The organism is Terriglobia bacterium, assembly GCA_020072565.1.
In the GTDB taxonomy this organism is placed as follows: domain Bacteria; phylum Acidobacteriota; class UBA6911; order UBA6911; family UBA6911; genus JAFNAG01.
In genome coordinates this window covers 1-57671 of the sequence record JAIQGI010000031.1, presented here as the reverse complement: position 1 = coordinate 57671, position 57671 = coordinate 1, and the positions used below count along the sequence as shown (strand labels likewise).

The 57671-nt window shown below is 58.9% G+C and carries 47 protein-coding genes (1 of these 47 running past the window's edge); 22 read left to right on the top strand and 25 right to left on the bottom strand.

Annotated elements, in window-relative coordinates:
* Positions 1 to 1168, top strand: the 3' portion of a protein-coding gene (locus LAP85_18725) for a cytochrome b/b6 domain-containing protein (GenBank protein ID MBZ5498438.1). 977 nt of this gene lie to the left of the window's left edge; the window shows 1168 of its 2145 coding nt (coding positions 978–2145); its start codon lies beyond the left edge, outside the window; its stop codon occupies positions 1166 to 1168.
* 146 nt (positions 1169 to 1314) lie between these two features.
* On the opposite strand, the gene LAP85_18720 is transcribed toward LAP85_18725, so the two are convergent.
* The 3 genes from LAP85_18720 to LAP85_18710 form a co-directional block, all read right to left on the bottom strand.
* On the bottom strand, positions 1315 to 2094 hold the full coding sequence (locus tag LAP85_18720) for a zf-HC2 domain-containing protein (protein ID MBZ5498437.1): 780 nt from the start codon (positions 2092 to 2094) through the stop codon (positions 1315 to 1317).
* Between the two features lie 19 nt (positions 2095 to 2113).
* The gene (locus tag LAP85_18715; GenBank protein MBZ5498436.1) at positions 2114 to 2740 is read right to left on the bottom strand and encodes a sigma-70 family RNA polymerase sigma factor; all 627 of its coding nucleotides are present in this window, start codon (positions 2738 to 2740) and stop codon (positions 2114 to 2116) included.
* 95 nt (positions 2741 to 2835) lie between these two features.
* Entirely contained in the window at positions 2836 to 3162 is a 327-nt protein-coding gene (locus LAP85_18710) for a hypothetical protein (GenBank protein MBZ5498435.1), read from the bottom strand.
* Positions 3163 to 3327: 165 nt separating this feature from the next.
* Here LAP85_18710 and LAP85_18705 point away from each other — a divergent pair, with 165 nt between their 5' ends.
* Positions 3328 to 4440 (top strand): RDD family protein, encoded by a 1113-nt coding sequence (locus LAP85_18705; protein MBZ5498434.1) that lies wholly within the window; start codon positions 3328 to 3330, stop codon positions 4438 to 4440.
* A 30-nt stretch (positions 4441 to 4470) separates the two neighbouring features.
* On the opposite strand, the gene LAP85_18700 is transcribed toward LAP85_18705, so the two are convergent.
* Complete coding sequence (locus LAP85_18700) at positions 4471 to 5763, bottom strand: hypothetical protein (GenBank protein MBZ5498433.1); 1293 nt, start codon at positions 5761 to 5763, stop codon at positions 4471 to 4473.
* Between the two features lie 267 nt (positions 5764 to 6030).
* Here LAP85_18700 and LAP85_18695 point away from each other — a divergent pair, with 267 nt between their 5' ends.
* Positions 6031 to 6888, top strand: coding sequence for a hypothetical protein (locus LAP85_18695; GenBank protein ID MBZ5498432.1), 858 nt, complete (start codon positions 6031 to 6033; stop codon positions 6886 to 6888).
* A gap of 40 nt (positions 6889 to 6928) precedes the next feature.
* On the opposite strand, the gene LAP85_18690 is transcribed toward LAP85_18695, so the two are convergent.
* The 3 genes from LAP85_18690 to LAP85_18680 are packed head-to-tail and all read right to left on the bottom strand — an operon-like array spanning position 6929 to position 10250.
* Positions 6929 to 7912, bottom strand: a complete 984-nt coding sequence (locus LAP85_18690) for an NAD-dependent epimerase/dehydratase family protein (protein ID MBZ5498431.1) — start codon at positions 7910 to 7912, stop codon at positions 6929 to 6931.
* 3 nt (positions 7913 to 7915) lie between these two features.
* Complete coding sequence (locus LAP85_18685) at positions 7916 to 9040, bottom strand: N-acetyltransferase (protein ID MBZ5498430.1); 1125 nt, start codon at positions 9038 to 9040, stop codon at positions 7916 to 7918.
* Positions 9027 to 10250 carry a pyridoxal phosphate-dependent aminotransferase family protein gene (locus LAP85_18680; protein ID MBZ5498429.1) on the bottom strand — a complete coding sequence of 408 codons (1224 nt, stop codon included), beginning with the start codon at positions 10248 to 10250 and terminating at the stop codon, positions 9027 to 9029. Before LAP85_18680 ends, LAP85_18685 begins: the two co-directional genes overlap by 14 nt.
* 521 nt (positions 10251 to 10771) lie before the next feature.
* Between LAP85_18680 and LAP85_18675 the strand changes: the two genes are divergently transcribed.
* The 5 genes from LAP85_18675 to LAP85_18655 all read left to right on the top strand — a co-directional run bounded on the left by LAP85_18675 (position 10772) and on the right by LAP85_18655 (position 14633).
* Entirely contained in the window at positions 10772 to 11125 is a 354-nt protein-coding gene (locus tag LAP85_18675; GenBank protein ID MBZ5498428.1) for an NADH-quinone oxidoreductase subunit A, read from the top strand.
* A complete protein-coding gene (locus tag LAP85_18670; GenBank protein ID MBZ5498427.1) occupies positions 11116 to 11628 on the top strand; it encodes an NADH-quinone oxidoreductase subunit C in 513 nt (170 codons plus the stop codon). The genes LAP85_18675 and LAP85_18670 overlap by 10 nt, the downstream gene beginning before the upstream one ends.
* Positions 11629 to 11635: 7 nt before the next feature.
* The gene (locus LAP85_18665; protein MBZ5498426.1) at positions 11636 to 13255 is read left to right on the top strand and encodes a (2Fe-2S)-binding protein; all 1620 of its coding nucleotides are present in this window, start codon (positions 11636 to 11638) and stop codon (positions 13253 to 13255) included.
* Positions 13256 to 13263: 8 nt separating this feature from the next.
* Complete coding sequence (locus LAP85_18660) at positions 13264 to 14355, top strand: NADH-quinone oxidoreductase subunit H (GenBank protein ID MBZ5498425.1); 1092 nt, start codon at positions 13264 to 13266, stop codon at positions 14353 to 14355.
* Between the two features lie 95 nt (positions 14356 to 14450).
* Positions 14451 to 14633, top strand: coding sequence for a hypothetical protein (locus LAP85_18655; GenBank protein ID MBZ5498424.1), 183 nt, complete (start codon positions 14451 to 14453; stop codon positions 14631 to 14633).
* Positions 14634 to 14684: 51 nt separating this feature from the next.
* On the opposite strand, the gene LAP85_18650 is transcribed toward LAP85_18655, so the two are convergent.
* Positions 14685 to 17402, bottom strand: coding sequence for an AMP-binding protein (locus LAP85_18650; GenBank protein ID MBZ5498423.1), 2718 nt, complete (start codon positions 17400 to 17402; stop codon positions 14685 to 14687).
* A 311-nt stretch (positions 17403 to 17713) separates the two neighbouring features.
* Here LAP85_18650 and LAP85_18645 point away from each other — a divergent pair, with 311 nt between their 5' ends.
* The 4 genes from LAP85_18645 (at position 17714) to LAP85_18630 (ending at position 22210) form a co-directional block, all read left to right on the top strand.
* Complete coding sequence (locus LAP85_18645; GenBank protein MBZ5498422.1) at positions 17714 to 19357, top strand: DUF2339 domain-containing protein; 1644 nt, start codon at positions 17714 to 17716, stop codon at positions 19355 to 19357.
* An 82-nt stretch (positions 19358 to 19439) separates the two neighbouring features.
* A complete protein-coding gene (locus LAP85_18640) occupies positions 19440 to 19883 on the top strand; it encodes a Rieske 2Fe-2S domain-containing protein (protein ID MBZ5498421.1) in 444 nt (147 codons plus the stop codon).
* 4 nt (positions 19884 to 19887) lie between these two features.
* Positions 19888 to 20955 (top strand): cytochrome bc complex cytochrome b subunit, encoded by a 1068-nt coding sequence (locus LAP85_18635; protein MBZ5498420.1) that lies wholly within the window; start codon positions 19888 to 19890, stop codon positions 20953 to 20955.
* 10 nt (positions 20956 to 20965) lie between these two features.
* Complete coding sequence (locus LAP85_18630; protein ID MBZ5498419.1) at positions 20966 to 22210, top strand: cytochrome c3 family protein; 1245 nt, start codon at positions 20966 to 20968, stop codon at positions 22208 to 22210.
* 14 nt (positions 22211 to 22224) lie between these two features.
* Here LAP85_18630 and purL read toward each other — a convergent pair whose 3' ends face one another.
* Positions 22225 to 26106, bottom strand: coding sequence for a phosphoribosylformylglycinamidine synthase (gene purL, locus LAP85_18625; GenBank protein MBZ5498418.1), 3882 nt, complete (start codon positions 26104 to 26106; stop codon positions 22225 to 22227).
* A gap of 157 nt (positions 26107 to 26263) precedes the next feature.
* On the opposite strand from purL, the gene LAP85_18620 reads away from it, so the two are divergent.
* Positions 26264 to 27661 carry an amidophosphoribosyltransferase gene (locus tag LAP85_18620; GenBank protein MBZ5498417.1) on the top strand — a complete coding sequence of 466 codons (1398 nt, stop codon included), beginning with the start codon at positions 26264 to 26266 and terminating at the stop codon, positions 27659 to 27661.
* Between the two features lie 63 nt (positions 27662 to 27724).
* Here the strand turns inward: LAP85_18620 and LAP85_18615 are convergent, their stop codons facing one another.
* The 5 genes from LAP85_18615 to LAP85_18595 all read right to left on the bottom strand — a co-directional run bounded on the left by LAP85_18615 (position 27725) and on the right by LAP85_18595 (position 32642).
* Positions 27725 to 27940 carry a hypothetical protein gene (locus tag LAP85_18615; GenBank protein ID MBZ5498416.1) on the bottom strand — a complete coding sequence of 72 codons (216 nt, stop codon included), beginning with the start codon at positions 27938 to 27940 and terminating at the stop codon, positions 27725 to 27727.
* 332 nt (positions 27941 to 28272) lie between these two features.
* Positions 28273 to 30297 (bottom strand): hypothetical protein, encoded by a 2025-nt coding sequence (locus LAP85_18610; GenBank protein MBZ5498415.1) that lies wholly within the window; start codon positions 30295 to 30297, stop codon positions 28273 to 28275.
* Positions 30294 to 31217 (bottom strand): ABC transporter ATP-binding protein, encoded by a 924-nt coding sequence (locus LAP85_18605; GenBank protein ID MBZ5498414.1) that lies wholly within the window; start codon positions 31215 to 31217, stop codon positions 30294 to 30296. The genes LAP85_18610 and LAP85_18605 overlap by 4 nt, the downstream gene beginning before the upstream one ends.
* The gene (locus LAP85_18600) at positions 31214 to 31621 is read right to left on the bottom strand and encodes a GntR family transcriptional regulator (protein ID MBZ5498413.1); all 408 of its coding nucleotides are present in this window, start codon (positions 31619 to 31621) and stop codon (positions 31214 to 31216) included. The genes LAP85_18605 and LAP85_18600 overlap by 4 nt, the downstream gene beginning before the upstream one ends.
* Positions 31622 to 31790: 169 nt before the next feature.
* Positions 31791 to 32642: an alpha/beta hydrolase gene (locus LAP85_18595; protein ID MBZ5498412.1), complete on the bottom strand. Its 852-nt coding sequence runs from the start codon at positions 32640 to 32642 to the stop codon at positions 31791 to 31793.
* Between the two features lie 428 nt (positions 32643 to 33070).
* Between LAP85_18595 and LAP85_18590 the strand changes: the two genes are divergently transcribed.
* Entirely contained in the window at positions 33071 to 35689 is a 2619-nt protein-coding gene (locus tag LAP85_18590; GenBank protein MBZ5498411.1) for a hypothetical protein, read from the top strand.
* Between the two features lie 117 nt (positions 35690 to 35806).
* On the opposite strand, the gene LAP85_18585 is transcribed toward LAP85_18590, so the two are convergent.
* Genes LAP85_18585 through LAP85_18575 form a run of 3 tightly spaced genes read right to left on the bottom strand, consistent with a single transcriptional unit; the run spans position 35807 to position 39201 of the window.
* Positions 35807 to 37954 (bottom strand): DUF3999 domain-containing protein, encoded by a 2148-nt coding sequence (locus LAP85_18585; GenBank protein ID MBZ5498410.1) that lies wholly within the window; start codon positions 37952 to 37954, stop codon positions 35807 to 35809.
* Positions 37951 to 38751, bottom strand: a complete 801-nt coding sequence (locus LAP85_18580) for a hypothetical protein (GenBank protein ID MBZ5498409.1) — start codon at positions 38749 to 38751, stop codon at positions 37951 to 37953. The genes LAP85_18585 and LAP85_18580 overlap by 4 nt, the downstream gene beginning before the upstream one ends.
* Positions 38752 to 38772: 21 nt before the next feature.
* Entirely contained in the window at positions 38773 to 39201 is a 429-nt protein-coding gene (locus tag LAP85_18575; GenBank protein MBZ5498408.1) for an ester cyclase, read from the bottom strand.
* A gap of 463 nt (positions 39202 to 39664) precedes the next feature.
* Here LAP85_18575 and LAP85_18570 point away from each other — a divergent pair, with 463 nt between their 5' ends.
* Genes LAP85_18570 through LAP85_18560 form a run of 3 tightly spaced genes read left to right on the top strand, consistent with a single transcriptional unit; the run spans position 39665 to position 41714 of the window.
* On the top strand, positions 39665 to 40345 hold the full coding sequence (locus LAP85_18570) for a CDP-alcohol phosphatidyltransferase family protein (protein ID MBZ5498407.1): 681 nt from the start codon (positions 39665 to 39667) through the stop codon (positions 40343 to 40345).
* 14 nt (positions 40346 to 40359) lie between these two features.
* Complete coding sequence (locus LAP85_18565; GenBank protein ID MBZ5498406.1) at positions 40360 to 40866, top strand: GtrA family protein; 507 nt, start codon at positions 40360 to 40362, stop codon at positions 40864 to 40866.
* Positions 40863 to 41714: a hypothetical protein gene (locus LAP85_18560; GenBank protein ID MBZ5498405.1), complete on the top strand. Its 852-nt coding sequence runs from the start codon at positions 40863 to 40865 to the stop codon at positions 41712 to 41714. Before LAP85_18565 ends, LAP85_18560 begins: the two co-directional genes overlap by 4 nt.
* Before the next feature lie 36 nt (positions 41715 to 41750).
* Here the strand turns inward: LAP85_18560 and LAP85_18555 are convergent, their stop codons facing one another.
* The 3 genes from LAP85_18555 to galT form a co-directional block, all read right to left on the bottom strand.
* Complete coding sequence (locus LAP85_18555) at positions 41751 to 43301, bottom strand: serine/threonine protein kinase (GenBank protein MBZ5498404.1); 1551 nt, start codon at positions 43299 to 43301, stop codon at positions 41751 to 41753.
* 1 nt (position 43302) lies between these two features.
* The gene (locus LAP85_18550) at positions 43303 to 43875 is read right to left on the bottom strand and encodes a sigma-70 family RNA polymerase sigma factor (protein MBZ5498403.1); all 573 of its coding nucleotides are present in this window, start codon (positions 43873 to 43875) and stop codon (positions 43303 to 43305) included.
* 171 nt (positions 43876 to 44046) lie between these two features.
* On the bottom strand, positions 44047 to 45045 hold the full coding sequence (gene galT / locus LAP85_18545) for a galactose-1-phosphate uridylyltransferase (GenBank protein MBZ5498402.1): 999 nt from the start codon (positions 45043 to 45045) through the stop codon (positions 44047 to 44049).
* A 367-nt stretch (positions 45046 to 45412) separates the two neighbouring features.
* On the opposite strand from galT, the gene LAP85_18540 reads away from it, so the two are divergent.
* Complete coding sequence (locus tag LAP85_18540; GenBank protein ID MBZ5498401.1) at positions 45413 to 45928, top strand: nitroreductase family protein; 516 nt, start codon at positions 45413 to 45415, stop codon at positions 45926 to 45928.
* A gap of 594 nt (positions 45929 to 46522) precedes the next feature.
* Positions 46523 to 48247 carry a gamma-glutamyltransferase gene (gene ggt, locus LAP85_18535; GenBank protein MBZ5498400.1) on the top strand — a complete coding sequence of 575 codons (1725 nt, stop codon included), beginning with the start codon at positions 46523 to 46525 and terminating at the stop codon, positions 48245 to 48247.
* On the opposite strand, the gene LAP85_18530 is transcribed toward ggt, so the two are convergent.
* On the bottom strand, positions 48167 to 49894 hold the full coding sequence (locus tag LAP85_18530; GenBank protein MBZ5498399.1) for a tetratricopeptide repeat protein: 1728 nt from the start codon (positions 49892 to 49894) through the stop codon (positions 48167 to 48169). The two genes, ggt and LAP85_18530, sit on opposite strands and share 81 nt — an antisense overlap.
* 848 nt (positions 49895 to 50742) lie before the next feature.
* Between LAP85_18530 and LAP85_18525 the strand changes: the two genes are divergently transcribed.
* Complete coding sequence (locus LAP85_18525; protein MBZ5498398.1) at positions 50743 to 51396, top strand: response regulator transcription factor; 654 nt, start codon at positions 50743 to 50745, stop codon at positions 51394 to 51396.
* 279 nt (positions 51397 to 51675) lie between these two features.
* Complete coding sequence (locus LAP85_18520; GenBank protein ID MBZ5498397.1) at positions 51676 to 51960, top strand: hypothetical protein; 285 nt, start codon at positions 51676 to 51678, stop codon at positions 51958 to 51960.
* A 71-nt stretch (positions 51961 to 52031) separates the two neighbouring features.
* Here the strand turns inward: LAP85_18520 and bamD are convergent, their stop codons facing one another.
* The 4 genes from bamD to LAP85_18500 form a co-directional block, all read right to left on the bottom strand.
* Positions 52032 to 52637, bottom strand: coding sequence for an outer membrane protein assembly factor BamD (gene bamD, locus LAP85_18515; protein MBZ5498396.1), 606 nt, complete (start codon positions 52635 to 52637; stop codon positions 52032 to 52034).
* A 28-nt stretch (positions 52638 to 52665) separates the two neighbouring features.
* Positions 52666 to 54171, bottom strand: coding sequence for a HAMP domain-containing protein (locus LAP85_18510; GenBank protein MBZ5498395.1), 1506 nt, complete (start codon positions 54169 to 54171; stop codon positions 52666 to 52668).
* 45 nt (positions 54172 to 54216) lie between these two features.
* Positions 54217 to 55575 (bottom strand): sigma-54 dependent transcriptional regulator, encoded by a 1359-nt coding sequence (locus tag LAP85_18505; GenBank protein MBZ5498394.1) that lies wholly within the window; start codon positions 55573 to 55575, stop codon positions 54217 to 54219.
* 938 nt (positions 55576 to 56513) lie between these two features.
* On the bottom strand, positions 56514 to 56861 hold the full coding sequence (locus LAP85_18500; GenBank protein MBZ5498393.1) for a hypothetical protein: 348 nt from the start codon (positions 56859 to 56861) through the stop codon (positions 56514 to 56516).
* 281 nt (positions 56862 to 57142) lie between these two features.
* Between LAP85_18500 and LAP85_18495 the strand changes: the two genes are divergently transcribed.
* Positions 57143 to 57508: a hypothetical protein gene (locus LAP85_18495; protein MBZ5498392.1), complete on the top strand. Its 366-nt coding sequence runs from the start codon at positions 57143 to 57145 to the stop codon at positions 57506 to 57508.
* Positions 57509 to 57671: the final 163 nt, after the last annotated feature.

The following is a 57671-nucleotide window of genomic DNA, read 5'->3' as shown; positions in this document are numbered from 1 at the left end:
TGTCTGCGCTGAGTGCCACAACTCCGTGATGCTCACTCAAAAGTATGGACTGGCTTCGCAGCGTTTCACGTCGTTCGAAGACAGCTATCACGGCCTGGCCTCAAAGGAGGGCGTAGTACAGGTGGCCAATTGTGCCAGTTGTCACGGCTATCATAACATCAAGCCTTCGTCAGACCCGTCTTCCACCATCAACAAAGCCAACCTTCCGGCCACTTGCGGGAAGTGCCACCAGGGCGCCAACGAGAACTTCACCAGGGGCGCTGTTCACCTCCTCATCGCCCCCGCCACCGAACCGATCCTCTATTGGATCCGGGCGTTTTATGTCGGGCTCATCCTGGTGATCATCGGCGGGATGATCGCGCACAACCTCCTCGATTTTACCCACAAGTCGAAGCACCGCTTCGCCCTGCGCCGCGGCCTGGTCGCAGGGGAACATTTCAGCCCAACCCAGTACCTGCGCATGTCGGTGAGCGAGCGCATTCAGCACGCCACTCTGGCGATTTCCTTCATCACCCTCGTGATTACCGGGTTTATGTTGAAGTTCCCCGACGCCTGGTGGGTAGTCCCGGTCCGGCAGTGGAATGAAAGAATGTTCGCCGTGCGCGGCATCGTGCATCGCGTTGCCGGCGTTGTCTTGATCGGCGTCAGCATCTATCACCTCTACTACATATTTGGCGTCTCCCGGGGCAAGCAACTGATCCGCGACCTGCTGCCGAAACTGCTCGATGTGCGCGAGCTTTGGGGTATGGCCAAGTATTACCTTGGCCTGTCAAAGTCGAAGCCGCAGCTTGGGCGGTTTGCCTATATCGAAAAGGCGGAGTACTGGGCGCTCATTTGGGGTGTGGTCGTCATGGGGGGGACGGGGATCATCCTCTGGTTCAACAATTACTTTATCGGCCTGTTCACACTCCTGGGCTGGAATGTGGCCCAGGCAGTCCATTATTACGAAGCCTGGCTCGCTACGCTCGCCATACTGGTATGGCATTTCTATTTCGTGATCTTCAATCCCAGCGTCTATCCGCTCAACACGGCCTGCATCACCGGTACCCTGACTGAGGAGGAGATGGCTGAGGAGCACCCGCGCGAACTCGAGGAGATCCTCTCGGCGCAGATGGAGCAGGAGATCGCCGAAGAGGAAGCCGAATCGGCCGGTCATCGCTCCGCATGAGGCAGGGGTCAGGATTCGAGATTCAGAAGTTCTGCTCTTGATTTTTCCGTACAGCAAAAACAGAGCCGCCGCCAAACCTTAGGGTTTAGCGGCGGTTTCTGTTTGATAACCAGCCAATTCTTTTATCTGGCTCCTGACTCCTGGGCTTAATCGTAGACGATGATCTTACTGAAGGTGAGAACCAACGGTGAGTCTACCGCCCTGCCGTTGCGGCTGGCCGGCCTCCAGCCCGCAGTGTTGATCATGTCGATGAAATCGCTGAGCAGCGAATCGTCGGCGGGATATTCGAGGATGTTCTGAGCCTTGGCGGTTCCGCTGCGATCCACGAAGGTGAGCACCGAGACCGTGTCGTCATGGGCAGTGCGCGAAGCGCTCTGGGCGAAATTCGCCATGTACTGGTCGTTGATCCTGGGTTCGCTCGACCGGATGGGTTTTTGCGCTTCGACGGAAATAAATCCCCAAGCCCTCTGCAGATTCCTGGCCAGCTGCTCAGAGGTTCGAACCTGGGTCCATTCTACCCGTCCAGGCAACGGATTCGGCAGGCCCAGAAAAATCGGATTCATCGCAGAGGAGATCGCGATAAAAAAGACAACAGTAGCCATCACCCCCGTCAGCCGGGTGATGTACCACATTCCCTCCGTGGTCCGGATTCTGGACCACCAATACTCGAGGGCCGATTGAATGCTGTTCCTCCAGGTTTCCTGTCGGGCGCGGCTGATTCTCAAATTGACAAGGTCGTAAAGATAATCCGGGGTCTCGGTCGGCCGCAGCTTCCCGAGTGCATCCTGGAGCTTTTGATACCGAGCGAATTCCTGGCAGCAATCCGGGCACACTCTCAGGTGTTGAGCAACGCCCGCAGCGAGATCCCCCTCGAGCATCTCATCGAGGAACAACGATAACTGGCCAAGCACCTTCTCACATCTCATAACCCTTCCTCCGGCGTATTCATCCCAGAGTTCCATTGAGACGACGCTTAAGCTCCTCGCGTCCTCGCGCGATGCGCGATTTCACTGTTCCGAGTGAAATCCGTAGCAGTTCAGCTATTTCTTCGTAAGACAGGCCTTCGACATCTCTCATGATCACTGCGACTCGTTGTTGAACCGGTAGTCCTTGAAGCGAACGCTCGATCTCGAGGCGTTTTTCCTGCAGCAGGAGCGCCTCCTCAGGCGTATTGCCCGCCGACTCCAAAGACTCCGACAGCGTACGGCTGTCATCGTTGCTTAAGTGTTCGTCCAAAGATACCGTCCCGCGACGTCTGAGACGGTTCCACCAACGACAACGATTCGAGGCACGATTGATGGCAATGCGATAGATCCAGGTTTTTAGCGAAGACTCGCCACGAAAGCGATGCAGCTTGCGGAACACGGAGAAAAACACTTCCTGAGAGACATCGAGGGCTTCCTCCCGATCCCCCAGAATTCGGATTGTCAGGCTGAACACCATCGAATGGTAGCGCTTGAAGATCTCCTCAAACGCCTCGGCTACCGGGGCCTGACTCTCCTTCCGTTCCAGCGCAACGCTTTTATCTTCGTACCTGGCTATTACTAATTCATCCGGAAAACCCGTATTCATGCGACCATCCGCCACAATATGGGTTCAACCATAGCGCCAGATGTGCCTCTTCAATCATTTAGACATCGCCTGGTGCCCAAAAGTTTCCAAAATCTTCAAAAGCCTGTAACTGGTGTTGTACCAACGGTTGCCAAAAGCCGATCCAGTTCCGCGGGAGTCAGCTTCTGGGTTTTTTCCAGATAGCTGGATAAGGTCACTAGTTTCACAAGCTTAGCCTCTGGTGGAGTAGAGGCTAATAACGCCTCGAAGCGCTCCTGAACCAGGCTCGGATTCATACCCTCGGGGGACTTCTGTATCAGGGCCTGTTTGACCACATAGGCGACGATCACCGGCGCATAATAGCGGGCAATGCCGTACACCCCGACGAAAAGCAGGGCCAGAAGGCCCAGCACTGAGATGCGCTGCCCGAAAGTTTTATACATTTATCCCTTCTCAGTATACCAGATTGGGGGACAATTCGCTGTGTGCCTTGTGCTATAATCCGCTCGTTTCCGGATACCTCTCTTACGCCTATGAATTGTCCCGGGTGCCACAGTACAGAGATCGACAGTGATGGACTTTGTCTGGTCTGCGGTTTTCGGATCGGCATGTCCGGGGAACCTTTGGAGCCGGAAGCTGCCGGTCGACCGCTCGCTGAGAGCGCGGCCCCCGATGCAGCCGGATCCGAGTCCCGGGAACTTCCAGAGTGGCGCCAGGAGCTTTCGCGTCGTCTTCAGGAAATCAAGCTGAAACGCGAGGCCGGCAACGGCGGTACCGCGGCTTCCGAGGCCGCTGCCGGGGCCGAGACTGCGGAAACGCGGGAGTCCGTCGCTGAAGAACCGGAACCGCCTTCGCTCAGGCAGGCCGGTCCCCGAAAGCCTCGGCGTGCTGCGCGCATTGCGGTTCGCGATTTGCCGCCCGTGGCCGATGCCGCTGTTCCTCCCGATCAACTGTCGACCTCCCCAACCGAACCCGCAAAACCGGAGCCTCAGGCCTCGGAACCCAAACCCCTGGAGCCTCCCGTGGGGGATGTGGTAGTCCGCCCTTCAGTGGAGAAGGCGGAACTCAGCCGTAAGCAGGACATTCAGAACTTGATCGATGCCGCCGTGGCTAAGCAGGCAGCGCGTGAACAGCCGGTTGCGCCGGAGCCTAAACCGGAATCCAAACCAATGCCGGCGCCGAAGCTTGAACCGGCGCGCGGCCCGGAACCCAGGATGGCGCCAGAGCCCAGGCGGGATCGGAAGATCGAGCCCGAGCATGATCGCGAGATCAGAATCTCGCAAACGCTGCCAGGCGAGCCAAGGGAGGGCAAGCTGATCCTGCTCTCGCGCACCCTGGCCGGATTGGTAGATCTCATCATCATCGCCATATGCGCGGGTATGATAATCCTTTCAGTGGATGTTCTTGAAGGCATTGAAATGCTGGACAGCGTTAGCATGATCTACTATGCCCTCCTGTTCCTCTTGACCTATTTCGTGTACTCATTTTTCTTTCTGGGGATGGCGAGCCAGACCGTGGGCATGATGCTCACGGACTTGAGAGTAGTGGGCGCCTCGATCCGGAGTCTGAGCGCCGGCCAGATTCTCGTTCGCTGCTGCACCTTCCTTTTGGGCCTTGCGGCACTGGGTGTCGGCCTTTTGTGGGGATGCCTGGACCGCCAGTCAAGATGTCTGCACGACCGGTTTTCTCAGACGCGCGTCGTGAGAGTGATGTGGTACTAGCCTGGTTGCAGGCTTGCCGACGCAGCCCCTTCAGCGGTTGGCGAATTTATCGGCATAGGATTCCGGCAGTCCCACGATGAGGCGAACCTTCGGGCCGCGGCGCCGAATCGAAGAGTACTCGCCGTTCGATACCATCCCAAATCCGCTCTCGGACTCGCCGACTCTCTGCCCCTTCGGATACCTGTTGGCCAGCCAGGTTGACAGCGCACCGTAGAACCGGTCCGCGCTCTGCTGATCATCCCAGACGCTCTCGGCGAACACGGCGCCGTGGCTGCCCGCGTTCTCCTCAACCAGGATTACCTGGTCACCGCCCCAACCGTCGGCAGCATTTCTAGCCGACTCCTCCGGCAGGTTGAGTTTCAGAAGCAGGTAGAGCGAAAACTCACCGAGCACGTTTCTGTAAGTGACCTTCCAGTCCTTTCCCAACTGTGACGTCGGGTCCTCCACTGAGACGGGCTTGGGATTGTCGCGCCGGCCCAGGTACTTGTCGGGGTGGATGATCTGCTCGGTCGAGACCGGCAGGTCCGAGTAGATCTTGTCGACCACGGACCAGGGCTCGCCGTGGGCCCGGACCTTCTGCATAAAGGCGGTGCCATAACTGTATGGGAAAACCAGGGTTTCCCTGATATAGTCCGGAGCACTCCTGAGCACTTCGAACGGATCGTTTACCAGCGAGAGCTGCGAGCTCATGGAGGAGACCAAGTTTGGAATTTGCAGGTAGGTCATGCCTGCCGGCTCCAGGATGAAGTCGAGCATGACCGCCGTCGCGTCTCCTTCGGCGATAGCCTGGTGGGCGAGGGCCAGGTCTTCGTTATGCGACTTGCGGTCGCGCTGCTGCATACCCTTGAGATCGAAGTACTGGTCCTGGAGCGCGTGTGTCAGCTCATGGACCATCGCCGGCTTCTGTTCCTCGATCGGGAGCCATCCTGCAATGAAGTATGCTTTTTTCTCGGGATCGTAAAATCCGCCGACCTGCTCGGTAAGAAGCTTGAGTATGAATCCGGCATAGTCCATGTCGGGCGGAATCAATCCGAGTTTCTGCAGCAGGGCTCCTTCACTCTTGAGTTCGTTTTTCTCGTAATGGTCGGAGACTTCCCGGGTGATGAACTGGGAGATCTCCGCACGGGTCTTAATCCCTTTTTGGATGGGCGCCTTGGGTTCGAGATGCCGAAGACGAGCCACCGCGGGTACGAGATCGTCCGCGACCGCGAGCAGCTTTTCGGGCTGCGCGACCTCCTGCAGCAGAGCGCGGGCAATTCCGCCCGACAATAAAAACGGGATCAGGATCAGACACCAAACCAGCCGCCACCGAAAATTTCGCATCGACAACACCGCGCCAGGAAGTTGCATGCATTGAACCGTTTCCGCCGACTTCAGGCCGGCCCACTCATTGGATGATATTAGTTGCCGGCGGGGCAGTCAATGCCGGCCCCCAAAGAACCTCCACGCCCAACGATTTTCTTGACGCTCCACTTGCAAGGCTGATATCTTCTCACCCTGTTTTTTCGCTCATTCAGGTGTGGGCGGGCGCCGCATCCCGTACTCTCTCAGCCGGCGTCTTCCTACGAGAGACGCTTGAGGCAGTGCATCATGAATTTAGTTTGTATTCTGCTTTGGCTGGTTGCCGGCGGGGGACAGGCGAGAGTTTCTCCATCGCCGACCGCGATCAACCGGGCATTCAACCGATTGTACAACTGCGACTTTGCGGGGGCGCATTCGATCCTCGATGACCAGCTCCGCAGCCACGCGGATGACCCCCTTCTGTACTCTGTGCATGCCGCTGCCTACCTCTATTCCGAGTTTCACCGTCTGAGGATCCTTGAGACGGATTTCTTCGAGGACAATGACAAAGTCACCGACAGGAAGAAACTGAAGCCCGATCCGTCAGTGCGCGCACAGCTGTTTGCAATGACGGGGGAGGCAAGGAAGCGTGCTGCGGCGCGATTAGCGGTTGACCCGAAAGACCGCAACGCGATGTTCGCCCTGTGCATGGCCTCAGGCGTGGAAACGGATTACTACAGCCTGGTCGAGAAGAGATACATCCGCAGCTACTCGCTCTCCAAAGAATCCCAGCAGTACGCACGCAAGCTGCTGGCTTTGAATCCGCCCTTTTACGATGCCTATCTGACGCTCGGATCCGTGGAGTACGTCGTCGGAAATCTGAATTTCTTCTTCCGGCTTTTCATCCGCTTCGATCAGATCGATGGGAATAAGCAGAAAGCTATCGAAGAATTAAAGAAGGTGGTCGAGGGCGGCCGCTATTATCCGCCGTTTGCGAAAATCCTGCTGTCGGTGATCTATTTGCGGGAGAAGCAGCCTCAGCAGGCGCTGGCCCTGCTGAGAGAGATGGCTCGCGACTTTCCGGAAAATCCGCTGATCAAAACCGAGGTCGACCGCCTTTCGGGCGGCGTAAGCATCATGCCGCCGGCGAACGGCTCGGCAAAGTAGCCCAAGAAGCCGGCACACGACCACCGGCGGATATCGGGTTTCAGAGCCATTTGTTCTCCTGGTACCAGGAAAGCGTCTCCCGGATTCCTCTTTCCAGGGAATATTGCGGGCGGAAGCCCAATTCATCGCGGATTCGTTGTGAGGAGCAGGTCCAGGATGTCTGCAGGAACTCCCGAACCTTCTGCGAGTTGATCAGCCAGACTTTCCCCGTGAGTCGCGCACAGATGTCCCCGATTGCGCCCAAGCTCCGGGCTGCCGCAACCGGCATGCGCACGCGTTTCGGCTTCCTGACCAGGGCGCAGGCAATTGCGTCGGCCACACTGGTCCAGGTTTGAATGCATCCGTCATCCACCAGATAGGACCTTCCCACGGTGTGTTCGCTGAGAAGAACCGCAGCGACGGCGTCAGCGAGATCCTGCACATAGATCAGGGAGAGATGGTGCGCGCGCATCCCGATGAGCGGAATGATCCCTCGCCTTACAAACCTGAAGTAGACATAGAAGTCCAGGTCGCGCGGCCCGTAGACCGCGGGCGGCACGACAATGCTCACGGGAAGATCGCCCACAAAGGACTCAGCGACTCGCTGGGCGGCAAGCTTGCTCTCGCCGTAATCGCTGACCGGATGAGGGATGGAGTCTTCGGTTATGGGCCTGCCATCGGTTGACGGGCCGAGCGCTGCCAGGCTGCTGAGGTGCACGATTTTCAGGATCTTGTCCTTGCGGCGCCTGCACGCGGTGTAAAGATTCCTGGACCCGCCTTCGTTGACCCGGAAATAGCCGGCTCGCGAGGGGGCCTTGGTGAGTCCCGCACAGTGCACAACTGCGTCGACGCCTTCGATTGCCGACGCCAGAGTCTCCGCCTCCGTAACGTCTCCCGAGGCCAACTCAACGTCCAGGGGCCTGATGAAATCCAGGCGGCTGCTTTGCCTTACCAAGCAGCGGACGGCAATGCCTCGTGACCGCAGGGCATGCACTACATGTCCGCCGATAAATCCGGAAGCTCCGGTTACGAGAACTTTTCGCATCAACTATGACGCGCTGAGAGAAAAATCATACAAACGATACTTCTTGTAGACTTTAAATCCGATATTCTCCATGATCCGGTTCATGATGGCATTGTTCTCCAGGATCCAGGACATCTCTCCCCGCCAGATCCCTCTGGCCCGCGCCCTCTGATAAGTTTCGTAGTAGAAACAGGTGTCAATCCCCCGGTGCCGGAATTTCTTGAGCACTCCCATGGTTATTAAGCGCAGCGCATCGATCCTGCCTTTCTGGTGGAGGATCCTGAAAATTCCGAAGGGGAAAAGCCTGCCGTTAAGCCGGATCAGAATCTGGTTAATGTCCGGCAAGGCGAGTGAGAAACCGACCGCTTCCCCATTGACCTCGGCAATCAGGCACAGATCAGGATCGACCATCTGTTTGAGACTCCTGGCCAGATGATCGAATTCGCGCGCCGTCATGGCCACCGCTCCCCAGTTGTCCTCCCAGGCGGAGGTGTAGATGGTGCGGATCCGCTCCAGATCGGCGGCAAAGTCGTTCATGCGCAGGGAGCGGATGGTGAACTCGTGCCGGCGCCGGTTGATTTCGGCCCACCGCAGGACCTCATCCGGTATGCGTTCCTGCTTGAACTCAATGTAATAGGCGAAAAGATCCATGGCCTTCTTGAAGCCGTAGCCCTCGACCAGCCGCTCATAGTAAGGCGGGTTGTGGGGCATCAGGATCATGGCAGGCGTGCCGAATCCCTCGATGAGAAGGCCGATATCGTCGTTTACGCACAGGTTTTCGGGGCCCCGCATTGTCTCCATGCCCTGGGAGCGGAGGAAGTTCCCGGCTGCATCGAACAGGCGGTTGGCAACGGTCTGATCATCGGCACATTCAAAGAGGCCGAAAAATCCGGCATTTTCGTGGTGAGTCCGGATGTGATTGAAATTGATGACGGCCGCGATGCGGCCCACTTCATCGCCGGCTTCATCAGAGGCGAGGTAGAGCTTCACGTCCGCATGTTCGAAGAAGGGATTCTTATCAGGGTTCAGGAAGTCCCTGCGCTCAAGAATGAGCGGCGGTACCCAGTTCTTGTCATTCCGGTAAATCTTCCACGGGAGCCTGATAAATCGGTCTATGTCATTCCTGGTGACGGCCTCACGAATGATCATAGCACCCGATTCCACAGGTGATGACCCCCAAGCGTTTACCGACACGCTCGAACTTGTCAAGCGCGCAGTCAATCTGCTCAAATGAATGAGTGGCCATGAGGCTTACACGCAAGAGCGCCTGGCCAACCTCGACCCCCGGGTAGACGACTGGATTTACGAAAATACCCTCCTCCTGCAGCGCGAGCGACATTCGAAGGCATTTCAGGTCGTCCCCGACTATGACGGGCAGAATGGGTGTCACCGATTGGCCGAGGTTATAACCCATTCCTTTGAGGCTTCCCGACATACGGTGGGTGTTGTCCCAGAGTCTCTGGAGGCGCTCCGGCTCGGATTCGATGATGTCGAGGGCGGCCATAACCGCCGCCACGTTGGCGGGGGTCGGGCTGGCGCTGAATATGAGCGACCTCGAGTTGTGCTTGAGATAGTGGATGGTCGCGTTATCAGAGGCAACGAAACCGCCCTGCGACGCGAGCGATTTGCTGAAGGTGCCCATGATCAACTCCACCTTGTCGGTCAGTCCGAAATGAGAGGAAGTGCCCCTTCCTCCCTCCCCGATCACGCCGATCGCGTGAGCGTCGTCGATCATGATCATGGCATTGTACTTCTCGGCCAGCTCCACCATCGTGGGCAGATCTACGATGTCTCCATCCATGCTGAAGACCCCGTCCGCCACGATCAACTTTCCCCGTTCGTAAGGGATCGGCTTCAATACCTCCTCGAGCCCCTTCATATCGTTGTGCCTGAATCGGACGGTCTTGCCGAAGCTCAGGCGGGCGCCGTCGACGATGCTCGCATGATCCAGCTTGTCGAGCAGGACGAAATCGCCGTGCCCCACCAAGGCGGATATTACCCCCTGGTTCACCTGAAAGCCTGTGGAGTAGAGCAGCGCCGCCTCTTTCCCCACGAATGCGGCGATCTTTTCTTCACACTCGATATGAATATCAAGGGTGCCGTTCAGGAAGCGCGATCCCGCACATGCCGTCCCGTACTTGTGCAGCGCCTGGGCTGCAGCCTCCTTGACCTTAGGGTGATTGGTGAGGCCCATGTAACTGTTCGATCCGAACATCAGCAATTTGCGGCCGTCCACCGTGACTTCCGTGTCCTGCTCGGATTGGATCGGCCTGAAAAACTGATACAAACCCAAAGCCATGAGTCTTTCGGCGTCTTTGTAATTCAGAATTCGTTCTTTAATCCAATTAGAGTTCTTCATCTCGACTCCAGCCAACCAGGTACTTGCGCCCCTTGGATATCGTAGTGAATATGATCCGCCATCCTATACCGTGAAGGAATTCTTGCAAAACAGAATTTGCGCGTCAGGTGACAAATGTGCGTGAATGGTCAGGGGCTGGTTTGCATTTCCTTGAGTTTTCACGTCGCCCGCTCAGCTGTTGCTTCCAGGGGAGAATGGCGCCGGTTTCGCGGAAAGGCAAGCAAAAATAGCCTGAATGCAGGCGTTGAGCTTCTCAGAGCCGGTCTTGCATCGTGGCTTTTCCGCCCTGCCGCCGAACCCTGAAGGGATCCCGCTCGTCGCGATGTTTGAACCGGGCACGCGGCCTTGTGCGTTGTCCTCATGGCGGACAACGAGCCCGTATCAGCGGCTAAGCTGTTGCACTATAGAGCCTTATGTTGAAGAGGAGCGCTCACTTTTGCGCTTTTTTTGAATTGATTTTCGACAGGCCAGAGTGTACATTTCGGGTTTCGCATTCCCCAGGATGTGAGGCTGTGCCCCCCATGAATGACCTTTTGCCTGTGCTTGTGATGGCGCTGCTGGTAGGCGGAATTGCCGCACTCTTTGTGGCCGCCTCGACCTTTCTCGGCCCGAAGAAACGTTCCCGGATTAAGGACGAGCCTTTCGAATGTGGAATGCCGTCGGAAGGCATGGGCCACAGGCCGGTGCCCGTCCGTTTCTACCTCATGGCGCTGCTCTTTATTCTGTTTGATGTCGAACTCGCTTTCCTGTTTCCCTGGGCCGTAGTATTCCGCAGCCTGGGGATTTTCGGATTCATGGAGATGTTCATCTTTTTTCTGGTTGTCGGTGTCGGCTTTGTGTATGCATGGAAAACGGGAGCGCTCGAATGGGAGTAGAGGATCCGGCTGATAACTCGAACGACCTGCATCGGCCGTTGACGCTGCTGGCGGAGAATTTCCCTCAGGAGATTTGCGAAGCTTCCCCGTCGCATGATGAGGCCACGGCCGTCGTTTCGCCCGCCGCGCTGCGAAAAATCCTGGAGTTCTTGAAGCAGGACACGCGGCTGCTCTTTAACGTTCTCCTGGATGTCACGGCAGTCGATTACTTGGGGCGCGAGCCCAGATTTGAGGTTGTCTACCACCTGCTTTCCTTGCCTTTCAACCAGCGGCTGCGCATCAAGGTGAGACTGCAGGGCGATAAGCCAACGCTTGATTCCGCGACCTCGCTTTGGGGGAGCGCGAACTGGTTGGAGAGGGAGGTCTGGGACATGTTCGGGATCGAGTTCACGGGGCACCCGGAACTGAAGCGCATTCTCCTGTACCCGGAATTCGAAGGACATCCGCTGCGCAAGGATTATCCGATCCGCCGGCGGCAGCCGTTGATTGGACCGAAAAACTGAGGTATCGGTGTCCGATAAAGAGTTGGTTACATTCACAATTGACGGGCAGACCGTGCAGGCCGCCACAGGAACGACCGTTCTGGAGGCCGCGAGATCGATCGGCATCGAGATCCCGCATTACTGTTACCATCCCGGCCTTTCGATCGTCGGCAGTTGCCGGATGTGTCTGGTGGAAGTCGAAAAGATCCCTAAGCTTCAACCCTCGTGCGCAACCCCGATCGCCCGGGGGATGGTTGTCCGGACGCGCACGCCCGAGGTGCTTCGCAACCGTCAATCGGTCCTGGAATTTCTGCTTCTCAATCACCCGCTGGACTGTCCGGTGTGCGACCAGTCGGGAGAGTGCGAGCTGCAGAACTATTACATGGATCATGGCTGCTATGATCCGCGCTTCAATGAAAACAAGAAAAAGCGCAGGAAAGCTCTGCCGATCGGGCCGCACGTGATCCTCGATCAGGAACGCTGCATTCTCTGTACCCGGTGCGTCCGCTTTACCCAGGAGATCTCCAAGAGTGCGGAACTGGCGGTGCATGAGCGCGGGCATCTGAGCGAGATTGCCATATTTCCGGGGGCGGAGCTGGACAATCCCTACTCCGGCAATGTCGTGGATCTCTGTCCTGTTGGTGCTTTGACCGATCGCGATTTCCGTTTTCAATGCCGAGTCTGGTTTTTGGGCAGCGCTTCCTCCATCTGCCCCGGGTGCAGCCGTGGCTGCAACATCGAGATCCACTTCAACGAACGTTTCAACCCACGCTATCACAGCCGACGGGTTCATCGCCTCAAGCCCCGGTTCAACCCTGAGGTCAACCGCTACTGGATGTGCGACGAAGGCCGGTACTCGTACCACGCGATTGACGCCCCGGAGCGGCTCCGGGTTCCTTCGTTGAAGCAGGAAGGAGTTCATCGAACAGCGGGCTGGGACGAGGCGGTCGCGCGCACCGCGGTTGCCCTAAAGCGTACGGTGGAAAAGTTCGGTCCCCAGGCCGTGGCTGTGCTCGCCTCGCCGCAGATGACCAATGAAGAGCTGTTCCAGATGGACCGGCTTTTCCGTACCGGCTTGAATGTGAAGAACTTCGAGTATCGGGTTCCCCAGCGCGAGGTCGGCTACTCGGACGGCTTCCTGGTTACAGCCGATAAGAATCCGAATGCGTTCGGTGCGGAGGTAATGGGTTTTGCCGGCGCCGGAAGCGACAAATTGCTCCAGGCTTGCGCCGAAGGCCAAGTTCGTTTCCTCTACATCTGCCATCACGACCTGACCCGGGGCCACGACGCCAATCTGGCAGGCAATGCCTTGGCAAACCTGGATTTTGTTGCCTTTCACGGTGCCTTCGCGCACGCTACGGCCGGCATGGCAGATGTCCAGCTGCCCAGCGCCCTCTATGCCGAAAAGACCGGGACGTTTACCAATTTCCAGGGGCGGGTCCAGCGCATCCATGCCGCAATTCCACCGCTGGAGCAGTCTCTGCCGGACCTGGAAATCTTTGCGCAGCTTGCGGCCGCGCTGGGAGTGGCGCTGCCCGTCGTATCCGCGGAGCAGGTGTTCCAGGAGATTGGAACCCGGTTTCTGGCTTTTGCGGGAATGGACTACGCGACCGTAGGCGAATCGGGTCAAATGCTCAAGTTGGGGTAAATGGCTGTATGTGGCTTGATGTTCTTATCATCCTGGCCAAAGCCGTCTTTTTTCTCACATGCGTGCTGACGCTCACCTCGCTGTTGACCTGGATGGAGCGGAAACAGTCGGCTGTCATGCAGGATCGCCTGGGCGCCAACCGGGCACCCATTCTGGGCATCCGCGCGTTCGGCTTGCCCCATATCCTTGCGGACGCTCTGAAGATGTTCTTCAAAGAGGACTACGTACCGCCCGGAGGCGACAAGCTGCTGCATACGGCCGCTCCGATCGTGGCCCTGTTTTTCGCCTTGATGAGCTTTGCGGCCATCCCTTTCGGCAATTCGATTCAGATTGGCGGAAGAACCATTGAGCTGCAGATCTTTCCGTTCAACATAGGACTGCTGTTCATCTTCGCCATGATGTCGATGGGGATTTTCGGCACCTTTCTCGCGGGATTCTCCTCCAACAACAAGTTTGCATTTTTGGGGGGCCTGCGCGCTTCGAGCCAGATGATCAGCTATGAAATCACCATGGGCGCGACGCTTGTGGGGCTGCTCATGATCTTCGGGACGCTGGACCTCGCAGAATTGAACCGGGCGCAAGGTGCCCTGCTGTGGGGATGGTTGCCGAGGTGGGGGATTTTTCTTCAGCCCCTTGGCTTCCTGCTCTTTCTTGTCGCCGGCTTCGCGGAAACCAAAAGGGTGCCATTTGATCTGCCGGAAGGGGAATCGGAAATCATCGGCTACTTCCTCGAATACAGCAGCATGAAGTTCGGTGCCTTTTTCATGACCGATTTCGTGGAGACCATCCTCATCGCTGCTCTCTTGACGACGTTTTTCTGCGGCGGCTGGCAGGTTCCTTACTTGCTGGCGGACGGATTTCACTTTCCCTGGGGATCGGTCGTGTTGTGTTCCGCCTTAGCGGTGACACTCATGCAGATTGTGGCATTTGCGCTCAAGGTGGTGTTCTTTTGCTGGTTTCTCCTCCTCATTCGCTGGACTCTCCCCCGTTTCCGCTATGACCAGCTGATGCATTTGGGGTGGAAGATCCTTCTGCCTCTGTCTATACTGAATATCTTCATCACGGGATTTGTACTGGCCTTCGTGCACTTCGGACATTAGTTGCAGCAGAGTGGGCGCCGGGGCCTGGATCGGGTGACGCGACACGGCTTTAATCAGCACCCCGAAAGACCCGGGCGGCCTGCTTCGGGAGACTGATGGGTAGTAAAGCTGGGCTGTTAGATATGTATGAATCTGAACCATCGGGAGCCGGACGTCATCTGACTCTCGATCATTCAATAGACTATGACAGGATTACCGCAAACAACGCGGTGACCGGCCAGAAGGAAGGACGCAACAACCTCCGTCTCTCCGTCGGACTCGTATTCAAAATCAAGTAATTCTCCGCTCCGGCGCCGGGAGGCAGTCCCTCTCCCCCGGCGGCGGGTTTCTCAGCTGAGCTCGATCAGGCGGGCAACTGTCTGCCGGAGCTGAATTGTGTCCGCCTGATACGGGGCGGATTCTTCCCCCTGGCAGGCCCTCAAGGGCTCCCCAAACATGACCTTCAGTTTGTGCAGATGAATACGGCGGCTATCGCGCGCCCACACCTCATGGGCGCCGCGAATTGCCACTGGAACCATGACCACACCAATCTCCCGCGCCAGGATCGCAGCCCCTTTCTTGAATAGTCCAAGCCCGCCGTCGAAGGAGCGCGCCCCCTCCGGAAAAATGCAGAGGATGCGCCCGCTGCGCAAGCCATAGGCCCCGATCTTCATCGCGCGCAGCAGGTGTGCGTCCGGATCGACGGGGAAGATGTTTGCCACCCGGGCCAGCAGCTTCATCAACGGACTGCTGAAAAAGTCTGCGGCGCCGACGAAGAAGATCTGCTTGACAAGGCGATAAGGCAAGGGAGCCAGCACTATCAACGGATCGATGTAGCTCTGGTGATTGGGGCAGATCAGGAAGGGCCCCTCTCGAGGCAGGTTTTCCAGCCCCGCCGCCTCCAGGCGAAAAAAGACCTTGAAGATCAGATAGACCATCCGGATTCCTGCAAATCTGAATAGAGCGAGCGCGGTGCCGGAAAAACGCGATTGTATGCTTTCTTCCTGCCCCAAGGATTCTGGAGAGAGGATTCTTCCCCAGCTCTGCCGGAGTGCGCTGGCGGCGGCAGTGGCGCCCGTCGGCTGCTGCAGGCCGCGGATCAGGTCCCGCACGGTGTAGATTTCCGCACCGAAGCTCTCAGGAAGCTTCAGGCCAAGCGATTGCTCCAAGCTGGCCAGAAGCTCCACCCGTTCCATGGAGTCGAATCCGAGGTCCAACTCGAGATTCATATCGAGCTCGACAGGGGAATCCCGGCGATAGGTCTCACGCAGAGTGGATATCACCTCCTGACCGACGGCAGACTCCAGCAATTCACGGTCTTCAGTTGAATCCGCCTCGGCGGCGGCGGCGGTCTCGTCTTCCCTCAGTTCACCACTCTCGATCATCCGCTTGAGCTCGAGTCTCTTGATCTTATGGGTCGTCGTGCAGGGCAATGGTTCCTTCTGAATCTGGTAGCTCATGAGCCGCTTGTACTGAGGCAGTTGATGTGACAGCCGGGCGATTTCATCGCGCAGGATCTCGCGGGCATTGGCGATCCTCCTGGCTTTCAACGCATCAAAATCGGGAACGACGACGGCGTGGAGTCGCTCGGCGCCGCTCCGCTCCGGTTCGGCTATGCCCAGAACTGCAATTTCCTTTATGTAGGGGCATTGCGCATAGTGCGCTTCCACCTCATCCGGATAGATATTCTTGCCGTTGGGCAGGACGATGACCTCCTTTTTTCTTCCAGTGATGAAAAGGTTGCCCTGCTCATCCATCCACCCCAGGTCCCCAGACAGGAACCACCCGTCGCGCATCACTCCCGCTGTCCCTTGGGCATTTCTGTAATAGCCCTTCATCACAATCGGACCGCGAATCGCCACTTCGCCGACGCCGCCTTGTCCCGGATCGAGGATCGTGATTTCCGTTCCCGGTAATGCCGGGCCGACGGAGCCGACGATGTTGCGCTCGACGCGTGTGACTGCAGCTGCTCCGGTAGTCTCCGTGAGCCCGTAACCCTGAAGGATCGTAAAACCGAGATCATAGAATTCCTGCGCCACTTTGGGGTCAAAGGCCGATCCGCCGCTGACGAACAGCCTGAGTCTGGCGCCGAAGTTACGATGGATGCGGCCGAAGAGCAGCCTGCCCAAGTTGAGCTGGAAACGGTTGATGCAGAACCGGTTGAACCTCAGCAAACCGCGAAACAGCTTGCGCCCAAGCCGCCCCTTGTGCGCAAGCTCCTCCTCGATGCGCCCGTGAAACAGGTAAAAGAACTGCGGCACGGTTGCCAGGACGGAAATCCCCGCCTCCTGAAGAGCCGCCAGGATTTCGGAGCGCTTCAAGGTGTCGGCAAAGACCACCTGCGCTCCCACGTACAGGGGAATCAGGAAACTCACGACGGACGCGAACACGTGCTGCAGTGGCAGGAGACAGAGAAAAACATCTCTTTCGTCAATGCCGCGGATGGCCTGAAACGCTGCCGTAATCTCGCTGACGACGTTTTCCTGGCTAAGCATGACCCCCTTGGGCTTCCCCGTGGTCCCCGAGGTGTAGATGATGACGACGACATCAGAGAGACGGGTTTCTGGCAACGCGGGAGGCGGGACCAGACCCTGTCCGGCTTCAATCATGTCGGCAAGGCAGCGCGTGCTCTCGCCGGAGCCGACAGGATCAAAACATATGATCCGATCGCGGAGGGGGGAATCCTGCAGAGCTTCCTGGAGCTTCGGCAGCAAAAGCCCGCTCACAAAAACTGCCTGCGTCTCAGAATCGTCCAACAAGCGGCGCCATTCTTCAGGAGAGATCTGAGGATCCAGGGGAACGACACTTCCGCCCGCCATATAGATGCCCAGGTAGGCCACGACCCATTCCGGCCTGTTCTCGGAAAGGATGGCTGCCCGAGCCTGTCGCTGCAGGCCGTGAGCCAGGAGGGCGAGGGCAACGCCCCGCACCTGCCGGTGCAACTCACCGTATGTGATCTGGCGATATCCAGCCGGAGTCTTGAGACGAACCGCAATCCGATCAGGCATGCGCCGCACGATCTGTTCAAAGCGCGCATTGTATGTCGTCAATTCCGCTGTGGCTTCCATTCACCCAGCATACGATACCCGACTCTCGGCGCACAAGCCGTACCTCAAGACACATCAGGAGTCAGGAGTCAAAATGACGGCGATGCATATGTCCTAAGAGGTTGACCGCGTGAAACGGCCCGAAACCAGATTCGACAAGGTGCAAACAGGATCAACGGTTCCTCCCTCCGGCTCCTGGCCTCTGGCTCCGGGCCCCTGGTTTTGGCCGGAGATCTGGCATAATAAGCCGGCACACGGTACACTTGCTCCAAGTTGTTCCGTGCACACGGGTTTTGATGCAGCCTGCTTGCGCTGGAGGAGCGCGCTGGGCCATGACAGAGAATCTTTCTGACCCCGAATTAGAAGCGATCCTCCAGTCCCTTCAGCAATTCGAGAAGAGAATCGCCCGCCTCGAAATGCACTTGGGCTTGACTGCAACCGAATCTGTGCCTGCGCCGAACCTCGAAAACCACCTTGCCGACTCGCCGGCCGCGGCTGGGGAAGAAGCGGGACTGGAGCAGAGCATCGGCGAATTCGGTCTGGCCTGGGCAGGCAGCATCGTGTTCCTTCTGGGCATTGTTTTTCTGATGACCTACACGCTCAACCAGGGCCACAACCTTTTTCCTGCGGTGATGGGCTACTGTGCCGCTGCCGGGCTGTATGCCCTCGCACGCGTCTGGCAGCGAGGCTTTCCGTATCTTGCGCGCATTCTTGTCAGTGCGAGCCTGCTGCTTACCTACTACACTACCCTTCGGCTCCACTACTTCACCTCGACTCCTCTGGTCAAGGACCGGCAGATTGCACTCGCACTGCTCTTATTGGTCGTGGCATTCCAGATTTCCTTCGCGTTGGTCATCCGCTCCCAGGCTCTTCTAGCCCTGGGCGTTCTCCTCGGGCTGATGTCGGCCCTGCTGAGCGATACCACCCATGCGGCCCTGTCCTTGGTTGCAGTGCACTCAGCGCTGGCCGTATACCTGGCGTTGCGCCGCGACTGGTGGCGCCTGCTGAATCTCACGATCGTGCTTGGCTATATCACACATGTTCTCTGGCTGCTCAACAATCCGCTCGTGGGTCGCCCCTTGGGCGGGATCGGGGTGCATCAGTTTTCTCTGACGTACCTTTTTCTCAGCGCGGCTGTCTTTGCGTGGCCCACGCTTTTCTATGACCGGGATGCCGCCTCGGACGCCGGCCGAGTAGGTGTGGTGTTTCTGAACTGTGTGGGTTTCTGTGCAGTCGTGTCCCTCGCCGTGCTGGCGCTTTTCCCCAAGGATTTCGCGATGATTTCTTTGGCCGCTTGCCTACTTCTGCTGGCCTGTTCAGCGGTACAGTGGCTGAGGACCCACATCCAGCTTGCCGCGGCGACATATGCCTGCTGCAGTTACATGGCGCTGAGCATCGCGATCTATGGATTTGCCAAAGTGCCTGAGGCATTCCTCTGGCTGGCGCTGCAGAGCTTCCTCGTCGTATCTATGGCCCTCTGGTTTCGATCCAGAATCCTCGTCGTGGTGAACGCGATCATCTATATAGGCATTCTGCTCGCCTATTGGGTCAGCTCGCCCCCATCGGACCTGGTCAATTTCAGCTTTGCGCTCGTTGCGCTCGGAAGCGCTCGCGTCATGAACTGGCAGAAAGAGCGCTTGACGCTTCGAACCGACGGGCTGCGCAACGTCTATCTGGCGACTACCTTCGTCATGGTGCTTTACTCGCTCTATCATGCCGTGCCCGCGTCATACGTGACGCTATCATGGACGGCGACTGCGGTGGCATATTTCTTGCTGAGCCAGCTGCTCAAGAATGTGAAGTATCGCTGGATGTCGCTCTTTACCCTGGCAGCAACTGTGCTGTACCTCTTTTTGGTCGATCTGGCACGCCTGGATCTGAGGTTCCGGGTCGTTGCCTTCTTGTTCCTAGGGCTGATGGCTGTGGGTATCTCTCTCTTCTATACGAAGCTCCGGCAGCTGGGGCGAAAACAGTAGTTTGCTGAGATTTCCTTTGCCATGTAACGGCATATTGGATATCTTGATACACTTAATTTACTCTATCGATCGGGTTGTAACTATGATTGCAGTCGAACAGCCGACTTCGCGGCGTAACGCTCTTAACTATCTCCTGGGCACAGGTGCTTTGGCCACACTTGCCGCCATCCTTTACCCCGTCGTAAAGTTCATGATTCCCCCCCGGGTGGTCGAGTCTTCTGCCAGCAGCGTGGTTGCGGGCAAGGTCTCGGAGCTTAGGCCGAACGTGGGAAAAATATTCAAGTTCGGCAGCAAGCCCGGCCTTTTGATTCAGACTCCGGCGGGTGAGTATCGCGCGTTCAGCGCCGTATGCACTCACTTGGATTGCACGGTGCAATACAGCACGGACGAGAAGCTGATCTGGTGTGCCTGCCACAACGGGCGCTACGACCTGACAGGGAAGAACATCTCCGGCCCGCCTCCGCGGCCGCTGGAGGCGTTCACGGTGAACGTGCGTGGCGACGAGATTGTAGTTTCGCGGGGGTAGCGGGATGAATGGGCGGATATCAAAGTGGGGAGACTGGCTGGAAGAGAGGTTGGGCTGGCGCGCAGCCCAGGAGCTGATCGAGCACAAGGAAGTGCCGGTTCATCGCCACACCATCTGGTACTACTTCGGCGGCATGACGCTTTTCCTGTTCGCCGTTCAGGTCTGCACCGGAATCCTGCTTTTGCTCTACTATCGGCCGAGTGCTGAAAATGCATTTGAGAGCGTCCAGTTCATCATGACCGAGGTCCAGTTCGGTTGGCTCATCCGCTCGATCCACAGCTGGTCGGCCAACCTCATGATCGGGGCCGCCTTCGTGCACATGTTCAGCGCTCTGTTCCTGCGCTCCTTCCGGCGGCCGAGGGAGCTGACCTGGGTGACGGGCGCTCTCCTTTTTTTTCTGGCGCTCTGTTTCGGTTTCAGCGGCTACCTCCTCCCCTGGAACAGGTTGGCCTTCTTCGCCACCAAGGTGGGGACCGACATCGCCGGCGTGGTGCCCCTGGTCGGCCCATTTTTGCTCCGATTCCTGCGCGGGGGCGACGAGGTGACCGGGGCCACGCTGACGCGCTTCTTCGGATTTCATGTGGCAATCCTGCCCGCGATTGCAACCGTGCTGATAAGCTTACACCTCTATCTGGTTCAGAAGCACGGCATGAGCGCGCCCCCTTCTGTTGACGAATCCAGAGTGCCGAGGATGAAATTCGTCCCTGACTTTCTCTTGCGTGATCTGGTGGGCTGGCTGGCTGCTGTGACTGTCCTGGCCGTGCTTGCCGCCATCTTTCCATGGGAATTGGGGGAAAAAGCTGACGCGTTTTCTCCGGCCCCCGCCGGCATCAAGCCTGAGTGGTATTTCGTTTACATGTTTCAAACCCTGAAGTACATCCCATCGAGGATCCTCGGCATGGACGGCGAGGTCCTCGGGATCATGGCCTTCGGCTTGCTGGGACTGCTGCTAGTCATCACTCCGTTCATATCGCCGGAACCGCGCGCGGGCCGGCGCAGTCTGCTTCCCATCGTGGGTACTCTGGTTCTTATATATATCGTCGTCCTGTCGGCCTTGGCCTATCGGACTTAAGGACAGTCTCATGTGGCAGCAACTACTGCTCATCATGCTCATTTCACCGGTCCAGGCTCAGGCCCAGACCGCGCCGAAGGCGACCGAAAGCACATGCATCCGATGTCACCATGATCTGGGCGATCCGTTCGACGTGCCGGTGAGGCTCTCCGCACAAGACATCCACTTCCAGAACGGACTTTCCTGCACCAATTGTCACGGCGGCGATCCCACCAAGGATAAGCCCGAGGAGTCCATGAATCCGCGCAGGGGCTTCGTCGGTCATCCGGCCCGGAAACAGATTGCCGTACTGTGCGCCTCCTGCCACAGCAATCCCGATTTCATGCGCAAGTACAATCCACAGGCGCGCGTGGACCAGTACAGCGAATATCTGACGAGCGTACACGGCAAGAAATATCAGGCAGGTGATCCGAATGTGGCCACCTGCATCGACTGTCACGGATACCATGGCATCCGTCAGGCGAAAGATCCGAACAGCCCCGTCTATGTGACCAACGTTGCCGCCACCTGCGGCCGCTGCCACAGCGACTCGGAGCGCATGGCGTCTTACGGCATCCCCACCGACCAGCAGGCGCTTTACGGCAAGAGTGTGCACGGCGAGGCTCTGATGAAGGAGCGTGATCTTTCGGCGCCGACATGCAACAGTTGCCACGGCAACCATGGCGCCACCCCTCCGGGCGTCGATGCGGTTGCAAACGTGTGCGGCCAGTGTCATGTCACCCAGTGGGACCTGTTCAACAAAGGCCCTCACCGGAAGGCCTTTGCTGAGAACAAGTGGGCGGCGTGCGTGACCTGCCATCAGAATCATGAAATCATGCACCCCTCCGACGCCATGCTCGGAGTGGAAGAACCCGCCACATGCGCAACCTGTCACGAGAAGGGAAGTGCCGGCTACAACGCGGCGCTGCAAATGAAGGCGGGAGTTACCGGTCTGGAGACTCATCTGGCTGCTGCCACCAAGGTACTCGATCAGGCGCAACGGGCGGGGATGGAAGTCAGCCGCCCGATCTACCAGCTTGCCGAGGGGCGGGACCGCCTGGTTCTGGCTCGCGTCCAGGTTCACAGTTTCGATCCGGCAGTGCTGAACAAACCCATCAAAGAAGGCGATAGCATAGCCGCGGCTTCCGAGCAAAGCGGCTGGCAGGCGCTTGCCGATCTTGCGTATCGGCGTAAAGGGATGGCAGTATCGGCCGTGATCCTGCTGGGCATGATCGGCCTTCTGCTCATGAAGATCCGTCAGCGGAAGTCGTCATAAAAGCACTCTCAGGATCACTTACTCCCATCGCACCAGATGCGGGCGTTCTGGAACATCCGCAGCCAGGGGGAAACCCGCACATCGTGCTTCCAGGATTCGGGGATCCAGGGCCATTGCCATTTCAGGAACGACCGCTCAGGATGCGGCATGATTGCCAGGTGTCGGCCGTCCGGGGAGCAGAAGGCCGTGATGCCGAGAGTCGAGCCGTTGGGATTGAAAGGATATTTCTCCGTCGGGATTCCTTCGTCGTCCACGAAGTAGCAGGGTGCGAGCATTTTCTCTCTTACTTCCTGCAGGATGCCGGGGTCGGGACAGTACATGCGCCCCTCCCCGTGCGCCACCCAGATTCCAAGAGTTGAGTTCTCCATGTCCTTGAACATGATTGCCGGACTCTTCACGATCTTTACCGTCGCCCAACGCGACTCGAACCTCTCCGAGGCGTTCCGAATGAACCTGGGCTGGGTGGTATCGGGGATCCCGGCCCACGGTACCCACCCGAGCAGCGCCATCAGCTGGCAGCCGTTACAGACCCCGAGTGTGAAGGTGTCGGGGCTCCGATAGAAGGCATCGAACATCTCACGCAGCCGGTCATGGAAGCGGATGATGCCCGCCCACCCTTTGGCGCTGTCGAGCACGTCGGCATACGAGAAACCGCCGACGAACACCAGACCCCGGAACCCGTCCAGCGAGACGCCGCCGTTCAGGAGGTCCGACATGGTGAGGTCCCACGGCTCGAATCCTGCGGCAAAGAAGGCGGAGGTCATCTCCCGATCACCGTTGCTTCCCTCTTCGCGCAGAATCGCCACCCTGGGTTTCCGCTCCCGCAGCAGGATGGGCCCTGGCGTCGGCTGCGGCTCAAAACCGAGACGATACCGGGGGCCCGGGCGATCATGGTTCGAGGCCTGCTCTCGCGCGCAGACGGGGTTCATCTGCAGCAGTTCGATTTGATCGCTGATTTCCTCCCACCAGCAAAGCAGAACCGGCGTGGCGATATCCAGCACCGGCTGCCCGCCGCGCGTCATCACGACTCTGCGATCCGCCTGCGTCTCACCCAGGGATCTGAACGGCACACCCGCGGTTCGCAGCACGGCGCAGATCCGGTCTTCATCGCGGGGCAGATGCTCAATCACCAGCCCCAGTTCTTCCGCAAAGAGCTGTGGGATAGATTCGGTCTTTTCCTCCAGCATGATCCTGACGCCGCAATTGCCGGACATGGCCATCTCGGCAACGGTGGTGGCGAGGCCGCCGTCGCTACGGTCGTGCCCGGCGAGAATCAATCCCTGCGCGATGAGGTTTTGCACCGCCAGGAACGCCTGCTTGAGAAGCTGAGGATCTTCCACGTCCGGCGACTCGTTCCCGGTCTGTCCGAAAGCCTGCGCCAGTGCTGAGCCTCCGAGCCGATTCTTCCCCGGAGCAAGATCGAGGAGCATCAGCCGGCTCTCGCCGGGATGTTTGATGTCGGGAGTAATTACGCGTGTGATATCGGGCATCGAGGCGTATGCGGAGATGACGACCTGGCCGGGCGCTTTCACCACTTCATCGCCGACACGAGCGGCCATGGACAGGCTGTCCTTGCCGCCGTCGGCTGCAATCCCCAGGGTGACCATCAGATCCCGCAGCGCAACTGCTCCGTCGTAAAGCGCCGCCCCTTCTCCGGGTGTCTTCGCGGCCCACATCCAGTTGACGGAGCATTTGATGTGGGAGAGGTCGGAGATGTGCGCCCAAACCATGTTTGTCAGCGCTTCGGCCACGGCCATGCGCACTCCGGCAGCTACGCTCACAAGGCTCTTGACCGGTTGCTCGCCAATCGCGATCGCGGCGCCGGTAATGCCGAAGTGACTCTGTGCGGCGACGGCCACGTCGCAAACCGGCAGGTGCAAGGGACCGCAACATTGCTGGCGCGCCACGAGCCCGGTTACGCAGCGATCGACCTTTCTCACCAGGTAGCCCTTGGATCCGACCGATGGCAGGCGAAAGATCATTTGCATCGCATCGCTGATCGGCAAACTCACCGGAAGGCGCAGCGGGTCGGATCGCCGGCCGATACGTTCCAGTTTGAAAGTTTTCTGGGGAATATTCGTGAGGATGGGAGCGAGTTCCAGATTCACCGGCGTGGAATCATCCTGGGCGTCGTGCACCACGATGCGCCCGTCCCCGGTCACTTTGCCGAGTACTTCGCAGGTTACCTTCTCCCGCGCGCAAATCGAGTGAAACTCATCCAGCCGATCAGGGTTCAAGAGCAGGGCCGTACGTTCCTGATATTCAGCGCCCCAGATTTCCAGCACCGACATCGTCCGATCGCCGAGTGTGATGTTCCGGATTTCGATTCGTCCGCCTGCAGGATCTACCAGCTCGGTGAGAACATTGCACGGGCCTCCGGCTCCCTGATCGTGGATGCTCACGATCGGGTTCCGTTCCCCCATCTCGACGCACGCGCGGATGACGCGATTCATCTTCTGTTCCATTTCGGCATCACCGCGCTGCACGGCGCTGAAATCGAGCTCCTCCTTGTTCTCACCCTGGATCATGCTCGACGCCGCCCCGCCTCCGATTCCGATCCGGTAAGCCGGACCACCGATCTGGATCACCAGCATCCCTTCTCGCGGCTCGCCCTTCTGGATGTGGCGGGAATCCAGCTGGCCGACGCCGCCGGTGAACATGATCGGCTTGACCCATTCCCTGCGGGTGCCGTCCGGAAGACGCAATCCGAAAGATCGGGTAAAGCCCTGGATCAGGGGTTCGCCGAACTTGTTGCCGTAATCCGAAGCGCCGTTGCTCTCGCCGATCAGGATCTGCATGGGGCTGGCGAGGTTGGCCGGATAGGCAAACGAGCCGTCTTCGCCCGGGATCGGAAATCCCCTGATGTTGAGATTGCCCACGCAATAGCCCGCGGTGGCGGCGATTACCAGCGCGCCCCTGCCGGTCGCGTGGACGTCCCGGATTCTCCCGCCGGTCCCGGTCTCCGCGCCGGGGAAGGGCGCCACGCCGCTCGGAAAGTTGTGCGTTTCCGCGGTGAAGATGATGTCGTATGTGCCGTTCCACCAGACTAACGGCGAGGATTTTCCAGGCACTGTCGGAATGACAGTGGCGACTTCGTGGCCCCGGATGCCGCTCGAGTTGTCTTTGAATGCGATCACGCTGTTGGACGGATTGGCGCGCAGGGTGGACTTGATGATCTCCATCAGCGTTTCGGGCGCGGTCTTACCGTCGATGATCAGCTTGCCTTTGAAGAACCAGTGGCGCGAGTGCTCGCTGTTGGCTTGTGCGAGCTGGAAGCACTCGACAATGGTCGGATTGCGCCGGAACTTGTTGGCAAAAAGGTCGTGATAGAAGCTGAGATCCCACTCGTCCATCCCCAGGCCCAATTCGCGGTTGATGGCGCGCAGCGCCTCCGGCCCTTTCTCGAGAAAGGGAATGGAGAGGACCGCTTCGGGGACGAGCCCGGTTTCGAAGCTCTCGAGAGCGGACGGATACGGGCATTCGGTCATGCGGTCGTGATGGCCGGCGAGGAAGCGGCTCCGGTCTTCGTGCTGCGGCAGGATCCAGCGCCGCGACTTCTCGACACGTGAGACTTTGTGCAAGCCGCAGGACCGGCAAATCGCCACTGAATTGGTGGAGAAGGCGGTTTCGAAGTTGAGGCGGGGGCCAACCTCGACCGTTTCGCCAATGCCGGCCGCGAGAAACGACTTGTCACTCAGCTTTCGAGGTTCGAAGGTCTCTGCGAGCAGCCATCTCAGGATTGACAGTTCATGCGAGAGCAGCGGCCCGCCGACCTCGACGTAGAAACAATTCTCGTGATCTTTGCCGACCAGCCGGTAGAACCGTCGTATGAGACTCACTTTTCGCTCCCCGAAGCATGTAACTTTACAATCTTTGACCGCGAATTTCACGAGCATTTCCCCGGCTGCCGGAACTTCACGATGCGGAGAAACCCGATCTCATCGAAAACCGGCGCACTGGGATACTGCCGGACCGGGAAAACATCGAAAACTCGTGGTTTCGGGATTCAGAGCATGCGACAATGCGGGCCCAATCATTTTGAGGAGGGCAACTATGGGCGGTTTGTTTGGGGTCGCCTCCAGAGACGATTGCGTCACGGATCTGTTTTTCGGCACGGACTACCATTCTCACCTGGGAACTTGCCGCGGCGGGCTCGCAGTCATGAACAGCGGCAGCATCGCCCGCTACATCCACGATATCAGCAACGCCCAGTTCCGCTCGAAGTTCGGGGACGACATACAGAAGATGCAAGGCCGCAGCGGTATCGGCATTATCAGCGATTATGAAGACCAGCCGCTTATCATCGGCTCGCATCTCGGTGTGTATGCCATCGTAACGGTAGGGGTGGTCGGCAATGCGCGGGAGCTGATGGGTCAGGCTTACCTCCAGAAGGCGCACTTCTCCGAAATGAGCGGTGGCGAGATCAATCCGACCGAACTGATTGCCACCCTCATCAACCAGGAGGCCACGTTTGAAGACGGCATCGAGCGCGCACTCGCGACCATCCGAGGATCGTGCTCCCTGCTGCTGCTAACCGACCGCGGTATTTACGCCGGCAGGGACCGGCTCGGACGCACCCCCGTCGTCATCGGCCGGAGAAACGGGGCTTGCGCGGTGACATCCGAGACCTGTGCCTTCCCGAACCTGGGATACGAGATCGAGCGCTATCTGGGCCCCGGCGAGGTCGTGCTCGTTAAGGAAGACGGGATTGAGACCAAGAAGGCGCCGGGCAAGAGGCTGCAGATCTGCTCGTTTCTATGGGTCTACTACGGCTACCCCGCGTCGTGCTACGAGGGCATCAATGTGGAGGCGACCCGCTACCGCTGCGGCGCCGCACTCGCGCGCAACGACACTGTGCAGGTGGACTGCGTGGCAGGCATTCCGGATTCGGGTGTGGCTCACGCCATCGGCTACGCGAACACGGCAGGCGTTCCCTACGTGCGCCCTTATGTCAAATATACGCCGACCTGGCCGCGCAGCTTCATGCCCGTCGACCAGCGCGTGCGCGACCTTGTGGCCCGCATGAAGCTCATCCCGGTGCGGGAGCTGATCGAAGGCAAGCGAATCCTCTTCGCCGAAGACTCCATCGTCCGCGGCACGCAGCTCCAGGATACCATCCGGCGCCTTTACGACTGCGGCGCGCACGAAGTCCATATGCGGCCTGCCTGCCCGCCGCTCGTGTTCGGATGCAAGTTCCTGAATTTTTCACGCTCGCGTTCGGAGTTGGACCTGGCGGGACGCAAGGCCGTCAGAGAGCTCGAAGGGAGCAGCGATGCCCATCTGGAGCAGTACTCCAATCCGGACAGCGGCAAATATTGTGCCATGGTGGAGCGCATCCGCGCGCGACTCCACCTGACCACGCTCCAATATCAAAAACTCGATGACCTCGTGGCTGCAATCGGCCTCCCCAAGGAGAAACTCTGCACTTATTGCTGGGATGGAGCCGAATGAAAGAGGAAGGCGACAGCCCCTTGTTCTGCCTTCAGTAATCCGAGGCTCGATAGAGAGTGCCTGTCAGGACTTCATGGTCAGGACGGCGCGAAATCTCACTTTGTTGGCCAGCATGCGTTCGTAGGCCTTTGCGGCATCCTCCAAAGGGAAGGTCTCAACCATGGCTCGTATCCCTCTCAACGCGCTGAAATTCATGGTGTCCTCCGAGTCCTTGGGATTACCCGAAGGCCAGCCGGAGATCGTGCGCCCGCTGAGAAGCGTCGGCACCACGACCTCCATCGGATCCTCCTGTGGAACATGATTACCTCGTTGGACGTCCTCTCACCCTATTATTGAAATCCAGCAGGAGATGTTGCGCAAGATGCAGGGACTTTCAATCGCGCCCCGGCTGATTGCCGCGCTGCCCCGGAACAGAGTGAAATGGGGCGCGGGAGCAAGAAGCAGCAGGATCAGTTCTGTTTTTCCATGCGAGTCGCTCACGCGGGCAGGCGCAAATTCGCACCCGCACGCATCCCCAGGAATGCCGATCGACACGTCTCCTGGGATTCTTTGAGCTTTCGAGTTCTCGTGGCTCGTTTGGGGAAGCTCCTGGGGAGGGCTTCACGAGCTTTTTATCGGTTTGTCCGCCTAGCCGCGAGATCGGCGGATCCGATGAGCGTGCGTTCTGTCCCGCTCAGCGGATCAAACTGGACGAGCCCGAGTTCTGGCGACATGTAGAGGTGGCTCTCCAAACCCCCTGGAGTGCTGGCGCCGCATCTAAAGACAGGGGGACGGTAATCACCCAAATTAATGGGCCGGAGGTTGCCCGCGCTGCGGTGCGTTTCCCCATTTCCGAGATCGACGAGGTAAAGAGCCCAGTCCGGCCGGTGCGGGTCCTGCGACACAGCTACGACCAGGCGTGCCGGCGCGTATTCTGTCCCGAGGATGGCCGCAGTTCCGGGAAGTTCGATGACGCGCTCTAAGTCACCCTCCGAGCTGAATACGTGCATCCGGGCGCGGCCCTGTTCCTGCTTGTTCAGGATCACGACTCTCCCGTCCGAGATGAAATGCGGGAAGGCACCTGTAATCCCCTCGGGCAAGAGACCCTTCCTTTCTTCACCGGTCCGGGCATCGCAGAGCGAAACCTGCACGCCTTGGCGCCCCATGCGCCAAACTGCCATCCTTTGCAGCGACGGGTCAGAGGGCAGGAAGACGAAGGTGAAAGCCAAGATTCTTCCAGTAGTCTTGACGATTTTCGCGGCGGCTTCGAATTCGAGGATTTCGATGCGTGAGGATCCGGGTACGCGCGTGTCGCTGCTCGAGACATAGATACGCACCATGTCCGCCGCCAGAAATTGCACGGCGGAGGCGACGGTATCCGGGCAGTGCAGCGACGTGCCGCCCACGAATTCCCCCTGCGGGAGTCTGTAAATGCCGACAAGATTCGTCTGCAGCAGAGCAACGCGTGTCCCATCGCCGGAGATTGCCAATTCCGTGATCCCGCTGATGGGGATTGAGACTCGGACCGGTTCGGGAGAACGAGCATCCAGATCGGCCGTGAAAAGCGACTGAATTCCATTGGCGTCGTTCCGCTTGAGCCAGACGGCCCGATTTCCGTTCCGGGAGATCAGCGGCAAGTCTTGCGTCCATCCGCCGCCCTCCGCAGCGCCGGTTCTCAACGAGCGTCCTGTAGCGGTATCGAACACGAAGGTGGCATTGTAATTGCCCCGGTTTGCGGCGCGGCCGGACACCGAAATCCACGTCCCGTTGTTCGTTCCTCCCACAGCCCATACTTTGACCAGATCCTGGATGGCGGCGTTCACGATCCAACGGGAACAGACATCGAAGCCGAGCAGCCCCACAAAGATCAAAGGCCAGAGAACTCGGGAGAGAACGTGATGACCGCGCTGTGGCTCGGTTCTGCCCAGGGATACCTGCGTTCCCAGAGCCGCCCAGAGCGCCACCATGACGACGCAGGCCAGCAGAACTCCGGAGCAGAACAGGAGCTTGATCGCGTGACCCTCCATGAGTCTGCGCGCGGAACCTGCTGCCCATAAAACAGCGCAGAAGATCAAAGGAAAGTGCAACGCTGCCCAAGCGGATCGCGAACGCACGATAATTCCCAGCGCATGTGAGAAAGCGAGCAAAAAGATGCAGATTGCGCCAACGACTGCAGGGAAAAGCCACCACCAGGAGGAAGGCGGCAACATGTGCAGCCACGGCAGGCTCCTGTATGGCGATCGCAGCCAACTCATCAGAGATCCCATCCAATGCACAACCGTTTGGAACATATCTCCGCTCAACAGTGCAGCGGGGAGGAGCTCCAGAATCCCAGCAACCAGGACTATCAGTGCGGCACCAAGAAACCTTCCTCCCCAGATAGCACCTGAGGGTATGGGTCTTGAAAAGTAAAAGCTCAAACGGCGTTCTGCAAGGTCCTTCCCGATAACCGACCATCCGAGAGCGACACTCAGCATGAAAGCCAAGGCAACAGCGCAAAATACTGAACTCACGCTCCGGACCACCGCATAGGGCCAGAGATCCAACCCTGGCGCAAAGGGGAGGAGGAGAGGCAGCAATCCGATCGCTGACGCAACGAAAAGTATGTGGCTATTCGCGGCGATCTCGCGGCGTGCGACCAAGAACAGGCATTTCATGATGCGCCCCCCGTTTCTTCTCCGGCTACGGCAACGAAAATCTCCTCGAGAGACATCGGCGAGGCTTCCGCCTCGTGGCCTTCGTTGGAGCAACGGAATCGCTCGAACCTGTTTTCGTCAAAATCCGAAACTACGGTTTCGACACCCGTGCTGCTCCAGCGCACATTGACAGCTGCAAATGATTCCAGCTCCGCACATGGCGTGGTCACGGCCCGGTCGCTTTTCCTCAGGTATCTGATCTTGCGATACCGCGACTTCAGATCTTCCAACTGTGTGTTCAGTAACAGCCGGCCTTCCTTGAGGATTCCCACCCGGTCAGCAATTCCCTCGATTCCCTGCAGATCGTGGGTCGCCACCAGGACCGTAGGCGCCCGGTCGGCCAAGTCGCCCACCAGATCCTCGAGGGTTGCTTTCCGCGCCACGGCATCCAGCCCGACCGTCGGATCATCCAGCACCAGGAGCTCCGGGTGGGGAGCAAGGGCAAGCGAGAAGAGGAGCATCGCTTTCTGTCCTTTGGAGAGATTCTTGAAAGGGTCATTCCAGGGGATCCGGAAACGTGTGAGGCGCGCCGCAAACGATTCATGGTCCCAGCCAAGGTAGAGGCGGGAGCAAAAGGCCGCGAGCTGCTTCGCTGTCATTTCAGGAGGCGCATCGGGCTCTTCCGGCACCACTCCCACCTTTTTCATCGCCTGGGTGCGGTTGCTCCACACTTGTCTTCCGAAAAGGAACGCGCCGCCCGACTGCGGTTTCTGCTGGCCGACGAGGCAACGCACAAGGGAAGATTTGCCCGCGGCGTTGCGCCCCAACAGCGCGTAGACCGATCCTCGCGGGATCGCGAGAGAAATGTCCGCACACGCGGTTTTGCTGCCGTATCGGACTGTGAGATTCTCAACACGCACCACAGCGTCTTCCGCTTTCACTTCCCGCCTCCTCCCTGTGCGCAAACCAGGCTTTGCCATGCGGCTTCAACCTCAACTGCCGCCTCTTCTTCCGTTGCGCCGATGGTTGCCGCGAGGCTCACATAGCGCAGCGCGCTCTCGCGGAGCAATCGAGCTCTTTCGATCTTTCGCATCGCCGGCGGGGTGTCCGCGACAAAGGTTCCCTCGCCACGCCGGACATTCAGGATGCCATCCTCGGTGAGTCGCTGGTAGGCTCGAACTACGGTTGCCGGATTGATGCGCAGTTCCCGTGCAAGATCGCGCACGGAAGGAATCGGGGAACCGGGAAGCAGAGCCCGGGAGGCAACGAGCCGGCGGAACCTCTCCTCGATCTGCTTCCAGAGCGGTATCGCATCCTGCGGATTCACTTGAATCATCAGGTTCATCTCCCGGATCCCCCCTCCTGTGGGTGCTTGCGTTCCACTGTATCGGCACACCAACACACCGGCATTAGTACATAGGATACTTTTTTTGAATTGGTTGTGACGGGAGGGTGCTCTTCTGCCGCGGGCAAGGGACAATATGTCGGCGCCGGTCGGCCTTCATCCGTGTCCCTCAGCGGTGACGTGACCAGTCCGCGAGGATTGCAGTGAGACGGCGATTGAACTCTTCGGGACACTCGAGCATGGGGTAGTGGCCCGTATGCGGCAGTACTACGGCGTCGAAGTCGGCATAGAGAAGCCGGTTCGATTCGATTTTCATCGGGAAGAGATCACCGTTGATGCAGCGGATGGGCACCTTCAATCCGCGCACGGAAGCGGCCAGATCATAGCCGGAAAAGGCTTGAAACATGCCCCACACGGCCTCCGGGGATGTTCTGGAGAGGCGCCCCTCGACCTCGCTCATCAGAGCCGGATCGGCGTCGGTGTGAAACAGCATTGCCACCATCTTCTTCACGGAGCCGGCGAAATCGCTGCGGAACTCCTCGGCACGCGCTTTCACTTCGGCCGCATCGACGTGCAGGTTGAATTCGTGGAACGTGTCCACCGCCACGATGCCTATGACGCGCTCCGGCGCCAGCAGGGCCGCTTCAGCAGCCACGGGGCCCCCCAGTGAATTGCCGATGAGCACCGCCCGGCTCACCTTCTCAGCTTCGAGCACGGCCACCACATCACCGCCGAACGCCTGCATGCTCCATGCAGCGCGGCTGCAGCCGGATTCGCCATGCCCTGCCAGGTCAAGCGCAATGACTTTGTGACGATCCCCGAAAAATTCGATCTGATTGGACCAATGCGTGCGATCCGCGAGTCCCCCGTGAATGAATATCAGTGCCGGCAGGCCGTCTCCGTGTGATGTGTAAACTATTCTTACTCCGTCGAACGAATCAACAAAGTTCATCAAGGCAACCTCCTTCAGAGACTTGTTGAGGAAGATCAACGCCAGACAAGTCGCCGCGCTTACGCGCATCGCAATTCCACCTCTTCTGGAAATGGCTCCTCAAAAACGGAATGCGCCCACGAATGACACGACTGTCACGAATGTGCCATTCGTGGTTGTCTGCAGCAGCCTCCATTTTCATGCGTCGCGGGGTGCCTTCCGGCGCATGGGACTGTTCCGCACCTGGCTGCCGCATGCGCTCGTGTCGATCGACACGATCATACCGCCATGGATTCCGGAAGATGCAATAAAAACCGCTTCGGAATCTGCAACTGCGAAAACGATGAAACTGCTGATAAACAAGCATAAACGGAGAACGCGGATTACCATCCAGGCTGATCGGCGTTTATGTAATCGGTTCAAACCCGCCTGACCTCCCGGAGGAAAATCATGTTGGCATAAAGACGTCGTGATTGGGATACAATCAGGGTACAAATTCGCTTCGGGGAGGGCTATCGATGATGCGCTCATTACGCACTCGCCGTGCGCTTCGCATTTGTCCGGTGGTTCTTGCGTTCTTCCTTTCCCCTTCGATACCGGCCCGGCAAACAAGACCTGCCGCCTCTCTGCCGGTGATCAAGAAATTCACAATTGCGGACAGTCCGATTCAATTTTCGCAGCCGGTGCGCCGGGGCAAGTACATCGAATCCGCAGGCCGGCGGGCAGTTCTGATGGGGCGCGAGGAGGGAACCTTTGAATCGTGGATCTACCCCATGAAGGTCGTTCACAACCTGCGCCTGGAGTTCAATGTTGACGGCTATTCCTATCCCTTGAGTGCAGCGGATCTTGCCGAGTGGATTACGGTCAGGCCTGAGTGTACGACCATCACCTACTCGCATCCGGCCTTTGTTGTGCGGGCTCACGTGTTCACGCCGACCGAGGAACCGGGCAGCCTGATTCTGCTCGATATCAGTTCCAACCGCAAGGTGTCGGTCACGGCCAATTTCCTCATCGATCTGCTCCCGATGTGGCCCGGCGGCCTGGGAGGCCAGTACAGCTATTGGGACGAGAATCTGAAAGCATTCATCCTCAGCGAGAGCCTCCGCAAACACGCCGCGATCATCGGATCCCCGGCAGCCACGCGCTACTCTGCTCAACCTGCCCACAATCTGCCCGACGCCCCGACTCAGTTTCACATCGACGTCGATCCGGAGTACGCGCGGCAGAATTTCATTCCGATCGCAATCGCCGGCGGGCTCGAGGCAGCGGCCAAGGTGCAGGAGTCGTATCTTCATTTGCTGGCGGAGGCCCAGTCACTCTACCGACGAAACGTGGAGCATTTTACGCGCATCCGGAATGACTATCTTCAACTCAAATCCCCGGACGCCGAAATCGACCGTGCGGTCGAGTGGGCCAAGGTTGCGCTCGATACCGGTCTTGTCTGCAACCCGCAGCTCGGCTGTGGCCAAGTGGCCGGGCTGGGGCTTTCGGGAACGAGCACTCGTCCGGGATTCGGCTGGTATTTCGGCGGAGACACCTTCATCAATTCATTTGCCGTGGCATCAACAGGGGATTTTGCCACTCTCAAACAGGAGCTTGCCTTCCTGCGCGGCAACCAGCGTGCGGACGGCAAGATGATGCATGAGCTTTCTCAGGCCGGGGCAATGATTCCGTGGTTCACGCAATTTCCCTATGCCTATTACCATGCCGACACGACCCCTCTTTACATCATTGCCATCGAGAATTTCTTCCAGCACACGGGCGACCGGGCGTTTTTGCAGGAGTCGTGGGAGTCGCTGAAGAAAGCCTATGCCTACTGCCTGTCGACCGACTCGGACCAGGACGGGCTCATGAACAACTCGAAGGCCGGCTTGGCTGCCGTAGAGACAGGGACGCTGCTCGACCGGCTTGCCACGGATGTCTATCTTGCCGGGGTCAGCGTCGAAGCCCATCGGGCGATGCAGCGCCTGGCCGGCGTTCTCCTGGAAAATGACATCGCCGTGCAATCCAAAGCCGGATTTGATCTGGCTCTGGCGAATCTGAACCGGCTGTTCTGGAATCCCGAGCGCAGGATCCTTTCCTTCGCGCTGACCGAGGGAGGAGGCCGGAGTGACGAGCTGACGGTGTGGCCGGCAGTGCCCCTTCTGTTTCGATTGATCGAACCGGCGCGCGCAGCACAAATGCTCGATCGTCTTGCCGGAGCCGAGATCAGTTCCGACTGGGGTGCCCGCATGCTCACGAACGCCAGCAAGCTCTATGATCCGATCAGCTACAACAATGGTGCCGTCTGGCCCTTTCTGAACGGGCTTCTGAGTTGGGCGGAATTCCGCAATCATCGCGCCGGCGCCGGGTTTTCTCACTGGATTCAGAATGTGCGCCTTACCCGCATGAACGCCCTGGGATTTGTCCCCGAATTGCTCTCCGGAGATTTTTATGCGCCCATGGATGCCGCCGTGCCTCACCAGCTGTTTTCCTCGTCCGGTGTCCTGACGCCCCTGGTGAAGGGGATGCTGGGATTTTACCCATCGGCCTATGAAAAGAAAATCCGGATGGAGCCCCACCTGCCGGTGCGCTGGGGACTCGTCACGATAAATAACCTCAGGGTTGGCAACGGGTCACTGCACCTGCAAAGGATGCGCAGTCGGGAAGAGGCCATTTTCCGGATTCCGTCGGCGGGGCTGGCGGGGTTCAGGCTCGAGTTATCGCCCGGATTCGAGGCCGGGTCTCAGGTACGCAGGGTCTTGCTCAATGGAAAACCTGTGCCTTGCATTGAAGCCTATGGTGAGGATCTGCACTGCAGTGTCGAGTTCCAGCTTTCCGGGAACGACGTCGTTCTCTATGAGCTGACGCCGGGCCTCCAGATTCTGGAACCCATGGATGCTGCCGTGCCGGGGGATTCAAACCGCCAACTGAAAGTTCTCCGCGTCTCCTGGGATCGAGAACGTGACCGATACACGATCGACCTCGAGGGGCACAGCGGCAATTCTTACTCGCTGGAAGCGCGGACTCCTCGAAAGCCGGCCAGAGTTGACGGCGCACGATGGGCCGGCCTCGAAACCAATGGCGCATTGCTCATAGAGTTTCCCTCCTCGCCACAGGAATATATGCGGCGGACCGTCGCGCTCGAGATGAAATGAGGCAAAAAGGGACCCTTCGTTTTTCCGCTTTGATTCTCAGCTCTCATCAGGCCATTTCTCCGCAGCTTCCCGGAGTTTCTGTAGTCATCGGCGAGAGGCGGGATCCAGCCTGCGGATTCAATCCGGGTTGCCGGCTTCGCTTCTTTTGATGAGGCGCGCGATCAGGACAAGAAGCACAACAACCGCTGCCACCAGGACTGACCGGAACCACTTCGTCCGGAGTGGCTGCGCTTTCACTTGGAGTGACTCCGATGGTTTTTCGGGGCCGAAGGAAATCTCCTCCGCTGCCGCTCCCCTGAGGCGCGGTGCCAGCAGCGCGAGGTCGTACCGGGGTGCTCCCAGATTGTCGTTGCCGCAATAAAGCGTGAGATCGGCATCCGTCTCGCGGAAAAATCGCATCCGATACGAAGGGAGCAAAAGACTCGCAGACACAACCGGGAGCGGGCTGTCATGGCCTTCTTCTATTACCAAATTGGCTTCCGCAGTATCCAAGGACGGCAACTGGAGCGTGAGAGCGGGCGCGGGAGTCTCGGGCTCGGAATGGCTCCACGTTGCCGTGGCAATCTCATTCGTCCAGGGCTCCTGGCGCTCATCGGACGGATTCCTCTCGACCACGATGCGCACATCACGCCGGAAGACGCGTGCACTTGTTGTCAACACGAGGCGCGCGGCCGGAAGATTGGCATACGGAAGCACAAGCCGGTAATAGCTCTGCGATCCGGGTGCAGACCGGTTGCCGGCGGAGCGGACGCCGGGCGCCTGCGTTTTTTCCGGAGCCGGCAGGTTCACGGTGAGCGGCTCCTCCAGTTTCTCGACCAGGTATGGGATCTGGTGCCCATCCGCACCGGCGATTCGAAGGTCGAACATGCGTGTGTGTGCCAGGACGGCAGCATCCAGTAACAGGGCATTCAACCCGGGCTTGCTGCTCGGGATTTTACGCGAGTAACGGAAAGAACCCACGGCGATGGGTGCACTCGTCGCGGGCACCGCACCGGATTCCGGGCTCTCGACCAGTGGTTTCTGTCGGCGCATCTCTCCCCAGTGGGCTTCCGCCGTCCGCAGCTTTGCAATCGAAGCGCGCATGGGCTCCAGATCATATTGGGGAGCGCCAAGACCCGGATGCCCGAAGCGTGCCGTCAATGGCTTGGTCCCCGAACTCTCGAAATAGATCCAGGGAAGATACGTGCAGATGGCCGAGACCGCGGTAATGTCGAGCGGCGGGCTGTCCCCGTCGGTGATTGTAAGCTCGAGCTCCGCTTCCTGCGGCGCCGTGATGGGGATACGAAGCGTGGTCGCTGATGCCGCCCCGCGAACCGTGTGCCACAGAGTGGCCATGCCCAGCGTCTGGGGCATCATCTCATCCGCCGAAAGCCGGCCCTCGGTTACGCGCGCTTTTCGCAGTACGTTCCCGTCGGCCGAAGCGAGCTCGATTGCCGTTACCGGTAATGCCGCACCGGGCAGGCGCAGCCGGTACCGGCTCACACCCGGCTCGCTGGCACGGCGCTCGTACTGCACAGGGGCACGCAGCGGGGGAGGGAGCGCTCCTGTGGAAACGAGACGGGCCGAGGCCGTGCCTGGCAAAGGGACACGGGCACTCGCACTGTCGTCCCAGGTGATGCGAAAGTAGCGGTACGCCCCCGGATCGAAGTCGAGTTCAAGCCGTTTGAGTTTTTCCGCCGGGAGGTCAAAAAGCGTTCCCTCCTCAACCAGCACCGTCCAGCGGCTCCGGTCTCCGCTTCCTTCCAGCTGGACACGTTTGAGAAATGGCGCGGGTACGCCTGCCAGCCGCAGGCTGTCGACCTGGAGAGGCTGTCCAAGATCGATCTCGAATCCGCTGGATTTTTTCGTAGCCGCCACAGGCAACAGACGCCCCTCAGCCCATTGCGGCTCGGGCATCGGCGGCGCCACCAGGAGGTAAGGTACTTCCCGGTTTGCGGAATCATAGAGCCGCAGATCACCAAGCCCGCCCTTCGCGAGGATCATTGGTTCCTGGCCGGCGCCTGTGGTTCCGTGCGACAACTCCAGGAATGGGCTTGCGGCGGCAAGCAGCGCAACATCAATCTCGAGACGATTCGGGCCCGCTCCGCCGGGAACGACGGTCCGCTGACAGCGGAACTGATCGATCCGTGGTTGTGGAGACTGCCCGTGCCCCGGCAATGCCAGAGGAAGAATCACTGACAGGAAAATGGTCATTACTTTCCCCGAGGGCACTTTCATCTGAATGCCGACCAGTGCTGCGAGTACGCTCCGCGGCGAGTTTTTCATGCTTTGGCATGGATGTGGTTGCCGATCCGGCGCATCCAGTCCAGTTCCTCTTCACTCATCGAGCCGCGATCGAGCGCCGCCAGCCCCTCGCGCATCTGCGCGAAATTGCCCGGGCCAGCCAGGCAGACATCAACCTGGGGCTGGCTCAAGACGAAGCGGTAACAGTCGCTTGCGCAAGGCAGGCGTTCGTTTTTCGGGATTCTCCTTGGGTTGAGAAGGCTTCCCCAGCGGGTAGCCGTATAGGCCACGGTTCCCGGCCTGCCGGATTGATCAAGATTGGGGAAGACCTCCTTTTCAGCTCCGCGGTGGGCGGCGTTATAACGGAACATCAGAACGTCAAAAGTGCCATCCCCGATGTAGCGCCGGAACGTGGCGCGCTTGTGACACGAAACGGCCAGGAAGCGCGCTTTGCCTTTCTCGCGCAGCCGGAGGGCGGCATCCATGAGGCGGGGCGAGGGCGGATGATTATGTAGCCCGAGCAGAAGAATGTCGGCGTAATCCAGTTTCAACCGTACCAGGGCGCGCTCGAAGCTCGAGGTCAGCCACCCTGCCAGCCGGGCATAGCTCTGGATGACTACAACCAGGTCGTCGCGTTTGCGCCGCGTGAGGCGGCGGATGCCCGCGCCGAAATCCTCGCGGCGCCTGGTTCCCCAATAGAGGTAGTTGATTCCATACTCGTGGTAGGCCGCCTCGACGGCATCGCCCCCGACTCCGTAGGACGAGGCCAGACCGATTCGGCTTACTTGAAGCCCTGTCTTTCCCAGCGCAACCCTGCACCGAAGATTCATGATTTCCATGTGTATATATCCCGCCCGGTTTTACATTGCCGGCTTCGCTTTCAGGACTCCGACCTGCAAGAGGAGACCGGTAAAGTCATAAATGCTTCGCATGCTTATGATCTGACCTTCATTGAGAGCCATGAAGAAAACGCCATGCAGCAGGAAGCTCCGGCCCGTTCCCGCCAGCCCGCAGAAATCCCCCAGATGCCTGCCCCGTTGCGACCAGAGGATTGCTGCTCGCTCCCCTTCGATGACCAGGCTCTCGACTTCGAAGACCATGTCGGGGAAAGCGGAGAACCAGCTACGATACAGGGATTCGATCGCCTGGCGCCCCCGGATCGTGTCTGCCAACATGCTGGTATAGACGCCATCTTCGGAGTATTTAGCCGCGAGGCTTACTGCGTCACGGCTCTTCCACGCTTCCAGCCACTCCCCCAGAACTGCGCTGATCTCTTCACGTGTCACCACCAAGCCCTCCACCGATCCTGCGTGCCGATTCGATGCTGCCCGAAATTTCTCGGAGATCCGAAGGAAGCGTTGGACTAGGTTCAGTGTGCGAAGGTTGCTCCCCCTGAGGTGGTCTTGCCGATCATGGGGTACTCTCCAAGCCGCGCACTTCGGGCAGCGCGTAATTGCGATAGCCGTTAGCTCATTATATTGCGCCGGGTTGGTCTTTGATAGCGGATTGCGACCCGGGCGGCCTTGGCCGAATCGGAGGGCGTGTGATTACGCTCAAGAGGCGAGCCAGAAGGAGCGAGGGCCGAGAACTCGGGGATTCCCTGGTATGAGACGAGGATATGTCCACACTCAGATTGCAGACTGGATGAGCCGTTTTGGGCCTCAATTTCACATTACCAGTCAGACGTGGATGTGCCCGAACTGCAGAGCTCACTCGTTTTCGGGTTGTTCATCCCCGGAGAAAGGAGAAACGATGCAAATCCAAGCAAATCAGATGCATGTCCGAGAACAGGCCAGCCTTCTGGCCGCGGCGGAACGCCGAGTGCTGGGGTATCTGGCAGAGCGCATGCCGAACCGGGTAAATTCCGACCACCTGACATTGCTCGGGCTGTGCGCCATGCTTCTGGCCGGCGCTGCCTACTGGGCAGCCAGCTGGAATCGGTTCGCTTTGCTCCTGGTGGTCTGTGCGCTCGCCGTGAACTGGTTTGGAGACAGCCTCGACGGCACGCTGGCGCGGGTGCGCAACAGGCAGAGACCCCGGTACGGCTTTTATGTAGATCATGTGGTCGACCTGGTCGGCACTTTCTTTCTCCTTGGCGGGCTGGCCCTCTCCGGTTTCATGAGCCCTCTGGTGGCACTCGGGATGCTCACCGCCTTCATGATGGTGGAAGCGGAAGTCTATCTGGCAACGCATGTGCGTGGAGTGTTCCGCATGGATTTTCTGCGACTCGGCCCGACGGAGTTGCGCATTATTCTCGCCATCGGCACTCTCTATCTCCTTCATGACCCGACGGTCGGGCTGGGCCCTGCCGGGCGTTTTCTGCTGTTCGATGTCGGGGGAATCGTATCCATCATAGGAATGGCCTTGGCACTGACCGTGTCGGCGATTCGGAACACCATGGCCCTTTACAGGGCGGAACCCTTACCACGATGACAGGAGATTCGCTGTTGCTGCGTCGCAGTTCCGAAGCGTCCCGGGAAATGCCGGCATCGCTGCGCCGCTGGCTGGTATTCAATGCGGTAGGAGCCATGGGTTTCCTGGTGCAATTGGGCACACTGGCCCTCCTTATGGGCTGGCTCGGATGGAACTATGTGCCTGCCACCGCCCTGGCGGTGGAAGCGGCTGTGATTCACAACTTCTTCTGGCATGAGCACTGGACCTGGGCCGATCGCGGCGATCCGGGCTGGACAGGCGCATGCCGGAGATTCCTGAACTTTAATCTCACAAACGGTGTGTTGTCCATCGTGGGAAACCTCATCTTTATGCGCGTCTTTCTCGATACCCTCCTGATTAACTATATCGCGGCCAACTCGCTGGCAATCGTGGTCTGTGCGATTCTGAACTACGTTATCAGCGACCGATGGGTGTTCCGCGGGGCATCGAGGAAGTCAGGCGCTCTTATCCGGAAGGTTCGACCCTCATCTACTCGACCGCTACCCAAGGAGGAGCCATGAACAGCCAGGCAATGCGTCTCATGTTACGCGCGATCCTTTTTTTCGGAGCATTTCTGATGTTGCCGGTCGTGGTGCCGGCAACCGAGCTGCAACCTGCGACCCTGAAAGCCTGGACCGCGTATGTAAAGGCGACCGAGCGGCGAATCGCCGATGAGCTGAAGTCCAACAGGGGATTTCTGGCGCTCGATTTCCAGCCTGGCATTGAGGCGTTGTCCGAGCGGAAGGCCGTACTTGCAGGCGATATACCCGTGAAGAGGATGGAAACGGTGGATCAAGCGGGGGAGAAGATCCTCGTTCTGGGGGGCATGATTCACCACTGGCGTGGGAGCGTGTTCATTCCCGGGGCGGATCTTGGGGATGTTCTTTCGCGGGTAACGAATCCGGCAGTGGAGGACACCTGCCAGGAAGATGTCCTGCGCTCGAGTGTCCTGGAACGCGGGCCCGACTCGGTCCGGATATTTCTCAAGCTGCAACGCTCCAAGTTCATCACGGTGGTTTACAACACCGAGCATATCGTGCAGGTACACCGGTACGGGAAGAACCGGGCGTCAAGCACAAGCGTGGCAACGAGAATTGCCGAGCTGGAAATGCCGAATTCCGAGAGGGAGCGCGAAAAGCCGGAGGGACAAGACCGGGGCTTTCTGTGGCGGTTGAACTCCTATTGGCGCTACGAGCAGGTGCGGGGCGGGATTATAGTCGAGTGTGAGTCCATCACCCTCAGCCGGGCCGTCCCGGCCCTGCTGGAGCCCGTGATCCGTCCCTTGATCGACAGCACTGCGCGCGAGTCAATGCAGCGCACGCTTGGTTCCATGCGCGGGCGTCTGGCCCGCGCCCGCCCACTTGAATGACTCTGCCTGCACGCTGGCACGAAGCACGAGCGAATCTCATTTAGCGGTCTTGTCTTCGGCCGCGAAGGCCGCGCGCGTAGTGGTGGGTTCGATGAGCAGGAAACCTCCCATGCTGCCGACGGCGACACCGAAGATCAACGTGGCCCACACCTCGTGGGCGCCATGAATTGCAATGCCGCCTATCAGGAGCAGTGAGACAAAGAGGATGTCGGCAACGCGAATCCACCGGGAAATGTGCCGGCGCAGATCGACAAGCTCGGCGGGGTAAAATGCCGACGCAAACCAGAGATAGAAGCGCAGGTTGGCCGCAACTCCCACCGCCGCTACGGACATGAAGAAAAACAGCGGTCCCCAGCTGCCGGGCGTCCATACTTTCACCCTCCACATCGGATACAACATCCCATAATACATGCAGCCGACCCAGGCTTGATGAAACTGCCACCACCAGAGCGGGCGCAGCCGCGGAGTGCGAACGGGGACTGCGGCTTGCTCCTGGTCCGGCTGCGAGGGTGTTTGCGATGAAGCGTCGGCACTCTTGAGCCGCTCCAGGTCGGCTACGAGTTCGCGTGTCGCGCCATAGCGCTGTCCCGGGATCTTGTGGAGGCAGCGGCGCACGATCTGATCCAGCTCGGGGGGTACCAGGGGCCGGACGCGCGCAAGCGCGACGGGTTCTGCTTCGAGGATTCGTGCGATTGTCGTTATGGAATCAGTGGCCGCGAATGGATGCTTGCCGGATGCCATTTCGTACAACATGACCCCAAAGGAGAAAATGTCGGTGCGGAAATCGACATCCAGGCCGAGCAGTTGCTCGGGGGAGGAGTACGCGGGAGTGCCCAGAAAGGTGCCGGCGCCGGTCAACCTGCTTGCCAAGGTCGAGTCCTGGTGACGGCTGGCCTGAAACCGGGCCAGTCCGAAATCCAGGATCTTGATAGCGCCTTCCGGGGTTATCATCACGTTTTCCGGCTTGAGATCGCGATGAATGATGCCCTGTTCGTGGGCGGCTGCCAGCGCGCGTGCTACCTCGGTGGCGGTATAGAGCAGGAGCGATGGTGCGAGCAGACCCAGGGCCAGTTCCTCGAAGAGCGTACGACCACGCACATACTCGCAGATGATGTAGAGGTTGCCGCCGTATTCCTCGAGCGCGTACACGGTGGCAATCGCCGGATGTGAAAGGGTCGCAGCAACTCTGGCTTCCCGCCGCAGGCGCTCGCGGTGCTCGGCGTCGCAGGTATGCTGGGGTGTCAGGGCCTTGATGGCCACGGGACGCCCCAGGCGCGTGTCTTCAGCAAGATAGACAACACCCATGCCGCCCTGGCCGAGTTTTTTTGTAACCGCGTAAGGCCCCAGCCTGCGGCCGATCAGCGCGTCACCCGAATCGCTCTTGATCAGTCCTGCTGCGGTCTCGACAGCGGGCTGTTCCAGGAAACTGTCCGCATCCTCGTGGCTGGCGAGCAGGGACTCAACCTCCGTGCGCAGCGCGCCGTCGCCTGCGCACGCTGCGTCAAGGAACGCCGCCCGATGCGCAGGATCCAGTTCGAGTGCCCTGTTGAACACATCTTTGAGCTGCTGCCAGCGTTCCGGCTTCACGTCAGTCTTCCTCTCGCATCTCGCGCTTGAGCCATGCCTTCGCCATGCTCCAACCCCGCTTCACGGTGGCCGGAGAAATCTCCAGGGCTTCCGCGGATTCCTCGATGCTCAGGCCGGCGAAAAAGCGAAGCTCGACGATGCGCGCCTGCTCAGGATCCATCGCAGACAGCCGGGTCAGCGCCTCGTCGAGCGCCAGGAAGTCGATCGATTTCTCTCCGCCGGCTGCAACCGCTTCGTCCAGAGTAATCCGGATCTGCGCACCTCCGCGCTTGGCGGCGTTGCGCGCACGCGCCCGTTCCACGAGAATCTGGCGCATGGAGGTGGCTGCGATGGCGAGAAAATGGGTGCGGTCCTGCCACGGCTGCCGTTTGTCCTTCTTCAATCTCAAATAGGCTTCGTTGACGAGCGCGGTTGCCTGCAGCGATTGCCCCGGCCGTTCCCGCCTGAGATAATGACGAGCCAGCCTTCGGAGTTCGTCATAGACGGCGGGCATGAGTTTGGAGACGGCTCGCCGGTCGGAAGTTTTACTTTTTCCGGTCGTCCTGTCCTTGGAATCCGGCGCACCTGACTTCATCATGGTTCAGCAAAAAGACGAAACAACGGGCTCATGTCCTGTGAGCGAACTGCCCCCCACGAACGGGCGGCGTGGCACCGAGATTATACGCCAGGACCGCGGTGATGCGTCAAATGGTTGCTGATGCAAAGAGCGCGGCGGTTTCAGCGGTGGTATGGTCTCACGCCGGCCTTAATCGTCGGGCACGCCGCGCAAAAAGGCTGCCGAATCTTCAGGCCGGCTCACATTGATGAACATGCCCGAACCCAGCTCGAATCCCGCTGCCTTGGTTATGCGCGGCAGCACGCTCATATACCAGTGATAGTAACGAATGTGGTTCGACTCACGCGGTGCCGTGCGCATCACCAGGTTGAAGTCCGGGTCATTCAGGCCGAAATAGAGCTTGCGCTGAACTGTCCGCAGGATGCGGGCGAAACTCGCAATTTCATCTGCCGAGATGGATCCGAACGAGGCAGAATGCCGGCGCGGGTAGATCCACAAATGAAAGGGCGAGAGCGCCGCAAACGGGATGAACGCGACAAAGTGCTTGTTCTCGGCCACCACTCGTTTCTGATCCCGCAGTTCGTCGTTCAACGTGGCGCAAAAAATGCAGGCGCCGTTATCGTCGTAAAAACGGAGCGCCCATTCGAGACGTTCCCGTACCACGGTGGGGATCACCGGAGTTCCGATGAGCTGCAAGTGAGGGTGAACCAGCGAAGTGCCGGCCGCTGCACCGTGGTTCTTGAACAGCGTGACTGCCTCCACCCGCCGGTCCGCAAACACCCTGTTATAGCGATCGAGACATGCCGCGAGGATCCTCTCAACCTCGGCATCGGTCATGAGCGCCAGCGCAACATTATGTATTGGGCTCTCAACAATGACCTCATGCACGCCTACTCCGGAGATGGTCCGCTTCAGGCCGTCAGTATTCCGTATGAGTTCCCCTTCGGAGGAGAGGGCGGCGAATTTGTTCGGGAATACGCGGACCTGCCAGGAACCGGTTTGCGGGAAACGGTAGGTTTCGGCCGGCGTCATGGCTTCATTGCCGGGACAAAACGGGCAGGTGGGATCATGCTGTGGCAGGTCTTTACGGGGGCCCTCTGCGCTCCTGAACTGGTCCGGGCGTCGTGCGCGCTCAGTTGCGATAATGACCCATTGGCGCGTGATGATGTTCTGGCGGATTTCCGGCATGGCTGTGCCCTCCGGGAAGAATTAGATCCATATGGACAAGCAGAGAAAATGCCCAGGCGCCAGGATGCCAAGAAAGTTCTTCGGCGTCCGGTCGGTCATCGAACCTTGCTTATCCAGCCTTGGTTGCACTCTCGCCGCTCGACGTAATTCATGGCAGGCATTTCTTCAATGCTGATGGATCATACCGGAATGCTTCCTTCAGGAGCGGTGTTTCTCCACGAGCATCTTGTGGAAATCGCATGCTTCGCAGCTATTGTAAGCGAAGAGAGGGAAAATGCTTTAAAATATCGGCGCTCATCCGTTGGGACGGCTGGGCTGTCTATATCGATTCGTGGCTGTTCGAAGAGAATGGGAGACCAATCCGGAAATGGAATTCTTTGATGTAGTGGAGGCAAGACGGTCGATCCGGGCGTTTACCGAACGGGCACCGGAAGAGGAGAAGTTGCGCAGAATAGTCCATACGGCCAACCAGGCGCCATCGGCCGGGAATTTGCAGGCCTACGAGATCTTCGTCGTGAGGGGGGCATCGGACCGCAAGGCACTGGCCCGTGCCTCTCTGGGGCAGGAATTCGTAGCCGGAGCACCTGTGTCACTGGTGTTCTGTGCCCGGCCGGCACGCGCGGCTCCAAAATATGGACGGCGAGGCACGCAGCTCTATGCTACGCAGGACGCCACCATCGCGTGCACCTATGCGATGCTTGCCGCCACCGCCCTTGGGCTGGCCACAGTGTGGGTCGGCGCCTTCCACGACGATGAAGTGCGGCGCGCAATCCGCGCCTCAGAGGAGATCATACCCGTGGCGATTTTGCCGATCGGGTATCCGGCAGAGAAGCCGGAACCGACCTCGCGCCGCGCCATCGAGGATCTGGTCCACGAACTATAAATTGCCGGAGAATGGAGAAAGGCAGGAGACTGACGCAGAGGCTGCGGAGGGCAGCAGAGCGTGCGGAGAGTTCGGGATTGTGGTTAAGATGCTCTTTGCTCTCTGCTGCCCTTCGCGGCCTCAGCGCTGAGCCATTGAAGCTCGAGCTGGCTTTCACGCGCGCGGGGCTGCTCCGTTTCTGCTATCTGCCGTAGCCGGGACCGCGCAGGACTTTTCCGGGAAGCGCATCGGTCATCTTGGTGCCGTCGATGACGGGCACTCCGTTGACCAGCACATAGTGCATGCCCTCGGCAAGCCGGTTCGGATTCTCGAACGTCGCCAGGTCGCGGATTGTCTCAGATCTCGGATTGCCCCAGCATATCGATGAAGCCCGGCGCTACCACCATGCCGGCGGCGTCCAGAACGCGCTTGCTACGCATTTCCCTGCCCCATTCTTGCCCTCGGCAATTTTGCCCTCTGTTTATGTCATTCATGTCATGGGTGACTGGTTATTTCCCCCGCGTCTGAACCACAGAGGATGCGCCCCTTTCTTCTTGCTTGCCCTGCAGGATGCTCTTATTCTGGAAGGCGTCATCACCCATGGAGAGATTTCTTATGAAACCAATCTATCGGATTCTGATTCCGATCCTATTGTGCACAGGCTTCCTCGGCATGGCCCAAACCGGTGTGAATCCTGTTCCCGATTTGGGAGTGCCGTCGACGACCGGAGTGGTCGTATCGACCTCGTCATTTGCTTCCGATGTGGGTGCCGCTATCCTTCACAAGGGCGGCAACGCTGTGGATGCCGCGGTTGCGACCGCGTTTGCTCTGGCGGTTACCCATCCCGCGGCGGGGAATATCGGTGGTGGCGGATTCATGATTGTTCGCGAGGTTTCGGGGAAAGCCGTTGCCTTTGATTATCGTGAAAAGGCGCCGTTGAAATCCAAGCCGGATATGTACCTGGACGCACAAGGCAAGATCGACCGCAAACTCACAAACGAAGGGTATCTGGCTCCGGGAGTGCCGGGCACCGTGCGCGGCCTCGAACTCGCCCACAAACGCTACGGCAAGCTTCCCTGGAAAGATGTCGTCGCCCCAGCCGTGCAACTGGCAGGAGATGGATTCGTCATGCCGCGGGGCCTGGCGAATGAGCTCAACCGGCAGCTCGGCGGCGTCATGGGCAGATACCCCTCGTCGGTCGAGGCCTACGGCAAGCCCGGCGGAGGGAAGTGGACCGAGGGCGACCGCATCGTCCTGAAAGACCTCGCAAAAACGTTGGCCGCCATAGCCGACAAAGGCGCCGATGTCTTTTATAAGGGTTGGATTGCAGACCGGGTCGCTGAAGACATGAAGGCCAACGGCGGATTGATCACGAAAGCAGACCTGGCCGCGTACAAGGCAAAGATACGCACGCCTGTGACCGGCCGCTATCGCGGTTACGCGCTTATCTGCATGCCGCCCCCCTCTTCGGGAGGCGTCGGGCTGATCGAGATGCTCAATATCCTGGAAAACTTCGACCTGAAGAGGAACGGACGCTTTGCCCCGGAGACTCTGCACCTGATGATCGAGGCGATGCGCCGGGCCTATCTCGACCGGGCGCGGTTTCTAGGGGATCCGGACTTCGTGCGGGTTCCGGTGGCAAAACTTACTTCGAAGAAATATGCGAAGGATCTGGCCGCGACGATTAATCCCGCCAGGGCATCAAGCAGCGTCGAGCTCGGCAAGGATATCGTGACCAGGGCCCAGCCTGGGGAGAGCGACGAAACGACCCACTTCTGCGTAATCGACAAAGACGGCATGGCTGTTTCCAACACCTTCACGTTGGAAGGGGGCTACGGTTCCAGGGTGGTGGTCAAAGGTGCTGGCTTTCTGCTCAACAACGAAATGGGCGACTTCAATAAGAAGCCCGGCGAAACCAACGTCACCGGCGACATCGGCACCCAAGCCAACCTGATCGTCCCTGAAAAGCGCATGTTGAGCTCCATGACACCAACCATTGTGACGCGCGACGGCAAGGTCGTGCTGATCACCGGCTCGCCCGGCGGGCGGACCATTATCAACACGGTTCTCAGCATTGTTCTGGGCGTCCTGGAATTCGGCATGAACGGCCGCGAGGCGGTCGACTCCGCGCGGATGCACCATCAGTGGCTCCCCGACGAAACCACATTCGAGGAAGGGGCGATTCCTGCGGATGTGGCGGCGCGGCTAAAGGGTATGGGGCACAACGTCAGGATGCAGGGAAGACAGGGCGACGGGAATTCAATACTTGTCGACCCGGTGAGCCGGGTGGCTTACGGCATCAATGACAGGCGCAGTTCCGATTCGAAGGCATCGCGCTAACCCGGTCGCGAGCAGCATAGAATCTAAACGCAGAGGGCGCAGAAAAGAGTCCTTTCTCTGCGCCCTCAGCGTTGATATTTGATGTCGCCGGTTGACTTGCTTCTTCTTCTCTATTACCTGCAGGATATTGCGGGCATTTTCGAGGGTCTTGTCGTCCTTTCCCGCCTGCAGGTACTTGGTGAGATACTCCTTGGCCTTGGCATAGTCCTTCTTGTTGAAGTAATACAATGAACCCAGCTCGAAGTAGGCCTCGGGAATCAGAGGTTCGGTTTTTATCACCTGTTGGAAGGCCATAATGGCCAGATCTTCGGTCTCGGGCTTCTTGGCCCAATCCTGGCCGAGCTTGAAAATGGGAATGCCGGCCTGAGCATAAGCGGCAAAGGCCTGATCGTACTGCTTGTCATTGAGGTATTGCTCCGCCACTATCTTGTAGTGGTCGGCCAGGGCCTGCTTGTATTTGGGCGCATCCTGCGGCGGCGCCAGTTGTATGGCGCGATTATAGGCTTCCACAGCGGCGTCTGCCTGTTTGAGCTGAGTGCGTGATCTGCCGATCTGGACCCAGACGCTTGCCTGCAACGCAGGATCAGGGAGCAGCGGCAGCGCCTCTTCATATTTCTTGAGGGCGCCGGCATAGTCCTTACTGTTATACATGGTATCCCCCTGATCGGCGACCGCCTTAGCCTTCTCCAAGACGGCATTGTCGCCAAGGCGCTTCTTCAGGTCCAGATAGCCCTTATCCTCAGGCCTGAGTGCGATCGCCTTGTCGGCTGCCTTTCCGGCAGCATCCCACTGCTTGTCGTATCCCAGCGAGAGCGCCAGGCCGTAGAAAGCGTCGGGATCCGTGGGGATCAACTTTACTGCTTCTTCAAATTTGGTGATTGCCAGCTTGTAGTTCTTTTGGGTCAATTCATCGTTGCCTTCGACCTTCAGCTTCAGGCCCGGCAGCATGGTAAGCATGGTCTTGGCGTTGTTTTGAACTGTCGCAAAGGGGCTCGGCGCGGGCGGCGTGCCTTTGGGATCCTTGGGCGGCGGCGGTGTGCCCATCACGAGCGCGGTGGCCATGTCATAGGATTTCTGAAAACTCTCCTTGGCGAGATCCCACTTCTTTTCCTGGGCCAGATTCACAGCGTAGTAGAAAAGCGCGTCGGGATTCGACGGACTCATGTCGAGAGAGTCACGGAACAGCTTCTCCGCTTCTGCATATTTCTGCTCGTTCAGCAAGCCTACTGCCTGCTTCAGCAATTCGAACGCTTTGGCATTCAGCGCATCATCCTCCCAATAGAACTTCTTCAGAGGATCCCCTACCGGACACTTGACCGTGATGTTTTCCTGCGCGCTGTTTTTGAGGAAGACCGGCTCATACAGACCCGGTGCGAGGCCCTCCGGTCGCACCACGACCCGATAGGCGCCATCCTCGAGCTTCTCGTAATGTGCTATTCCGGTGGCGTCTGCTTTCGCGTCCTTGAATTTTCCGCCGGTGCCGAACGCCATGATCTGCACTTTGGCCCCGACAAGGGCTTTGCCCGAGTCATCCACGCACTTGACGTTCAGCGTGTTGGTGGCAGCAGCGAAAATCGTCCCGGTCAGGAACAGGATTGAAAGGAGAAGACCGAATCCAAATAATGACCTGCTAGTTAGTGATTTCATCGCGACCGTCTACATAATTGGGTTAATGTTTTAGAAATTTCAGCCACGCTCGCTTCCCATCACGCTGGGGCCGCTCCTCCCAAGGAGGAAATCCGGATTCCTCATCCAAGTATGCCTGGCAGGAAGCGCGTATGCGCGGCGGCGTGTATTATGACACAGGTCATGCTTTTACAAAGGAAAAGATTTATCGGAAATCTCCGGCTTCTGAGGCAGCGTGCGCGGACCGGATGGTGCGATCAGGCGGGGAGACGACCAGCCGACGGCGCCTGCTGTCGATCTCGCGGAGAAAAATGGGCATGGGGTCCGCACAATTTCTGAGGGGAGCGCGACAGCAAGCAGCCGCACGTCGAAGCCGCTTCCGTTGAACGACAAGGTTTTGAGGTGCCAGACTAGTAAATTGGGTGACGAGCGGATGAGCGTCTCAACAGCGGGCGCACTGAGCATGGATGGATTGGGCCACGATTCTGCTGGCAGCATCTGCAGTCGTCTACTATCAATATGCCAAGATGGATGCCGGGTACACAGCAACCCGCATGATTCCGATAAGCGGCCTGGTGCTCAGTCAGCGGGGCATGCACGAATTCGAAATGCGCCGGCCGGCCAAGTCGGGACTCCACATGCAAACAGGACGGCGAAATCCTTGTGAATGTGGTGGATGACGGTGTAGGATTCGATATCAGCAGCAGTCGGCCGGGTCGAGCCGGCGGTTTCGGCCTCTTCAGTATCCGCGAGGGATTGCACGGTCTCGGTGGCCGGCTCCCGGTTGCCTCAAAGTCCGGCAGCGGAACCAGCGCGACGCTGGTCGCGCTGCTCAGGCAAAAAGAATTTTCAGCAAGGGAGGGATCTAAATGAGTATCAAGATTCTCCTGGCGGACGATCACAAAATTGTGCGGGACGGCTTGCGCGCTTTGATCGAGAAGCAGCCGGACATGGAAGTCGTGGCCGAAGCAGCCGACGGCAGAACCGCCGTGCGCCTCGTCAAGGAGCTATTGCCCGACGTTGTGATCATGGATATCAGCATGCCGGACCTCAACGGCATAGAGGCCGCCAGGCAAGTGGTGGCCGACACCCCCCGAGTGAAGATCATCACATTGTCAATGCATTCAGACAGCCGGTTTGTCAAAGAAGTATTCAAGGTAGGCGCTTCGGGCTATCTCCTCAAGGAATGTGCCTTCGAGGAACTTGCCAATGCCATCCATACTGTGGCTGCCGACCAGATCTACCTGAGCCCGCACATCACTCACGTCGTGCTCAACGACTATTTGAGCAAACTTCCCATGGCGGAGGCTTCCGTCTTTTCCGTGCTGACTGCCAGGGAGAGGGAGGTGCTTCAGCTCATGGCCGAAGGAAAGACCACCAAGGAGATTGCCTATTCCCTGGAACTGAGCGTCAAGACCGTCGAAGCGCACCGTCAGAAAATCATGGAAAAATCAAACATCCACAGCGTCGCCGAGCTTACCAAGTATGCAATCCGCGAAGGACTCACCTCTCTCGAATCCTGATTTGGATATCGCCCGTGGCCTCATTCCTCGAATTTTCAGGGAAAATCTCCCGCTCGGAACCCTGGCCTCTATCGACCCCGCGCTCCTCAGATTCAACTAATTGACTGCATTCAAGCAGATTAGGCTATCGGGACCCTTCCGGCACAGTGTTTGCTTTGTTGATTGGGGTCGTCCCCGCAGCCGGGGCACAACTATCCTGAGACTCCGACGGGTTAAGAACTGACGCAGAACCTGCCTCTCAGGGTGCAAATGCGGACTTGATTTCAGCAGGGGAGCACCATGCTGGATGGGCGTATCACAACTTGGGAAATACTGGGATGGCTGGCGGGCCTGCTCATCATTGTTCTCATCGACGCGATCAGGGAACTGCGGCCGGCGCGGGGCGTAAATCGGGGCCTCTGTGCCGCGATGGGGCAGAACGCCGCTTTTGATGGGGAAGCCCGGGCGGCGCAGGAGTTGTTTGACAAATCGGCGGACGAAGAGCTTTTTCCGGAGCTTAAGCCGCATCGTGCGCGGCAGGGCGGCTCAATGGCTGCGGAGGAACTGCTCGGAAAGTCGGCCTGACTTCGTCCCGCCCATATCCCCATCAAATCTATGCAGTGGCGCGCCTGCCTGGAGAGATTCCCGGTCAGCGATTATTTCTTAATCCGCGATGGTTGGCGTTCGAGGTCGATTTTTTTCAGGCGATCGAGTTCGTCCGTGAGTTTCTTAATCTTTTCTTCCCGCGTCTTGGCCTCTGTTTTCATCTTTTCGATTTCCGTCTGCAAGCTGAGGATGAACCGGGCTTCCGCGCTGTAAGGGCTTCGCGGAAACTGGGAGACGAGGCGCTTGAACTGCTCTTCGGACTTCTCCAGCGACTTGGCTCGGCACTCGGGAGACGAGCATGAGAGCGTGTACAATATCCCCAGCCTGAACATGGCTACGTCCTTATACTGGATGACGGGATCTTCCCGGAGATATCTTTCATAGAAACGGATCGCTTCCGCATACTTGCCGCTCTGGAAACTTGCCTCTCCATCGCGGAAGCTCCTTGGGAGTGGCGGTTCGGGTGGAGCGGGAAGCCGTGAAGGCGGCAGCGGCAGCTCGGGCCAGGTCGCCGGCACCGGGACCGGCGGCGGGGAAACCGGCACCGGCTGCAACACCGGAGGAGGAGTAGCAAGCGGACCTACCGGTTTCTTGTGGCAAGCGGATACCCACATGGAAATTGCCAGGATTGACAGGGCCAGACTCTTCGTTTTCATCCGCTCAGCTCAGACCATTCCGTAATTCTCAGATCGGTGATGATGCCCGGTACGTAACTTCGCCGCCGCTTTCCCCCGGGGGAATCATAAGATAGAAAATGCTGCCCCCCTCAGGATTGTCTTCGACCCAGAGCGCACCGCGGTGCGCCTCGGCGATGGTGCGGGAGATCGCCAAGCCGAGGCCTGCACCCTGACCCGGTATCTTCTTCCCCTGCTTTACTTGATGAAACTTCTCGAAGATCTTTTTCTTGTGCTGATCGGGCACGCCCGGGCCGGAATCCGCGACGGTCACCAGCGCGAATTCCTTCCCGTCGGCAGGGAATAGGACTTTCCCGCGCCAGAACTCCGGCATTCCAGCCGGAATTTGAGGCGCCCGCGCCACGCGCACGCGGATCGCTTTGCCCCTCGGGGAAAACTTGACTGCATTGCCCAGCAGATTCCTGATGATCTGCAGGATCCGATCCCCGTCACATTCTACCATCAGGGGTTGTTCGGGGACTTCAAGTTCCAGTGTCAGATCCCTTTCGCCCGCAACAGGCTGCAGCTCTGCTGCCGCAGTCCGGGCCAGACCGGCCAGATCGTTGCTTTTCAGTTCGTACTCCAGCACTCCCGCTTCCATGCGCGAGAGATCGAGGAGGTTGCCGATCATGGCGGAGAGCCGCTGCCCGCTCGCGAGGTTGAGTTCAAGCAGGCGCCGCTGTTTGTCGCCCAGCGGGCCGGGGAGCTGCTCGAGCAGAAGCTGGATCGTTTCCTGCATGGACGCCAACGGCACTTTCAGCTCGTGGGATACGTGCGCCACGAAGTCCTTTTTCATCTGATCAAGCTCGTTCAGGCGGTGGGTCATGGTGTTGAAATCCTTGGCGAGCTGCCCGAACTCGTCGCGCCGGGTCGTGTCCAGACGGTAGAAGAATTTTCCTTCCGTGATCGCACGAGTGCCTTGCGTGAGCTGCTTCAGCGGCGCCGAGATGGACTGGACGATCAGCAGGGAGACCAGGGCGCTCAACAGCAGCGCGACCGCCGCCACGATCCAGGAAATGGTTTCGGCCAATCTGCTGGTGCGCAGGAAGACGCTGACTTCGGCGTTGATCCCGTTCATGGCCTCCTGGTAGGCGCTGCGGATCTCGTTTTTCAACTGCTCCAGCTGATCGACCAGGACACCGGGCACGCCCAGAGTTTCCTGGGATTGCAGTGCAAGCTGCTGGCGCGAGAGCTCCGTTGTAAAGGTCGACCAGGCACGGAAAAGCCTCGCGGAATTTGAATTATCCAGGTCGGTCTCGAAGTTGGTGCAATATTCCTGGAGCCGGTCCCGGTAGCCCGGATCATCCGAGGCGAACGACTTTTTCGTAAACTCCTCCACCAGATCGATGTCGCGTCTCATTTCCAGCGCGTTATAGGCGGCGTCGAAGTTGACTTCCTTAATATTCTTGATGATCTTCTGCATCCGGTGAATGGTGAAGACCTGGTAGCCCAGCAGTCCCGCCATCAGGGTGATGAGAATCCCGTAACCCGAAATGATCTTTGTGGATATCTTCATTATCGGACGCCAGCGTTTCTGCCGGGATCTGAGATCTCCGGTGCGCTACTCGAGCCCATAAAACTTGAGCTTGTTGCGGATGGTCTTCACGTCGATGCCCAGCTGACGTGCTGCCTCCGCCTTGTTCTGGCCTGTGTTCTCCAGGGTCTTCAGGATCAGCTCCTTCTCGGCCTCAGCGGCCGTGACGCCGATGGGAAGCACGATCTTCGCGCCGGAGCCGGCGTGAGGCGTCACGACATACGCAGGAAGATGACTGCTCTCGATCCACTTGCCGCGCGCCAGGATGACGGCCCGCTCCATGACATTCTTCAACTCCCGCACGTTGCCAGGCCATGGGTAGGCTTTGAGCAGCTCGACCGCCTCCTCGCGCAGCCCTTCGACCCTGGTATCATGTTTCCGGTTGAACTCGCGCATGAAGTAATGTGCCAGCAACGCAATGTCCCCCTTGCGCTCGCGCAGCTGGGGCAGCGCGATGGTGAAAACATTGAGCCGATAGTACAAATCCTCGCGCAGCCGGCCGCCTTCCACAGCAGCCCAGGGATGCTTGTTGGTGGCGGCGATCACGCGCACGTCGACGGAAAACTCGTGGCTGCCGCCCACACGGCGCACCCGGCGATCCTCGATCACACGCAGCAGCTTGGGTTGGAGCGCCAGGGGCATTTCCGCGATTTCGTCCAGAAACAACGTTCCCCGGTTCGCCAACTCGAAGCAGCCCGCGCGCAATCCGATGGCTCCGGTAAAAGCGCCTTTCTCATGGCCGAGAATTTCACTCTCCATGAGGTTCTCCGGAATCGCCGCGGCGTTCACGGCGATGAACGGTCCCGTCGAGCGGCTGCTCATCTGATGAATCGTGCGTGCCGCGAGCTCTTTGCCGGTGCCGCTCTCCCCGGTGATGATGACGGACGCATCCGTAGAACTCAGGCTCTGGATGAGACTGTAGACTTCGCGCATGGCTTTGCTGCTGCCGACGAAATTGCCGAAGCCGCCCTGATCCAGCTGGGAAAGGAGGCGCTGGGATTTGCGTCGGAGTTCCAGGTCATTCTCCGCAACCTGCAGGATGGCCCGTAATTTGCCATAATCCAGAGGCTTTGTGACGAAGTCCTGCGCACCCTGTTTCATGGCTTCTACCGCCAGGTCGATGCTGCCCTGCGCGGTCACCAGCACGACCGGACGGTCGGCACGATCCGCCTTGAGGGAGCGCAGCAGGTCCAGTCCCGAAAGCTCCGGCATCACCACATCAGAGATAATAATGTCGGGATCGTAGCTCAGCGCCAAATCCTGAGCCTCGAGGCCGTCGCAGGCGCTGCGCACGTCGAAGCCCCATCCCTGCAGACGCATCTCCAGGACTTCTCTCATGGCCTCTTCGTCATCCACCACCATTATCTTCGTCTTACGGTTGATCATGCCGACTACCTGTATTCAGTTGCAGGAAACATCACGCCAGCGCAGGCTGTCACGCGAATTCTCCGTTCGGCCATGGATTTGCAGACGCCAGCATGGGCGTCAGGGAATCAGGTTTCTGCTGCAGTGTTCTGGCGGGTGCTTTTTGAGGTCTCATGGCTCCGAGTCGGGCATGTGTGATCGCAAGCCCCCCTGTGAATGCCTAGTATACCCGTGAGCCGAGTGCGGGAGAAGGTCAATTTGCGGGAAAATTTCCCCGCTCTACAAATTTGGATGTCCCCCCGCTCCCCTGATTGTGCGGACACGATCCGGGGCACAGGGGGACGTCACGATCTCTTAGTAGGCAAACATCTTTCGGACGGCGAAGCCGTCGCAATCGCACCACCCTTTCTGGCGTCTTTCGTCCCATTGCATACAACCGAATGACGGATGGTGCTCGTATCGGTAGTGCCCACAGCGGCATCTTTGCTGATAATCGACCTTGGCTTGAGTGACCCGGAGAGGTGAAACCAATTGGATTCTCGTTGCCGTTGCCATCCTGCTGCTCCTTTCATTACTTCACAGTTACAGGTATTGCGGACTTAGACCTTTCCATTTCCAGGCAGATGGGCGAGCGGTCGAGCGGTGATGCGAATCTGATCGTGGATGGTATTGCAGAATTTGCTGTGCCTTCGCTGGCAGACATGCAATGCATTCCTGACCCGAGCTGCACTTATAAGCCTGAACAAACAACAATATTTGCGATACGGGCGGAGTTGAGGCTCCGCTGCGTTGGGCCGGTGCCGCGCTCCAGCGCCGGCCGGCACCCGGAAATAACTCCGGGCGGGCTAAAAGACTCGCCGGGCCCGAATCCCGGCAGGCCAAAATGGAGCGCCCCACTCACCGATGTAAGATTGGTCCCCCCGGGCCAACCGCGGTCGCCGGCGGGCGGGGCGCGAACCCTATTGATTCGGCGCAATTTCGCTGGTGGTCCGGAATTTCAGCACCTTTTCCGCAGAAAAGGCTGCATTCTTCCTGCCGGCAGCATAGGCCCCAGCCGTTCCGGCATCAGCCCCGGATGCCGCGCCGATTGCAGCACCCTTGCCGCCGCCCGCGATCGCTCCAATGACGGCTCCCACCGCTGCGCCGCCCCCGATGAGGGCGCCGTTTTGTTTCTCATGGCTTTGACTCACAACCGAGATCTTGGTGGTGCTGACGCGGTCCCAGCTCCCACTCGAATCCTGGATGGCGTCCAATGTGATCTTCAGAAAAACATCTAAATGCCGATAATGCCGCCTATGCAGCGGCACGCGCTCCTGGCCATACCCATGCAACGGCCGTGCCAACCGCGTGAAACGGCGGGGCCAAGCCAGCCAAGGCTTTCGTGATTCATCCACCCATGCGGAGAGTGCAAATCAGGGAATTTCTCCCTGACTTGCGGTTTTCGATTCGGTTCCTGCCTCGAAAATAGACTTTGTCGAGCGTGGTCGGGCCGCCCGCGTCCCTCCTCTCCTGTCTGTTGATTCCGCTGCTCGCGCCGCGACAAGCGCCTTCGATCCCCTGTGCTAAGGTGGCTGCGATTGAGACGCCCGTGACTGGCGGGACCGTAGCGCCCATGCCGGGATCCTCGCGTGCGCCGGCCACGGACTGGGCCTCAATCTCCCGGCAGGCCCTGCTGCTCATACTCGCTGCAGGCTGCGCGATCCGGGTCGGCTGGCTGGCGCTCGGGCTGCTGAAACTGAGGCTATTACGCCGCAAGGCGCATCGCCTTCAGGTGCTGCCCCCGGAGGTGGAGCAGAGGGCGCCCCACATCGGCCGCGCCGTTGAGATTCTGATCTCGCCGGAAATTCCCGGTCCTGCAACTTACGGCGTTGTGCGCTCCACTTCAAGCTGTAGTTCCGAAGCCGGGTTCAATGCTCATTCTGAAATCCCTGTTTTTTGTCCAACAGGGCCTTGATTTCGGCGGGAAGATCGAAGCGGTCCTTATAGTTGGTCTGCACCCGATTTTGGGTGCAGAGCATTCCCCAGCATTGTCCAGAGCCGGGAGTGCAATTTTTCGAGATGGTTCCTTGTTCCGTTGTTGAAGGGCGGACCGACCACGATTATGCTCAAACGAACAT

Excerpts from the sequence above, each read along its gene's own strand:
- LAP85_18720 (MBZ5498437.1), bottom strand. The coding sequence starts at position 2,094 with ATGAGATGTGAGAAGGTGCTTGGCCAGTTATCGTTGTTCCTCGATGAG.
- LAP85_18715 (MBZ5498436.1), bottom strand. The coding sequence starts at position 2,740 with ATGAATACGGGTTTTCCGGATGAATTAGTAATAGCCAGGTACGAAGAT.
- LAP85_18710 (MBZ5498435.1), bottom strand. The coding sequence starts at position 3,162 with ATGTATAAAACTTTCGGGCAGCGCATCTCAGTGCTGGGCCTTCTGGCC.
- LAP85_18705 (MBZ5498434.1), top strand. The coding sequence starts at position 3,328 with ATGTCCGGGGAACCTTTGGAGCCGGAAGCTGCCGGTCGACCGCTCGCT.
- LAP85_18700 (MBZ5498433.1), bottom strand. The coding sequence starts at position 5,763 with ATGCGAAATTTTCGGTGGCGGCTGGTTTGGTGTCTGATCCTGATCCCG.
- LAP85_18695 (MBZ5498432.1), top strand. The coding sequence starts at position 6,031 with ATGAATTTAGTTTGTATTCTGCTTTGGCTGGTTGCCGGCGGGGGACAG.
- LAP85_18690 (MBZ5498431.1), bottom strand. The coding sequence starts at position 7,912 with ATGCGAAAAGTTCTCGTAACCGGAGCTTCCGGATTTATCGGCGGACAT.
- LAP85_18685 (MBZ5498430.1), bottom strand. The coding sequence starts at position 9,040 with ATGATCATTCGTGAGGCCGTCACCAGGAATGACATAGACCGATTTATC.
- LAP85_18680 (MBZ5498429.1), bottom strand. The coding sequence starts at position 10,250 with ATGAAGAACTCTAATTGGATTAAAGAACGAATTCTGAATTACAAAGAC.
- LAP85_18675 (MBZ5498428.1), top strand. The coding sequence starts at position 10,772 with ATGAATGACCTTTTGCCTGTGCTTGTGATGGCGCTGCTGGTAGGCGGA.
- LAP85_18670 (MBZ5498427.1), top strand. The coding sequence starts at position 11,116 with ATGGGAGTAGAGGATCCGGCTGATAACTCGAACGACCTGCATCGGCCG.
- LAP85_18660 (MBZ5498425.1), top strand. The coding sequence starts at position 13,264 with ATGTGGCTTGATGTTCTTATCATCCTGGCCAAAGCCGTCTTTTTTCTC.
- LAP85_18655 (MBZ5498424.1), top strand. The coding sequence starts at position 14,451 with ATGGGTAGTAAAGCTGGGCTGTTAGATATGTATGAATCTGAACCATCG.
- LAP85_18650 (MBZ5498423.1), bottom strand. The coding sequence starts at position 17,402 with ATGGAAGCCACAGCGGAATTGACGACATACAATGCGCGCTTTGAACAG.
- LAP85_18645 (MBZ5498422.1), top strand. The coding sequence starts at position 17,714 with ATGACAGAGAATCTTTCTGACCCCGAATTAGAAGCGATCCTCCAGTCC.
- LAP85_18640 (MBZ5498421.1), top strand. The coding sequence starts at position 19,440 with ATGATTGCAGTCGAACAGCCGACTTCGCGGCGTAACGCTCTTAACTAT.
- LAP85_18635 (MBZ5498420.1), top strand. The coding sequence starts at position 19,888 with ATGAATGGGCGGATATCAAAGTGGGGAGACTGGCTGGAAGAGAGGTTG.
- LAP85_18630 (MBZ5498419.1), top strand. The coding sequence starts at position 20,966 with ATGTGGCAGCAACTACTGCTCATCATGCTCATTTCACCGGTCCAGGCT.
- purL (MBZ5498418.1), bottom strand. The coding sequence starts at position 26,106 with ATGCTCGTGAAATTCGCGGTCAAAGATTGTAAAGTTACATGCTTCGGG.
- LAP85_18620 (MBZ5498417.1), top strand. The coding sequence starts at position 26,264 with ATGGGCGGTTTGTTTGGGGTCGCCTCCAGAGACGATTGCGTCACGGAT.
- LAP85_18615 (MBZ5498416.1), bottom strand. The coding sequence starts at position 27,940 with ATGGAGGTCGTGGTGCCGACGCTTCTCAGCGGGCGCACGATCTCCGGC.
- LAP85_18610 (MBZ5498415.1), bottom strand. The coding sequence starts at position 30,297 with ATGAAATGCCTGTTCTTGGTCGCACGCCGCGAGATCGCCGCGAATAGC.
- LAP85_18600 (MBZ5498413.1), bottom strand. The coding sequence starts at position 31,621 with ATGAACCTGATGATTCAAGTGAATCCGCAGGATGCGATACCGCTCTGG.
- LAP85_18595 (MBZ5498412.1), bottom strand. The coding sequence starts at position 32,642 with ATGCGCGTAAGCGCGGCGACTTGTCTGGCGTTGATCTTCCTCAACAAG.
- LAP85_18590 (MBZ5498411.1), top strand. The coding sequence starts at position 33,071 with ATGATGCGCTCATTACGCACTCGCCGTGCGCTTCGCATTTGTCCGGTG.
- LAP85_18585 (MBZ5498410.1), bottom strand. The coding sequence starts at position 37,954 with ATGAAAAACTCGCCGCGGAGCGTACTCGCAGCACTGGTCGGCATTCAG.
- LAP85_18580 (MBZ5498409.1), bottom strand. The coding sequence starts at position 38,751 with ATGGAAATCATGAATCTTCGGTGCAGGGTTGCGCTGGGAAAGACAGGG.
- LAP85_18570 (MBZ5498407.1), top strand. The coding sequence starts at position 39,665 with ATGCAAATCCAAGCAAATCAGATGCATGTCCGAGAACAGGCCAGCCTT.
- LAP85_18560 (MBZ5498405.1), top strand. The coding sequence starts at position 40,863 with ATGAACAGCCAGGCAATGCGTCTCATGTTACGCGCGATCCTTTTTTTC.
- LAP85_18550 (MBZ5498403.1), bottom strand. The coding sequence starts at position 43,875 with ATGAAGTCAGGTGCGCCGGATTCCAAGGACAGGACGACCGGAAAAAGT.
- galT (MBZ5498402.1), bottom strand. The coding sequence starts at position 45,045 with ATGCCGGAAATCCGCCAGAACATCATCACGCGCCAATGGGTCATTATC.
- LAP85_18540 (MBZ5498401.1), top strand. The coding sequence starts at position 45,413 with ATGGAATTCTTTGATGTAGTGGAGGCAAGACGGTCGATCCGGGCGTTT.
- ggt (MBZ5498400.1), top strand. The coding sequence starts at position 46,523 with ATGAAACCAATCTATCGGATTCTGATTCCGATCCTATTGTGCACAGGC.
- LAP85_18530 (MBZ5498399.1), bottom strand. The coding sequence starts at position 49,894 with ATGAAATCACTAACTAGCAGGTCATTATTTGGATTCGGTCTTCTCCTT.
- LAP85_18525 (MBZ5498398.1), top strand. The coding sequence starts at position 50,743 with ATGAGTATCAAGATTCTCCTGGCGGACGATCACAAAATTGTGCGGGAC.
- LAP85_18520 (MBZ5498397.1), top strand. The coding sequence starts at position 51,676 with ATGCTGGATGGGCGTATCACAACTTGGGAAATACTGGGATGGCTGGCG.
- bamD (MBZ5498396.1), bottom strand. The coding sequence starts at position 52,637 with ATGAAAACGAAGAGTCTGGCCCTGTCAATCCTGGCAATTTCCATGTGG.
- LAP85_18510 (MBZ5498395.1), bottom strand. The coding sequence starts at position 54,171 with ATGAAGATATCCACAAAGATCATTTCGGGTTACGGGATTCTCATCACC.
- LAP85_18505 (MBZ5498394.1), bottom strand. The coding sequence starts at position 55,575 with ATGATCAACCGTAAGACGAAGATAATGGTGGTGGATGACGAAGAGGCC.